This is a genomic window from Streptomyces sp. NPDC090077 (assembly GCF_044747545.1).
GTDB lineage: Bacteria > Actinomycetota > Actinomycetes > Streptomycetales > Streptomycetaceae > Streptomyces.
Genome location: NZ_JBIVEG010000039.1, coordinates 1 through 55897, shown reverse-complemented (window position 1 = coordinate 55897; position 55897 = coordinate 1). Strand labels below are relative to the sequence as shown.

The 55897-nt window shown below is 72.0% G+C and carries 54 protein-coding genes (1 of these 54 cut by a window edge); 17 read left to right on the top strand and 37 right to left on the bottom strand.

Features of this window, described 5'->3' with window-relative positions; all coding sequences use genetic code 11:
* The 14 genes in view from nuoN to ACIPW5_RS35990 are tightly spaced (at most 15 nt apart) and all read right to left on the bottom strand, a layout consistent with a single transcriptional unit that may run on beyond the window.
* Positions 1–1280, bottom strand: partial view of an NADH-quinone oxidoreductase subunit NuoN gene (nuoN, locus tag ACIPW5_RS36055; RefSeq protein WP_401254503.1) — the 5' portion only. 367 nt of this gene lie to the left of the window's left edge; 1280 of the gene's 1647 nt are visible here — the first part of the coding sequence; it begins with the start codon at positions 1278–1280; its stop codon lies off the left edge, out of view.
* Positions 1277–2863: an NADH-quinone oxidoreductase subunit M gene (locus ACIPW5_RS36050; RefSeq protein WP_401254500.1), complete on the bottom strand. Its 1587-nt coding sequence runs from the start codon at positions 2861–2863 to the stop codon at positions 1277–1279. The genes nuoN and ACIPW5_RS36050 overlap by 4 nt, the downstream gene beginning before the upstream one ends.
* 1 nt (position 2864) lies before the next feature.
* Complete coding sequence (gene nuoL / locus ACIPW5_RS36045; RefSeq protein ID WP_401254497.1) at positions 2865–4760, bottom strand: NADH-quinone oxidoreductase subunit L; 1896 nt, start codon at positions 4758–4760, stop codon at positions 2865–2867.
* 12 nt (positions 4761–4772) lie between these two features.
* Positions 4773–5072, bottom strand: coding sequence for an NADH-quinone oxidoreductase subunit NuoK (gene nuoK / locus ACIPW5_RS36040; protein WP_401254494.1), 300 nt, complete (start codon positions 5070–5072; stop codon positions 4773–4775).
* Positions 5069–5881 (bottom strand): NADH-quinone oxidoreductase subunit J, encoded by an 813-nt coding sequence (locus ACIPW5_RS36035; RefSeq protein WP_401254492.1) that lies wholly within the window; start codon positions 5879–5881, stop codon positions 5069–5071. Before ACIPW5_RS36035 ends, nuoK begins: the two co-directional genes overlap by 4 nt.
* A complete protein-coding gene (gene nuoI, locus ACIPW5_RS36030) occupies positions 5878–6498 on the bottom strand; it encodes an NADH-quinone oxidoreductase subunit NuoI (protein ID WP_401254489.1) in 621 nt (206 codons plus the stop codon). Before nuoI ends, ACIPW5_RS36035 begins: the two co-directional genes overlap by 4 nt.
* Positions 6491–7888 carry an NADH-quinone oxidoreductase subunit NuoH gene (nuoH, locus tag ACIPW5_RS36025; protein ID WP_401254486.1) on the bottom strand — a complete coding sequence of 466 codons (1398 nt, stop codon included), beginning with the start codon at positions 7886–7888 and terminating at the stop codon, positions 6491–6493. The genes nuoI and nuoH overlap by 8 nt, the downstream gene beginning before the upstream one ends.
* Complete coding sequence (locus ACIPW5_RS36020; protein ID WP_401254483.1) at positions 7885–10386, bottom strand: NADH-quinone oxidoreductase subunit G; 2502 nt, start codon at positions 10384–10386, stop codon at positions 7885–7887. The genes nuoH and ACIPW5_RS36020 overlap by 4 nt, the downstream gene beginning before the upstream one ends.
* Positions 10383–11732, bottom strand: a complete 1350-nt coding sequence (gene nuoF, locus ACIPW5_RS36015; protein WP_401254480.1) for an NADH-quinone oxidoreductase subunit NuoF — start codon at positions 11730–11732, stop codon at positions 10383–10385. Before nuoF ends, ACIPW5_RS36020 begins: the two co-directional genes overlap by 4 nt.
* Positions 11729–12469, bottom strand: a complete 741-nt coding sequence (gene nuoE / locus ACIPW5_RS36010; RefSeq protein ID WP_401254478.1) for an NADH-quinone oxidoreductase subunit NuoE — start codon at positions 12467–12469, stop codon at positions 11729–11731. The genes nuoF and nuoE overlap by 4 nt, the downstream gene beginning before the upstream one ends.
* Positions 12466–13791: an NADH-quinone oxidoreductase subunit D gene (locus tag ACIPW5_RS36005; RefSeq protein WP_401254475.1), complete on the bottom strand. Its 1326-nt coding sequence runs from the start codon at positions 13789–13791 to the stop codon at positions 12466–12468. Before ACIPW5_RS36005 ends, nuoE begins: the two co-directional genes overlap by 4 nt.
* On the bottom strand, positions 13791–14513 hold the full coding sequence (locus ACIPW5_RS36000) for an NADH-quinone oxidoreductase subunit C (protein WP_401254472.1): 723 nt from the start codon (positions 14511–14513) through the stop codon (positions 13791–13793). Before ACIPW5_RS36000 ends, ACIPW5_RS36005 begins: the two co-directional genes overlap by 1 nt.
* On the bottom strand, positions 14510–15064 hold the full coding sequence (locus tag ACIPW5_RS35995) for an NADH-quinone oxidoreductase subunit B family protein (RefSeq protein ID WP_007265818.1): 555 nt from the start codon (positions 15062–15064) through the stop codon (positions 14510–14512). Before ACIPW5_RS35995 ends, ACIPW5_RS36000 begins: the two co-directional genes overlap by 4 nt.
* Before the next feature lie 15 nt (positions 15065–15079).
* Positions 15080–15439, bottom strand: a complete 360-nt coding sequence (locus ACIPW5_RS35990; RefSeq protein ID WP_045946775.1) for an NADH-quinone oxidoreductase subunit A — start codon at positions 15437–15439, stop codon at positions 15080–15082.
* Between the two features lie 793 nt (positions 15440–16232).
* Here ACIPW5_RS35990 and ACIPW5_RS35985 point away from each other — a divergent pair.
* A complete protein-coding gene (locus ACIPW5_RS35985; protein WP_401254469.1) occupies positions 16233–17102 on the top strand; it encodes a C40 family peptidase in 870 nt (289 codons plus the stop codon).
* Positions 17103–17237: 135 nt separating this feature from the next.
* Positions 17238–17519: a hypothetical protein gene (locus ACIPW5_RS35980; protein ID WP_401254466.1), complete on the top strand. Its 282-nt coding sequence runs from the start codon at positions 17238–17240 to the stop codon at positions 17517–17519.
* Positions 17520–17580: 61 nt separating this feature from the next.
* Here the strand turns inward: ACIPW5_RS35980 and ACIPW5_RS35975 are convergent, their stop codons facing one another.
* The 3 genes from ACIPW5_RS35975 to ACIPW5_RS35965 all read right to left on the bottom strand — a co-directional run bounded on the left by ACIPW5_RS35975 (position 17581) and on the right by ACIPW5_RS35965 (position 20764).
* Positions 17581–18864 carry a geranylgeranyl reductase family protein gene (locus ACIPW5_RS35975; protein ID WP_401254464.1) on the bottom strand — a complete coding sequence of 428 codons (1284 nt, stop codon included), beginning with the start codon at positions 18862–18864 and terminating at the stop codon, positions 17581–17583.
* Between the two features lie 274 nt (positions 18865–19138).
* Positions 19139–20050, bottom strand: a complete 912-nt coding sequence (locus tag ACIPW5_RS35970) for a glutaminase (protein WP_401254526.1) — start codon at positions 20048–20050, stop codon at positions 19139–19141.
* Positions 20051–20071: 21 nt separating this feature from the next.
* Positions 20072–20764: a demethylmenaquinone methyltransferase gene (locus ACIPW5_RS35965; protein WP_401254461.1), complete on the bottom strand. Its 693-nt coding sequence runs from the start codon at positions 20762–20764 to the stop codon at positions 20072–20074.
* A gap of 259 nt (positions 20765–21023) precedes the next feature.
* Between ACIPW5_RS35965 and ACIPW5_RS35960 the strand changes: the two genes are divergently transcribed.
* The gene (locus ACIPW5_RS35960; RefSeq protein ID WP_401254458.1) at positions 21024–21680 is read left to right on the top strand and encodes a DUF3152 domain-containing protein; all 657 of its coding nucleotides are present in this window, start codon (positions 21024–21026) and stop codon (positions 21678–21680) included.
* Between the two features lie 4 nt (positions 21681–21684).
* Here the strand turns inward: ACIPW5_RS35960 and ACIPW5_RS35955 are convergent, their stop codons facing one another.
* The 4 genes from ACIPW5_RS35955 to ACIPW5_RS35940 all read right to left on the bottom strand — a co-directional run bounded on the left by ACIPW5_RS35955 (position 21685) and on the right by ACIPW5_RS35940 (position 26598).
* Positions 21685–22329, bottom strand: a complete 645-nt coding sequence (locus ACIPW5_RS35955) for an imidazolonepropionase-like domain-containing protein (RefSeq protein WP_401254455.1) — start codon at positions 22327–22329, stop codon at positions 21685–21687.
* Positions 22330–22335: 6 nt separating this feature from the next.
* Positions 22336–23535 carry a cyclic dehypoxanthinyl futalosine synthase gene (mqnC, locus tag ACIPW5_RS35950; protein ID WP_401254452.1) on the bottom strand — a complete coding sequence of 400 codons (1200 nt, stop codon included), beginning with the start codon at positions 23533–23535 and terminating at the stop codon, positions 22336–22338.
* Between the two features lie 85 nt (positions 23536–23620).
* On the bottom strand, positions 23621–25513 hold the full coding sequence (locus ACIPW5_RS35945; RefSeq protein WP_401254449.1) for a serine/threonine-protein kinase: 1893 nt from the start codon (positions 25511–25513) through the stop codon (positions 23621–23623).
* 221 nt (positions 25514–25734) lie between these two features.
* Complete coding sequence (locus ACIPW5_RS35940; RefSeq protein WP_401254446.1) at positions 25735–26598, bottom strand: menaquinone biosynthetic enzyme MqnA/MqnD family protein; 864 nt, start codon at positions 26596–26598, stop codon at positions 25735–25737.
* A 236-nt stretch (positions 26599–26834) separates the two neighbouring features.
* On the opposite strand from ACIPW5_RS35940, the gene ACIPW5_RS35935 reads away from it, so the two are divergent.
* Complete coding sequence (locus ACIPW5_RS35935; RefSeq protein ID WP_007265804.1) at positions 26835–27038, top strand: cold-shock protein; 204 nt, start codon at positions 26835–26837, stop codon at positions 27036–27038.
* A gap of 236 nt (positions 27039–27274) precedes the next feature.
* On the top strand, positions 27275–27760 hold the full coding sequence (locus ACIPW5_RS35930; RefSeq protein ID WP_401254443.1) for a hypothetical protein: 486 nt from the start codon (positions 27275–27277) through the stop codon (positions 27758–27760).
* A gap of 66 nt (positions 27761–27826) precedes the next feature.
* Here ACIPW5_RS35930 and ACIPW5_RS35925 read toward each other — a convergent pair whose 3' ends face one another.
* A complete protein-coding gene (locus ACIPW5_RS35925; protein WP_401254441.1) occupies positions 27827–29530 on the bottom strand; it encodes a hypothetical protein in 1704 nt (567 codons plus the stop codon).
* Positions 29531–29798: 268 nt separating this feature from the next.
* Between ACIPW5_RS35925 and ACIPW5_RS35920 the strand changes: the two genes are divergently transcribed.
* The 4 genes from ACIPW5_RS35920 to ACIPW5_RS35905 all read left to right on the top strand — a co-directional run bounded on the left by ACIPW5_RS35920 (position 29799) and on the right by ACIPW5_RS35905 (position 35029).
* A complete protein-coding gene (locus ACIPW5_RS35920; protein WP_401254438.1) occupies positions 29799–30602 on the top strand; it encodes a thioredoxin domain-containing protein in 804 nt (267 codons plus the stop codon).
* A gap of 224 nt (positions 30603–30826) precedes the next feature.
* On the top strand, positions 30827–31513 hold the full coding sequence (locus ACIPW5_RS35915) for a hypothetical protein (protein ID WP_401254435.1): 687 nt from the start codon (positions 30827–30829) through the stop codon (positions 31511–31513).
* 113 nt (positions 31514–31626) lie between these two features.
* Positions 31627–32409 (top strand): SDR family oxidoreductase, encoded by a 783-nt coding sequence (locus ACIPW5_RS35910; protein ID WP_401254433.1) that lies wholly within the window; start codon positions 31627–31629, stop codon positions 32407–32409.
* Positions 32410–32449: 40 nt separating this feature from the next.
* A complete protein-coding gene (locus ACIPW5_RS35905) occupies positions 32450–35029 on the top strand; it encodes a bifunctional FO biosynthesis protein CofGH (protein ID WP_401254431.1) in 2580 nt (859 codons plus the stop codon).
* Positions 35030–35105: 76 nt separating this feature from the next.
* Here ACIPW5_RS35905 and ACIPW5_RS35900 read toward each other — a convergent pair whose 3' ends face one another.
* Positions 35106–36218, bottom strand: coding sequence for a tyrosine-protein phosphatase (locus ACIPW5_RS35900; protein WP_401254428.1), 1113 nt, complete (start codon positions 36216–36218; stop codon positions 35106–35108).
* Positions 36219–36740: 522 nt separating this feature from the next.
* Between ACIPW5_RS35900 and ACIPW5_RS35895 the strand changes: the two genes are divergently transcribed.
* Positions 36741–37742 (top strand): ADP-ribosylglycohydrolase family protein, encoded by a 1002-nt coding sequence (locus ACIPW5_RS35895; RefSeq protein WP_401254523.1) that lies wholly within the window; start codon positions 36741–36743, stop codon positions 37740–37742.
* Here ACIPW5_RS35895 and ACIPW5_RS35890 read toward each other — a convergent pair.
* The gene (locus ACIPW5_RS35890; RefSeq protein WP_401254425.1) at positions 37727–38473 is read right to left on the bottom strand and encodes a hypothetical protein; all 747 of its coding nucleotides are present in this window, start codon (positions 38471–38473) and stop codon (positions 37727–37729) included. The genes ACIPW5_RS35895 and ACIPW5_RS35890 overlap by 16 nt on opposite strands.
* 106 nt (positions 38474–38579) lie before the next feature.
* On the opposite strand from ACIPW5_RS35890, the gene ACIPW5_RS35885 reads away from it, so the two are divergent.
* Together ACIPW5_RS35885 and ACIPW5_RS35880 are read left to right on the top strand one after the other, a co-directional pair.
* A complete protein-coding gene (locus ACIPW5_RS35885) occupies positions 38580–39440 on the top strand; it encodes a TIGR03619 family F420-dependent LLM class oxidoreductase (protein ID WP_401254422.1) in 861 nt (286 codons plus the stop codon).
* A gap of 99 nt (positions 39441–39539) precedes the next feature.
* Positions 39540–40022, top strand: coding sequence for a hypothetical protein (locus ACIPW5_RS35880; protein ID WP_401254420.1), 483 nt, complete (start codon positions 39540–39542; stop codon positions 40020–40022).
* 36 nt (positions 40023–40058) lie between these two features.
* Here the strand turns inward: ACIPW5_RS35880 and ACIPW5_RS35875 are convergent, their stop codons facing one another.
* The 3 genes from ACIPW5_RS35875 to ACIPW5_RS35865 all read right to left on the bottom strand — a co-directional run bounded on the left by ACIPW5_RS35875 (position 40059) and on the right by ACIPW5_RS35865 (position 43024).
* Positions 40059–41255, bottom strand: a complete 1197-nt coding sequence (locus ACIPW5_RS35875; RefSeq protein ID WP_401254417.1) for a DUF4241 domain-containing protein — start codon at positions 41253–41255, stop codon at positions 40059–40061.
* Complete coding sequence (locus ACIPW5_RS35870) at positions 41248–42522, bottom strand: DUF4241 domain-containing protein (protein ID WP_401254414.1); 1275 nt, start codon at positions 42520–42522, stop codon at positions 41248–41250. The genes ACIPW5_RS35875 and ACIPW5_RS35870 overlap by 8 nt, the downstream gene beginning before the upstream one ends.
* Positions 42523–42589: 67 nt before the next feature.
* Positions 42590–43024: an ATP-binding protein gene (locus ACIPW5_RS35865; protein WP_401254412.1), complete on the bottom strand. Its 435-nt coding sequence runs from the start codon at positions 43022–43024 to the stop codon at positions 42590–42592.
* A gap of 128 nt (positions 43025–43152) precedes the next feature.
* Here ACIPW5_RS35865 and ACIPW5_RS35860 point away from each other — a divergent pair, with 128 nt between their 5' ends.
* Together ACIPW5_RS35860 and ACIPW5_RS35855 are read left to right on the top strand one after the other, a co-directional pair.
* Positions 43153–43992, top strand: coding sequence for a Scr1 family TA system antitoxin-like transcriptional regulator (locus ACIPW5_RS35860; protein ID WP_401254409.1), 840 nt, complete (start codon positions 43153–43155; stop codon positions 43990–43992).
* The gene (locus tag ACIPW5_RS35855) at positions 43989–44231 is read left to right on the top strand and encodes a DUF397 domain-containing protein (RefSeq protein WP_401254406.1); all 243 of its coding nucleotides are present in this window, start codon (positions 43989–43991) and stop codon (positions 44229–44231) included. Before ACIPW5_RS35860 ends, ACIPW5_RS35855 begins: the two co-directional genes overlap by 4 nt.
* On the opposite strand, the gene ACIPW5_RS35850 is transcribed toward ACIPW5_RS35855, so the two are convergent.
* Genes ACIPW5_RS35850 through ACIPW5_RS35840 form a run of 3 tightly spaced genes read right to left on the bottom strand, consistent with a single transcriptional unit; the run spans position 44228 to position 46421 of the window.
* Complete coding sequence (locus tag ACIPW5_RS35850; RefSeq protein WP_401254403.1) at positions 44228–44566, bottom strand: hypothetical protein; 339 nt, start codon at positions 44564–44566, stop codon at positions 44228–44230. The two genes, ACIPW5_RS35855 and ACIPW5_RS35850, sit on opposite strands and share 4 nt — an antisense overlap.
* Positions 44567–44619: 53 nt before the next feature.
* Positions 44620–45705 carry a serine hydrolase domain-containing protein gene (locus ACIPW5_RS35845; RefSeq protein ID WP_401254400.1) on the bottom strand — a complete coding sequence of 362 codons (1086 nt, stop codon included), beginning with the start codon at positions 45703–45705 and terminating at the stop codon, positions 44620–44622.
* 50 nt (positions 45706–45755) lie between these two features.
* Entirely contained in the window at positions 45756–46421 is a 666-nt protein-coding gene (locus tag ACIPW5_RS35840) for a DUF4097 family beta strand repeat-containing protein (protein ID WP_401254397.1), read from the bottom strand.
* A gap of 236 nt (positions 46422–46657) precedes the next feature.
* Here ACIPW5_RS35840 and ACIPW5_RS35835 point away from each other — a divergent pair, with 236 nt between their 5' ends.
* The 3 genes from ACIPW5_RS35835 (at position 46658) to ACIPW5_RS35825 (ending at position 48572) form a co-directional block, all read left to right on the top strand.
* A complete protein-coding gene (locus tag ACIPW5_RS35835; protein WP_401254395.1) occupies positions 46658–47380 on the top strand; it encodes a helix-turn-helix domain-containing protein in 723 nt (240 codons plus the stop codon).
* Positions 47381–47473: 93 nt separating this feature from the next.
* Positions 47474–48139, top strand: coding sequence for a dihydrofolate reductase family protein (locus ACIPW5_RS35830; RefSeq protein WP_401254392.1), 666 nt, complete (start codon positions 47474–47476; stop codon positions 48137–48139).
* Between the two features lie 55 nt (positions 48140–48194).
* On the top strand, positions 48195–48572 hold the full coding sequence (locus ACIPW5_RS35825) for a VOC family protein (RefSeq protein ID WP_401254390.1): 378 nt from the start codon (positions 48195–48197) through the stop codon (positions 48570–48572).
* A 212-nt stretch (positions 48573–48784) separates the two neighbouring features.
* On the opposite strand, the gene ACIPW5_RS35820 is transcribed toward ACIPW5_RS35825, so the two are convergent.
* The 7 genes from ACIPW5_RS35820 to ACIPW5_RS35790 form a co-directional block, all read right to left on the bottom strand.
* Positions 48785–49327 (bottom strand): RICIN domain-containing protein, encoded by a 543-nt coding sequence (locus tag ACIPW5_RS35820; protein WP_401254387.1) that lies wholly within the window; start codon positions 49325–49327, stop codon positions 48785–48787.
* Between the two features lie 89 nt (positions 49328–49416).
* The gene (locus ACIPW5_RS35815) at positions 49417–49914 is read right to left on the bottom strand and encodes a Pycsar system effector family protein (protein WP_401254384.1); all 498 of its coding nucleotides are present in this window, start codon (positions 49912–49914) and stop codon (positions 49417–49419) included.
* Positions 49907–51103 carry an adenylate/guanylate cyclase domain-containing protein gene (locus ACIPW5_RS35810; RefSeq protein WP_401254381.1) on the bottom strand — a complete coding sequence of 399 codons (1197 nt, stop codon included), beginning with the start codon at positions 51101–51103 and terminating at the stop codon, positions 49907–49909. Before ACIPW5_RS35810 ends, ACIPW5_RS35815 begins: the two co-directional genes overlap by 8 nt.
* A 119-nt stretch (positions 51104–51222) precedes the next feature.
* Positions 51223–52497, bottom strand: coding sequence for a sensor histidine kinase (locus tag ACIPW5_RS35805; protein ID WP_401254378.1), 1275 nt, complete (start codon positions 52495–52497; stop codon positions 51223–51225).
* Positions 52498–52513: 16 nt separating this feature from the next.
* Positions 52514–53272 (bottom strand): two-component system response regulator CseB, encoded by a 759-nt coding sequence (gene cseB / locus ACIPW5_RS35800; protein ID WP_401254375.1) that lies wholly within the window; start codon positions 53270–53272, stop codon positions 52514–52516.
* A 43-nt stretch (positions 53273–53315) separates the two neighbouring features.
* Complete coding sequence (locus ACIPW5_RS35795; protein ID WP_401254520.1) at positions 53316–54305, bottom strand: endonuclease/exonuclease/phosphatase family protein; 990 nt, start codon at positions 54303–54305, stop codon at positions 53316–53318.
* A 179-nt stretch (positions 54306–54484) separates the two neighbouring features.
* Complete coding sequence (locus ACIPW5_RS35790) at positions 54485–54958, bottom strand: GNAT family N-acetyltransferase (RefSeq protein ID WP_401254517.1); 474 nt, start codon at positions 54956–54958, stop codon at positions 54485–54487.
* Between the last annotated feature and the right edge of the window lie 939 nt (positions 54959–55897).

Sequence of the window (55897 nt, the reverse complement as noted above, 5' to 3'; positions counted from 1 at the left end):
GCCCACTTCGACAGGTGCGTCGCCTCGCCGCCCGCGTCGCGCACGAGCGTGACCACCGCGAAGGCGCCGATCGTCACGAAGGAGTAGGCGCCCAGGTAGAACAGGACGGACTTGACCCCCTCCTCAGAGGTGGCGATCACACCGGCCAGGATGAACCCGGCGTGGGCGATCGAGGAGTACGCCAGCAGCCGCTTCACGTCGGTCTGGGTCACCGCGATCACCGCGCCCGCGAGCATCGTGACGATCGCGACGCCCCACATCACCGGCCGCCAGTCCCAGCGCAGGCCGGGCAGGACCACGTACAGCAGCCGCAGCAGCGCGCCGAACGCGGCCACCTTGGTCGCCGCCGCCATGAAGCCGGTGACGGGGGTCGGGGCGCCCTGGTAGACGTCCGGGGTCCACATGTGGAAGGGGACCGCGCCGACCTTGAACAGCAGACCCATCAGGATCAGCGCGCCGCCGATGAGCAGCAGCGCGTCGTTGCCCATGGTGGAGGCGAGGGCCGGGTCGATCCGGGCGACGGTGCCGTCGACCACGTCGGCGATCACCGCGTAGGAGACCGAGCCCGCGTAGCCATAGAGCAGCGCGATGCCGAAGAGGAGGAAGGCGGAGGAGAAGGCGCCGAGCAGGAAGTACTTCACCGCGGCCTCCTGCGACATCAGCCGCTGGCGGCGGGCGAGGGCGCACAGCAGGTACAGCGGGAGGGAGAAGACCTCCAGCGCGATGAACAGCGTCAGCAGGTCGTCGGCGGCCGGGAAGATCAGCATGCCGGAGACCGCGAACAGGGCCAGCGGGAACACCTCGGTGGTGGTGAAGCCGGCCTTGACGGCGGCCTTCTCGCTGTCGCTGCCCGGTACGGACGCGGCCTGGGCGGCGAAGGAGTCCACCCGCTTGCCGTGCGCCTTCGGGTCGAGGCGGCGCTCGGCGAAGGTGAACACCGCCACGATGGAGGCCAGCAGGATCGTGCCCTGGAGGAACAGCGCCGGGCCGTCGACGGCGATGGCGCCCATGGCCGCGACGTGCGCCTTCGTGCTGCCGTAGCCGCCGGCGGCGAGGCCGACGACGGCCGCGAAGGCGGCGGCCAGCGCGGCGACGGCGAGGAACACCTGGACGGGGTAGCGGTACTTGCGGGGGACGAAGGCCTCGACGAGGACTCCGACGATGGCCGCGCCCACCACGATCAGCGTGGGCGCGAGCTGTGCGTACTCGATGTGCGGGGCCGGGATCCGGTCGGCCGGTACGTCGGCCGCCAGGGTCAGCAGGCTCTGGGCAGCGATCACTTGGCCGCCTCCACGTTCTGGACGGGAACCTCGGGCTTCGGGTCCGTCTGCTTCACGTCAGACAGGGTGTGCTCCACCGCCGGGTTGACGATGTCCGTCAGCACCTTCGGGTAGACGCCCAGTCCGATCAGCAGCGCGATCAGCGGGGCGACCACCAGCAGTTCCCGCGCGCGCAGGTCCGGCATGGTGCGGACCTCCTCCTTCACGGGGCCGGTCATGGTGCGCTGGTAGAGCACCAGCGTGTACAGCGCGGCGAGGACGATCCCGACGGTGGCGATGATCCCGACGACCGGGTAGCGGGCGAAGGTGCCGACGAGGACGAGGAACTCGCTGACGAAGGGCGCGAGGCCGGGCAGGGACAGGGTGGCGAGGCCGCCGATCAGGAAGGTGCCGGCGAGGACCGGGGCCACCTTCTGGACGCCGCCGTAGTCGGCGATGAGCCGGGAGCCGCGCCGGGAGATCAGGAATCCGGCGACGAGCATCAGGGCCGCCGTGGAGATCCCGTGGTTGACCATGTAGAGGGTCGCCCCGGACTGGCCCTGGGAGGTCATCGCGAAGATGCCCAGGATGATGAAGCCGAAGTGCGAGATCGAGGCGTAGGCGATCAGCCGCTTGATGTCGCGCTGGCCGACCGCGAGCAGCGCGCCGTAGACGATGCTGATCAGGGCCAGTACGAGGATCACCGGGGTGGCCCACTTGCTGGCGTCGGGGAAGAGCCCGAGGCAGAAGCGGAGCATCGCGAAGGTGCCGACCTTGTCGACGATCGCGGTGATGAGCACGGCGACCGGGGCGGTGGACTCCCCCATCGCGTTGGGCAGCCAGGTGTGCAGCGGCCACAGCGGGGCCTTCACCGCGAAGGCGAAGAAGAAGCCGAGGAAGAGCAGCCGCTCGGTGTTGGTCGCCATGTCGAGGGTGCCCGCGGCGCGGGCCGCGGCGATCTCCTGGAGGGAGAAGTTCCCGGCGACGACGTACAGCCCGATGACGGCGGCCAGCATGATCAGGCCGCCGACCAGGTTGTAGAGGAGGAACTTGACCGCCGCGTAGGAGCGCTGCGCGGCGGCGTTCTCGTCGGACCCGGAGTGGGCCCGGTCGCCGAAGCCGCCGATGAGGAAGTACATCGGGATGAGCATGGCTTCGAAGAAGACGTAGAAGAGGAAGACGTCGGTGGCCTCGAAGGAGATCACCACCATCGCCTCGACCAGCAGGATCAGGGCGAAGAAGCCCTGGGTCGGCCGCCAGCGGGAGGAGTTGGTCTCCAGCGGGTCGGCGTCGTGCCAGCCGGCGATGATCACGAAGGGGATCAGCAGCGCGGTGAGCCCGATGAGGGCGACTCCGATGCCGTCGACGCCCAGTTCGTAGCGGACGCCGAAGTCGGCGATCCAGGCGTGGGACTCGGTGAGCTGGTAGCGCTCGCCACCGGGGTCGAAGCGGACCGCGACCAGGACGGCCAGGACCAGGGTCGCGAGCGAGAACAGCAGCGCGAGCCACTTGGCGACGGTCCGGCGGGCGGCCGGGACGGCCGCCGTGAGGATCGCGCCGACCGCGGGCACGGCCGCCGTGACGGTCAGAAGCGGGACATTCATCTCACACCGCCCTCATCAGCAGGGTCGCGGCGATCAGGATCGCCGTGCCCCCGAACATCGACACCGCGTAGCTGCGGGCGTAGCCGTTCTGCAGCTTGCGCAGCCGGCCGGAGAGCCCGCCGACCGAGGCGGCCGTGCCGTTGACCGCTCCGTCGACGACGCTGTGGTCGAGGTAGACGAGGGAGCGGGTCAGGTGCTCGCCGCCGCGGACGAGGACCACGTGGTTGAAGTCGTCCTGGAACAGGTCCCGGCGGGCCGCCCGGGTGAGGAACGAGCCGCGCGGGGCGACGACGGGGACGGGCCGGCGGCCGTACATCGACCAGGCGATGCCGACGCCGATGACGAGGACGACCATGGTGGAGGCGGTGACGGCCATGGCGCTGACCGGCGGGTTGCCGTGCTCGTAGCCGGTGACGGGCTCCAGCCAGTTCAGGAAGCGCTCGCCGATCTCGAAGAAGCCGCCCGCGAAGACCGAGCCGAACGCCAGGACGATCATCGGGATGGTCATGGACTTCGGGGACTCGTGCGGGTGCGGCGGGTGTCCCTCGGCGTCCGGCTGCCAGCGCTTCTCGCCGAAGAAGGTGAGGAGCATGACCCGGGTCATGTAGAAGGCGGTGATGCCGGCACCCAGCAGGGCGACCCCGCCGAGGATCCAGCCCTGGGTGCCGCCCTTGGCGAAGGCCGCCTCGATGATCATGTCCTTCGAGAAGAAGCCGGACAGGCCGGGGAAGCCGATGATCGCGAGGTAGCCGAGGCCGAAGGTGACGAAGGTGACCGGCATGTACGTGCGCAGGGCGCCGTACTTGCGCATGTCGACCTCGTCGTTCATGCCGTGCATGACCGAGCCGGCGCCGAGGAAGAGGCCGGCCTTGAAGAAGCCGTGCGTGACCAGGTGCATGATGGCGAACACGTAGCCGATCGGGCCGAGGCCGGCGGCCAGGATCATGTAGCCGATCTGCGACATCGTCGACCCGGCGAGGGCCTTCTTGATGTCGTCCTTGGCGCAACCGACGATCGCACCGAAGAGGAGCGTCACCGCGCCCACGACGGTGGTGACCAGCTGGGCGTCCGGCGCCCCGTTGAAGATCGCCCCGGAGCGGACGATCAGGTAGACGCCGGCGGTGACCATGGTGGCCGCGTGGATCAGGGCCGAGACCGGGGTCGGGCCCTCCATCGCGTCCCCGAGCCAGGACTGCAGCGGCACCTGGGCCGACTTGCCGCAGGCGGCGAGCAGCAGCATCAGGCCGATCGCCGTCAGCGTGCCCTCGCTCGTCTCCCCGACGGAGGAGAGCACCGGGCCGAAGGCGAAGGTCCCGAAGGTGGTGAACATCAGCATGATGGCGATGGACAGGCCGATGTCGCCGACGCGGTTGACCAGGAACGCCTTCTTCGCGGCGGTGGCCGCGCTGGGCTTGTGCTGCCAGAAGCCGATCAGGAGGTACGAGGCGAGGCCGACGCCCTCCCAGCCGAAGTACAGCAGCAGGTAGTTGTCGGCGAGGACGAGCAGCAGCATCGCCGCGACGAACAGGTTGAGGTAGCCGAAGAAGCGGCGGCGGCGCTCGTCGTGCTCCATGTACCCGATCGAGTACACGTGGATGAGCGTGCCCACCCCGGAGATCAGCAGGACGAAGGTCATCGACAGCTGGTCCAGCTGGAAGGCCATGTCGGCCTGGAAGCCCTCGACGGGGATCCAGGTGAACAGCCGCTGGTGCAGCGCCCGGTCGTCGGCCCCGCGCCCCAGCATGTCGGCGAAGAGGACGACGCCGATGCCGAAGGAGACGGCCGCGAGCAGGGTGCCGATCCAGTGGCCGGCCTTGTCGAGGCGACGGCCGCCGCACAGCAGCACCACCGCTCCGAGCAGGGGCGCTGCCACCAGCAGCGCAATCAGATTCTCCACTGTGAACGCCCCTTACAGCTTCATCAGGCTGGCGTCGTCGACCGAGGCCGAGTGGCGGGTACGGAACAGCGACACGATGATCGCGAGGCCCACCACGACCTCCGCGGCGGCGACGACCATCGTGAAGAACGCGATGATCTGGCCGTCGAGGTTGCCGTGCATCCGGGAGAAGGTCACGAAGGCGAGGTTGCAGGCGTTGAGCATCAGCTCGACGCACATGAACAGCACGATCGTGTTCTTCCGGATGAGCACGCCGACCGCGCCGATGGTGAACAGCAGGGCCGCCAGGTACAGGTAGTTGACCGGATTCACTTCGAGGCCTCCTCTCGGCCCAGGCGCTCCGCGGAGGCCTGCTCCAGCGCCTTGAGGTCGTCCAGGGCCTGGCCCGACACGTCGCGGATCTGGCCGCGGGCGCGCAGCGTCTTGTTGACGGTCAGCTCGGACGGGGTGCCGTCCGGCAGCAGACCGGCGACGTCCACGGCGTTGTGCCGGGCGTAGACGCCGGGGGCCGGCAGCGGCGGGAGCTGCACGCCGTCGCGTACGCGCTGCTCGGCGAGCTCGCGCTGCGTGGCGGCCCGCTCGGTGCGCTCGCGGTGGGTGAGGACCATCGCGCCGACGGCCGCCGTGATCAGCAGGGCGCCGGTGAGCTCGAAGGCGAAGATGTAGCGGGTGAAGATCAGTTCGGCGAGTCCCTCGACGTGCCCGGCGGAGTTGACCTTGCCGAGTCCGTTGAAGTGGGTGAGGCCCGCGTTGCCGATGCCGGCGATCAGCAGGATGCCGAAGCCGAGCCCGCACAGGGCGGCCAGCCAGCGCTGGCCCTTGATGGTCTCCTTCAGGGAGTCCGCCGCCGTGACGCCGACGAGCATGACCACGAAGAGGAACAGCATCATGATGGCGCCGGTGTAGACGACGACCTGGACCACGCCCAGGAAGTACGCCCCGTTGGCGAGGTAGAAGACCGCCAGGATGATCATCGTCCCGGCCAGGCACAGGGCGCTGTGCACGGCCTTCTTCATCAGGATCGTGCACAGCGCGCCGATGACGGCGATCGTGCCGAGCACCCAGAACTGCACGGCCTCGCCGGTGGAGGTCGCGCCGGCGGCCGCGGCGATGGCGCTCATGCCCCGACCTCCTCGGCCCGGCCGGCCGCGGCCGTCTCGCCCTCGGCCGTCTCGCCCTTCGACACCGCCACCTGCCGGACCGTGCCCGGGGCCGCGCCCGTCACCAGCCCGCGGTAGTAGTCCTGCTCGTCGGTGCCCGGGAAGACCGAGTGCGGGGCCTCGACCATGCCCTCGGTCAGCCCGGCGAGGAGCTGCTCCTTGGTGTAGATCAGGGACTCGCGGCTGGCGTCGGCCAGTTCGAACTCGTTCGTCATCGTCAGCGCACGCGTCGGGCACGCCTCGATGCACAGTCCGCACAGGATGCAGCGGGCGTAGTTGATCTGGTAGACCCGCCCGTACCGCTCGCCCGGGGAGTAGCGCTCCTCCTCGGTGTTGTCCGCGCCCTCCACGTAGATCGCGTCGGCGGGACAGGCCCAGGCGCACAGTTCGCACCCGATGCACTTCTCCAGGCCGTCGGGGTGGCGGTTGAGCTGGTGCCGCCCGTGGAAGCGCGGAGCGGTGGTCTTCTGCTGCTCCGGGTACTGCTCGGTGAGCCGCTTCTTGAACATGGCCTTGAAGGTCACGCCGAAGCCGGCCACCGGGTTCTGCCACTTCTCGCTCTGCTCCGCGTCAGACATGGTCAGCACCCTCCTCTCGGTCACTGTCAGTATTCGTCCCGCCACTGACAATCAGCTCCCGCTCTCCGCGGGGACGTCGGCGCGGTACGGGTGCCAGGTGCTGGCCGGGCTTGGGCGGCACGGGGAACCCGCCCGCCATCGGGTCGAAGGGCTCGGCCGCGGCGGCCTTCCCGGCCGCGGCAGCCGCCGTCTTCTCGCGCCGGTCCCGGAAGTGGTCCGCGACGGAGGAGACCAGCAGGATCGCGATGACCGCGCCCCCGACGTACAGGACGATCTCGCTGAAGTCGTAGCGCTCGTTGCGCAGCGCCCGGACGGTGGCGACCAGCATCAGCCAGACCACGGAGACCGGGATCAGGACCTTCCAGCCGAGCTTCATCAGCTGGTCGTAGCGCACGCGCGGGAGCGTGCCGCGCAGCCAGATGAAGAAGAACAGCAGCAGCTGCACCTTGAGGACGAACCAGAGCATCGGCCACCAGCCGTGGTTCGCGCCCTCCCAGTACGTGGAGATCGGCGCCGGCGCCCGCCAGCCGCCCAGGAACAGGGTGACCGACACCGCCGAGACGGTGACCATGTTGACGTACTCGGCCAGCATGAACAGGGCGAACTTGATGGAGGAGTACTCGGTGTTGAAGCCGCCGACGAGGTCGCCCTCGGACTCCGGCATGTCGAAGGGGGCGCGGTTCGTCTCGCCGACCATCGTGACGACGTAGATGATGAAGGACACCGGCAGCAGCAGGATGTACCAGCGGTCCGCCTGCGCCTCCACGATCGCCGAGGTCGACATCGACCCGGAGTAGAGGAACACCGAGGCGAACGCGGCGCCCATCGCGATCTCGTACGAGATCATCTGCGCGCAGGAGCGCAGGCCGCCGAGGAGCGGGTACGTGGAGCCCGAGGACCAGCCGGCGAGGACGATGCCGTAGATCCCGACCGAGGCGACCGCGAGGACGTACAGCATCGCGATCGGCAGGTCGGTCAGCTGCATCGTGGTGCGCTGGCCGAAGATGGACACCTCGTTGCCCGAGGGGCCGAAGGGGATCACCGCGATGGCCATGAACGCCGGGATCGCCGCGATGATCGGCGCCAGCACGTAGACGACCTTGTCGGCGCGCTTGACGACGACGTCTTCCTTCAGCATCAGCTTCACGCCGTCGGCGAGCGACTGGAGCATGCCCCAGGGGCCGTGCCGGTTGGGGCCGATGCGCAGCTGCATCCAGGCGACGACCTTGCGCTCCCACACGATGGAGAAGAGCACCGTCACCATCAGGAAGGCGAAGCAGAACACCGCCTTGAGGAGGACGAGCCACCAGACGTCCCTGCCGAACAGGGACAGGTCCTCGGCTGCCAGGACGTGCTGCGGCTGGGCCGCGAGCTGGGCGAGGTGGGTCACGGTCGTACCTCCGCTCCGGCCGCGGGGCCGGTCCCGGCCGGGCCGATCCGTACGAGGGTTCCGGGGCGGGCGCCGGTGTCGGCGAGGACCCCGGAGCCGGTGGAGTTCAGCGGGAGCCACACGACCCGGTCGGGCATCCCGGTGATCCGCAGCGGGAGTTCCACCGAGCCGGCCGGGCCGGTGACGGCGAGCAGGTCGCCGTCCTTGACGCCGGTCTCGGCGGCGGTGTCGGCCGAGAGCCGGGCGCAGGCCTCGTGCCGGGTCCCGGCGAGGGCGTCGTCGCCCTCCTGGAGCCGGCCGAGGTCCAGCAGCAGCCGGTGCCCGGCGAGGACCGCCTCACCGGTGCCGGGGCGGGGCAGCGGCTCGGGGCCGGTGGACCGCTCGGGCGCCAGCTCCCCCTCCCAGGGGCCGAGCCGCTCCAGCTCCCGCCGTACGGCGTGCACGTCGGGCAGTGCGAGGGGCCGGTCCGCGGCGTCGGCGAGCATGTGCAGCACGCGGGCGTCGGCGGGGGCGAGGCGGCGGGTCATCTGGTCGGGCTTCAGGGCCGCCTCGAACGGGCGGACCCGGCCCTCCCAGTTGATGAACGTGCCGGCCTTCTCCACGACGGCGGCGACCGGCAGCACCACGTCCGCGTGGTCGGTGACCTCGCCGGGGCGCAGCTCCAGGGAGACCACGAAGGCCTCCTTCAGCGCGGCGCGGGCCCGCTCCGGGTCGGGCAGGTCGGCGACCTCGACGCCCGCGACGAGCAGGGCCGACAGCTCCCGGGTCGCGGCGGCTTCGACGATCTGCCCGGTGTCCCGGCCGTAGCGGTGCGGGAGTTCCTCCAGCCCCCAGGCGGCGGCGACCTCCTGGCGGGCCCGCGGGTCGCCGGCCGGGCGGCCGCCCGGCAGCAGGGACGGCAGCGCGCCCGCCTCGACGGCGGCCCGCTCCCCGGCGCGGCGCGGGATCCACACCAGCCGGGCGCCGGTGGCGGTGGCGGTGCGCACGGCCGCGCTCAGCGCGCCGGGCACGCCGGCGAGGCGCTCCCCGACGACGATGACCGCGCCGGGCAGGCGGACCGCGTCGGCCGCCTCGGAACCGCCGGCCTCCAGGCCGGTGCGGGTGGCGAGGGCGTCCAACCACTCGGGCTCGGTGCCGGGGGCGGCGGCCAGCAGGGTGCCGCCGGCCTTGGTGAGGCCGCGGGTGGCGAACGGGGCGAGGGCGAAGGTCCGCTGCTTGTGCTTGCGGTGGGCCTTGCGCAGCCGCAGGAAGACCCCGGGGGCCTCCTCCTCGGCCTCGATGCCGACGAGGAGCACGGCCGGGGCCGCCTCCAGGGAGGTGTACGTGACGCCCGTGCCGTCGAGGTCCTTGCCGGTGCCGGCGACGGCGGCGGCCAGGAACTCGGTCTCCTCCGCGCTGTGCACCCGGGCCCGGAAGTCGATGTCGTTGGTGTCGAGCACCACCCGGGCGAACTTGGCGTACGCGTACGCGTCCTCGACGGTCAGCCGGCCGCCGGTCAGCACGCCGGCCCGGCCGCGCGCGGCGGTCAGCCCGGCGGCCGCGGCCTCCAGCGCCTCGGGCCAGCTCGCCGGGGCGAGCACCCCGTCCGTGCCGCGCACCAGCGGAGTGGTCAGCCGGTCGGGGCGCTGCGCGTACCGGAACGCGAAGCGGCCCTTGTCGCAGATCCACTCCTCGTTGACCTCGGGGTCCTCGGCGGCGAGGCGGCGCAGCACCTTGCCGCGCCGGTGGTCGGTCCGGGTCGCGCAGCCGCCCGCGCAGTGCTCGCACACGCTCGGGGAGGAGACGAGGTCGAAGGGGCGGGAGCGGAACCGGTAGGCGGCCGAGGTGAGGGCGCCGACGGGGCAGATCTGGATGGTGTTGCCGGAGAAGTACGACTGGAACGGGTCGCCCTCGCCGGTGCCCACCTGCTGGAGGGCGCCGCGCTCGACGAGCTCGATCATCGGGTCGCCGGCGACCTGGTTGGAGAAGCGGGTGCAGCGCGCGCACAGCACGCACCGCTCGCGGTCCAGCAGCACCTGCGTGGAGATCGGGACCGGCTTCTCGTAGGTCCGCTTGTGCCCCTCGAACCGGGACTCGGCGTTGCCGTGCGACATCGCCTGGTTCTGGAGCGGGCATTCGCCGCCCTTGTCGCAGACGGGGCAGTCCAGCGGGTGGTTGATGAGCAGCAGCTCCATCACCCCGCGCTGGGCCTTGTCGGCGACTTCGGAGGTCAGCTGCGTCTTGACGACCATGCCGTCGGTGCAGGTGATGGTGCAGGAGGCCATCGGCTTGCGCTGGCCCTCGACCTCGACGATGCACTGGCGGCAGGCGCCGGCCGGGTCGAGGAGGGGGTGGTCGCAGAACCGGGGGATCTCGATGCCGAGCTGCTCGGCGGCGCGGATGACCAGGGTCCCCTTGGGGACGGACAGTTCGACGCCGTCGATGGTCAGCGACACCAGGTCCTGGGGCGGCTTCGCCGCCTCGCCGCCGCCCGCCGGGGCGTTCGTGACGACGGTCATGCGTGTACCTCCGTGTCGGCCCAGAGGGTCGACTTCCTGGGGTCGAAGGGGCAGCCCTTGCCGGTGACGTGCTGCTCGTACTCCTCGCGGAAGTACTTCAGCGAGGAGAAGATCGGGCTGGCCGCGCCGTCGCCGAGCGCGCAGAAGGACTTGCCGTTGATGTTGTCGGCGATGTCGTTCAGCTTGTCGAGGTCGGACAGGGCGCCCTTGCCCGCCTCGATGTCGCGCAGCAGCTGGACGAGCCAGTACGTGCCCTCGCGGCAGGGGGTGCACTTGCCGCAGGACTCGTGGGCGTAGAACTCGGTCCAGCGGGTGACGGCGCGGACCACGCAGGTGGTCTCGTCGAAGCACTGGAGCGCCTTGGTGCCGAGCATGGAGCCGGCGGCGCCGACGCCCTCGTAGTCGAGCGGGACGTCGAGGTGCTCGTCGGTGAACATCGGGGTGGAGGAGCCGCCCGGGGTCCAGAACTTCAGCCGGTGCCCGGGGCGCATCCCGCCGCTCATGTCGAGGAGCTGGCGCAGGGTGATGCCGAGGGGGGCCTCGTACTGGCCGGGGCCGGCGACGTGCCCGGAGAGCGAGTAGAGGGTGAAGCCGGGGGACTTCTCCGTCCCCATCGCCTTGAACCAGTCCTTGCCCTTGTTCAGGATCGCGGGAACCGAGGCGATGGACTCGACGTTGTTGACGACAGTGGGGCACGCGTAGAGCCCCTCGACGGCGGGGAAGGGGGGACGCAGCCGGGGCTGGCCGCGCCGGCCTTCGAGGGAGTCGAGCAGTGCCGTCTCCTCGCCGCAGATGTACGCGCCCGCGCCCGCGTGCACGGTGATGTCGAGGTTGCGGCCGGTGCCGTCGATGTCCTTGCCGAGGTATCCGGCGGCGTAGGCCTCCCGCACGGCCTCGTGCAGGCGCCGCAGCACGGGGACCGTCTCGCCCCGCAGGTAGATGAAGGCGTGCTCCGACCGGATCGCGTAGCAGGCGATGATCATTCCCTCGACGAGGGAGTGCGGATTGGCGAAGAGGAGGGGGATGTCCTTGCAGGTTCCCGGCTCCGACTCGTCCGCGTTCACGACGAGGTAGTGCGGCTTTCCGTCGCCCTGCGGGATGAACTGCCACTTCATCCCGGTGGGGAAGCCCGCGCCACCGCGTCCGCGCAGACCGGAGTCCTTGACGTACGCGATCACCTCGTCCGGGGTCATCGCGAGGGCCTTGCGCAGTCCCTCGTAGCCCTCGTGGCGCCGGTAGGTCTCCAGCGTCCAGGACCGGGGGTCGTCCCAGAAGGCCGACAGGACGGGCGAGAGCAGCTTCTCCGGACTCGTACCGTTCTTGCTCAGTTCCGTGGACACGGTCATGCCTCCCCTCCTTCGGTACGCGCCTCGCCGCGCGGGTGCACGATCGGGGTGTGCGGGGACTCGCCGCGCGCGATGCGGAGGCCGATCAGGGAGGCGGGGCCCGCGCCGCCGGTCGCCTCGACCGCGCCCTCGCGCTCGTCCGGGAAGCCCGCCAGGATCCGGGCGGTCTCCTTGTACGTGCACAGCGGCGCGCCCCGGGTCGGCTCGACCGGACGGCCCGCGAGCAGGTCGTCGACGAGTGCCTTGGCCGACTCGGGGGTCTGGTTGTCGAAGAACTCCCAGTTGACCATCACCACGGGCGCGTAGTCGCAGGCCGCGTTGCACTCGATGTGCTCCAGCGTGACCTTGCCGTCGGCGGTGGTCTCGTTGTTGCCGACGCCCAGGTGCTCCTTGAGCTCGTCGAAGATGGCGTCGCCGCCCATCACCGCGCACAGGGTGTTGGTGCAGACGCCGACCTGGTAGTCGCCGGAGGGCTTGCGCCGGTACATCGTGTAGAAGGTGGCGACGGCGGTGACCTCGGCCGTGGTCAGGCCGAGCGTCTCGGCGCAGAAGCGGATGCCGGTGCGCGAGACGTAGCCCTCCTCGGACTGGGTCAGGTGCAGCAGCGGCAGCAGCGCGGAGCGGCTGTCGGGGTAGCGGGCGATGACGTCCGCGGCGTCGGCCGCCAGCCGCTCGCGCACCTCCGCCGGGTAGTCGGGGGCGGGCAGCTGGGGCATGCCCAGCGAGATCTCGGTCATCGGTCGACGCCTCCCATCACGGGGTCGATGGAGGCGACGGCCACGATGACGTCGGCGACCTGGCCGCCCTCGCACATCGCGGCCATGGCCTGGAGGTTGGTGAAGGACGGGTCGCGGAAGTGGACCCGGTAGGGGCGGGTGCCGCCGTCGGAGACGAGGTGCACGCCCAGCTCGCCCTTGGGGGACTCGACGGCCGCGTACGCCTGTCCGGCCGGGACCCGGAAGCCCTCGGTCACCAGCTTGAAGTGGTGGATGAGGGCCTCCATGGAGGTGCCCATGATGTTCTTGATGTGGTCCAGGGAGTTGCCGAGGCCGTCGGGGCCCAGGGCGAGCTGCGCCGGCCAGGCGATCTTCTTGTCGGCGACCATCACCGGGCCCGGCTCCAGCCGGTCCAGGCACTGCTCGACGATCCGCAGCGACTGGCGCATCTCCTCCAGGCGGACCAGGAACCGCCCGTAGGAGTCGCAGCTCTCGGTGGTGGGGACGTCGAACTCGTAGTCCTCGTAGCCGCAGTACGGGTCGGCCTTGCGCAGGTCGTGCGGCAGGCCGGCCGAGCGCAGGATCGGGCCGGTGGCGCCGAGGGCCATGCAGCCGGTGAGGTCGAGGTAGCCGACGTCCTGCATGCGGGCCTTGAAGATGGGGTTGCCGGTGGCGAGCTTGTCGTACTCCGGCAGGTTCTTCTTCATCGTCTTCACGAACTCGCGCAGCTGGTCGACCGCGCCGGGCGGCAGGTCCTGGGCGAGGCCGCCGGGGCGGACGAAGGCGTGGTTCATGCGCAGGCCGGTGATCAGCTCGAAGACGTCGAGGATCAGCTCGCGGTCCCGGAACCCGTAGATCATGATCGTGGTCGCGCCGAGCTCCATGCCGCCGGTGGCGATGCACACCAGGTGCGAGGAGAGCCGGTTGAGCTCCATCAGCAGGACGCGGATGACGGTCGCGCGGTCCGGGACCTGGTCGGTGATGCCGAGGAGCTTCTCGACGCCGAGGCAGTACGCCGTCTCGTTGAAGAACGGCGTCAGGTAGTCCATGCGCGTCACGAAGGTGGTGCCCTGCGTCCAGTTCCGGAATTCGAGGTTCTTCTCGATGCCGGTGTGCAGGTAGCCGATGCCGCAGCGGGCCTCGGTGACCGTCTCTCCGTCGATCTCCAGGATCAGGCGGAGCACTCCGTGGGTGGAGGGGTGCTGCGGACCCATGTTGACGACGATGCGCTCGTCGTCCGCGCGGGCCGCGCTCTGCACGATCTCGTCCCAGTCGCCGCCGGTGACGGTGTAGACGGTGCCCTCGGTCGTCTCGCGGGAGGACGCGTGGTTTGACGTTGACATCAGCTGTACGACCTCCGCTGGTCGGGAGCCGGGATCTGGGCGCCCTTGTACTCGACGGCGATGCCGCCGAGCGGGTAGTCCTTGCGCTGGGGGAAGCCCTGCCAGTCGTCCGGCATCATGATCCGGGTGAGGGCCGGGTGGCCGTCGAAGACCAGGCCGAAGAAGTCGTAGGCCTCGCGCTCGTGCCAGTCGTTCGTCGGGTAGACCGTGACGAGCGAGGGCAGGTGCGGGTCGGCGTCCGGGACGGACACCTCCAGCCGCAGGATCCGCCCGTGGGTGAGCGAGCGCAGGTGGTAGACGGCGTGCAGCTCGCGGCCCTTGTCGCCGGGGAAGTGCACCCCCGATACGCCGGTACAGAGCTCGAAGCGCAGCGCCGGGTCGTCGCGCAGGGTGGCGGCGACGCGGACGAGGTGCTCGCGGGCGATGTGGAGGGTCAGCTCCCCCCGGTCCACGACGGTCTTCTCGATCGCGTTCTGCGGGAGCAGGTCCTGCTCCTCCAGGGCGCCCTCCAGCTCGTCGACGACCTCGTCGAAGTACGAGCCGTACGGGCGGCTGCTCGCGCCGGGCAGGGCCACGGTCCGCACGAGGCCGCCGTAGCCGCTGGTGTCGCCGCCGCTCCCGGCACCGAACATGCCCTTGCGGACGCCGATCACCTCGGGCCCGGAGCCGCCCCGGGGAGCGGGGACGTTGTTGCCGTTCTCGGCGGCCGGGTCGTCGCTCAACGCAGGAGCCCCTTCATCTCGATGGTGGGGAGGGCCTTGAGGGCCGCCTCCTCCGCCTCGCGCGCCGCCTCTTCCCGGTTGACGCCGAGCTTGGAGCCCTGGATCTTCTGGTGGAGCTTGAGGATCGCGTCCATCAGCATCTCGGGGCGGGGCGGGCAGCCGGGCAGGTAGATGTCCACCGGGACGATGTGGTCGACGCCCTGGACGATCGCGTAGTTGTTGAACATCCCGCCCGAAGAGGCGCACACGCCCATGGAGATGACCCACTTGGGAGCGGGCATCTGGTCGTAGACCTGGCGCAGCACCGGCGCCATCTTCTGGCTGACGCGTCCCGCCACGATCATCAGGTCGGCCTGGCGCGGGGAGCCGCGGAAGACCTCCATGCCGAAGCGGGCCAGGTCGTAGCGGCCGGCGCCGGTGGTCATCATCTCGATGGCGCAGCAGGCGAGGCCGAAGGTGGCCGGGAAGACGGATGACTTGCGCACCCAGCCCGCGGCCTGTTCGACGGTGGTGAGCAGAAAGCCGCTCGGCAGCTTCTCTTCCAGTCCCATGGGAAATTCAGCCCCTCAGTCCCATTCCAGGCCGCCCCGGCGCCACACGTACGCGTAGGCGACGAAGACGGTGAGCACGAAGAGCAGCATCTCGACGAGCCCGAAGATCCCCAGGGAGTCGAAGGTGACCGCCCAGGGGTAGAGGAAGACGATCTCGATGTCGAAGACGATGAAGAGCATCGCCGTCAGGTAGTACTTGATGGGGAAGCGACCGCCGCCGGCGGGCATCGGGGTGGGCTCGATGCCGCACTCGTAGGCTTCGAGCTTCGCCCGGTTGTACCGTTTTGGGCCGATCAGCGTGGCCATGACCACGGAGAAGATCGCAAACCCTGCGCCGATGGCGCCGAGCACGAGGATGGGTGCGTAAGCATTCACGCTCCTCGCTCCTTCCAGTCGTCCTTGACCGTTGGACCGCTGCGCCGGCGCCGAGTGCCCCGCCCCCTCGAAGGGCGCCCCTTCGAACAGGGACCGATCGCATGTGAGGCAGTTCACAAGCCGGACTGGTGCGCATCTTATGCCTGCCGGTCTGTGATCTGCGACACGGGTAACAACACCGAGTTTGTGATCTCCACCACCTGACGAACGATCATGAAGGCCGATGAGTGGTGATCTTCGCACTCAAGGCAGCCACATGATCACCAAAGGTGACATCCGGGCCCGTAGATGCAGGTAAGAGGCCTGTTGCCCTATCAAACGATGGGCAGTGCAGGCAAATTGGCGGCTCGTCCGCCCAAGTGATAAGGGAACGCGGGTCCCCCGCCCGGGGGACCCCGCACGTACGGGAGTGGACACGGTGGCCGGAAGTCGCCGCCGGCCGGATCCGGGGAGAGATCCTGTGCATCCGTTCACGAAGCGCGCGGCGAGTTCACGGTCGGATCACGGACGGGCCACGACCGCCTCACGGCGCCAGGTAACTGTGACCTGCGTCACGTGCGGGAGGGGCGCCGAAAAGGGGGCTTGGCCAACTGTGCGGGTCGGTGGTAGGCCGTGGATCAATTCGGACTTATTACTGAAACCCCATGATCACAGGCTTGTGAAAGGGTGTCCGTTACGTCCGTTACGGCGTCAATAAGAGGCGCGACGCGCCCGGTTAAACGTCTTCGGGCGCAACTGTGGCGCAGACCACGTTTCTTGAAGGGAACCCGGCTCCACTGATAGCGGTTGTCCCATGTCCCACACCGCTCACATACCCAGCCACCGGAAGCCCCGCCGCAGCGCCTCGAAGCTCGCGGTCCGCGCCGGAGTTGCCGGTGGCGTCCTCAGCACCCTGGCCATGGCCGGAACCGCGAGCGCGTCCCCGTCCGAGCCCGTGGCCGAGACGACGCTCGAGATGCCGGTCCTCGACCTGGACCTCGGCACCCAGGTCTCCAACGCCGTCAACACGGCTGCGGAGAACACCCGCGTCGCCGCAGTCGAAGCCGCCGTCACCGGCGAGCTGAACGCCCAGGAGGAGAGCGCCCGCACGGGTGCCGCCGCCGAGGCGAAGCAGGCGAAGGAAGACGCCACCAAGGTCGCCGAGCTCAAGGCGAAGCAGGAGGCCGACCGCAAGGCCGAGGCCGAGCGCGCGGGCCGCGACAGCGGCCGCACCGACCTCACCAACGCCTCCGCCTCCGACAACGGCGGCTCCTCCACCGTCAAGGGCTCCGGCAGCGGCAGCGGCTCCACCGCCTCGAAGCCGGCCACCGGCTCGGCGGCGGCCATCATCGCCTTCGCCCGCGCCCAGATCGGCAAGCCGTACGTCCTCGGCTCCACCGGCCCCACCGCGTACGACTGCTCCGGCCTGGTCCAGGCCGCGTACCGCCAGGCCAACATCTCCCTGGACCGCGTCTCCCAGGACCAGTCCATGGCCGGCCGCTCGGTCTCGCTGAACGCCCTGCAGCCCGGTGACATCGTCTACTGGGGCGCCAAGGGCAGCGCGTACCACGTCGCCATCTACTCGGGCAACGGCAAGTTCATCGGTGCGCAGAACCCCAGCACCGGCATCGTCGAGCGCAGCCTGAGCTACGACATGCCGACGGGTGCCGTCCGCGTCCTCTGACGCACGGTCGCACGATCGCCCGCAAGGTCCGGTACTCCCCCGCTCGGGGGTGGAGTACCGGACCTTCGGCATGCTGAGAAGATGGCCGGTGCGCGCCGCCCGGCCGTTCGAGCAGACCCTGGAGGTGGTGGTCCCGTGAGCAGACCGTCCTACGAGGACCACGGCGCCGGCGACCCCACGGCCGTCCCGGCCGCCCTCGGGCTGGGCCTCCTGTCGGTCGGAGGCTGGCTGCTGACCACCACCCGCCCGTGGCACAAACCGGGCAACCCCCTGACGCTGGGCCTCGGCTGGACCGTCTCCGGCGCCCTGCTGCTGTCCGGGCTCGTCCTGCTGGCCCGCTGCGTCCGCACCGTCCACGGCGCCCCCGGAGCGGCCGAGGGGGCCGAGGACGCCCTGCCGGGCCCCGGAAACGGCTGAGCCGCCCCCGGACACCGGGAGCGGCTCACAGGACCCTCTCAGGGCCCTCTCGGGCCTTCCCTCAGGCCTTCGGGGCCACCTTCGAGAGGCCGTTGATGATGCGGTCCGTCGCGTCGCCGCCCGTGGGGTCCGTCAGGTTCGCCAGCATCTTCAGCGTGAAGCGCATCAGCACCGGGTGCGTCAGGCCGCGCTGCGCGGCGATCTTCATCACCGCCGGGTTGCCGATCAGCTTCACGAAGGCGCGGCCCAGCGTGTAGTAGCCGCCGTAGGTCTCCTTGAGCACCTTCGGGTAGCTGTGCAGGGCCAGTTCGCGCTGCGCCGGCGTCGCGCGGGCGTGCGCCTGCACGATGACCTCGGCCGCGATCTGCCCGGACTCCATCGCGTAGGCGATGCCCTCGCCGTTGAACGGGTTGACGAGCCCGCCCGCGTCACCGACCAGCAGCAGGCCCTTGGTGTAGTGCGGCTGCCGGTTGAAGGCCATCGGCAGCGCCGCGCCGCGGATCGGCTGCGTCATGTTCTCCGGGGTGTAGCCCCAGTCCTCCGGCATGGACGCGCACCAGGCCTTCAGCACCTCGCGCCAGTCCAGCTCCTTGAAGGCGGAGGAGGAGTTGAGGATGCCGAGTCCCACGTTGGACGTGCCGTCGCCCATGCCGAAGATCCAGCCGTAGCCGGGCAGCAGCCGGTCCTGCGGACCGCGCCGGTCCCACAGTTCCAGCCAGGACTCCAGGTAGTCGTCGTCGTGCCGGGGCGAGGTGAAGTAGGTGCGGACGGCCACGCCCATCGGACGGTCCTCGCGCCGGTGCAGGCCCATCGCCAGGGACAGCCGCGAGGAGTTGCCGTCGGCGGCGACCACCAGCGGGGCGTGGAAGGTGACCGGGGTCTTCTCCTCGCCCAGCTTGGCCTGCACGCCGGTGATGTGCCCGGTGCGCGGGTCGCGGACGGGCTCGCCCACGTTGCAGCGCTCGTACAGCCGGGCACCGGCCTTCTGCGCCTGGCGGGCCAGGGTCTCGTCGAAGTCGTCGCGCTTGCGGACGAGTCCGTAGTCCGGGTAGGAGGCGAGTTCCGGCCAGTCCAGCTGGAGCCGCTGCCCGCCGCCGATGATGCGCAGGCCCTTGTTGCGCAGCCAGCCGGCCTCTTCGGAGATGTCGATGCCCATGGCGACCAGCTGCTTGGTGGCACGCGGGGTCAGACCGTCGCCGCAGACCTTCTCCCGCGGGAACGCCGTCTTCTCCAGGAGCAGGACGTCCAGCCCGGCCTTGGCGAGGTAGTAGGCGGTCGTGGAACCGGCGGGCCCGGCCCCGACGACGATCACGTCCGCGGAGTGTTCGGTGAGGGGCTCGGTCACTGCGGGGTCTCCTGGAGGCTCGGTGGAAGTGCCCGGCGGCACAGGACATGACGCAGTCTATGCAGCCGGTGCGCTCCCGCTGGGGTGCGGGTGGAGGCCCTTCCCCTGGCCGGGGTCCGCGCCCCCACCACTGCGCGGGCCACTCCCTGGGGGCTCCGCCCCCAGACCCCCGCGCCTCAAACGCCGGCGGGGCTGGAATTGCCCTGCGGGCAATCCAGCCCGCGCGGCGTTTGAGCGCAACGGGGTCAGGGGCCGAGCCGCGCGAGCGGCGCAATCAGAAGATGCTCAGCCCCGTCAGAGTGGTGAAGCGGTCCAGGGCCGCGACGCCCGCGACCGAGTTGCCCCGCGCGTCCAGCCCCGGGCTCCAGACCGCGAGCGTGCACCGGCCCGGGACGACCGCGACGATCCCGCCGCCCACGCCGCTCTTGCCCGGCAGGCCCACCCGGTAGGCGAACTCCCCCGCCGCGTCGTACGTCCCGCAGGTCAGCATCACCGCGTTGACCTGCTTCGCCTCGCTGCGCGTCAGCAGCCGGGAGCCGTCCGCGCGCAGGCCGTGCCGGGCGAGGAAACCGCCGGCCAGGGCGAGGTCCGCGCAGCTCATCTCGATGGAGCACTGCCAGAAGTAGTGCTCCAGCAGCGCCGGTACGGGGTTGTCGATGTTGCCGTACGAGGCCATGAAGTGGGCCACCGCCGCGTTGCGGTCGCCGTGTTCCTGCTCGGACGCCGCGACCTCCGGGTCGAAGCCGAGGTCCGGGTTGCCGCTCTCCTGCCGCAGGAAGTCGAGGAGTTCGCTGCTCGCGTCACCCGTCAGGGTCTGCAGCCGGTCGGTGACGACCAGCGCGCCCGCGTTGATGAAAGGATTCCTCGGAATTCCGTTCTCGTACTCCAGCTGCACCAGCGAGTTGAACGGGTTGCCCGACGGCTCCCGCCCCACCCGCTCCCACAGGCTGTCCCCGCCCTCCGCGAGGGCCAGCGCCAGGGCGAAGACCTTGGTGACGGACTGGGCCGAGAACGGGACGCGCCAGTCGCCGACCCCGAAGACGTTCCCGTCGAGGTCGGCGACCGCCATGCCGAACCGGCGCGGGTCGACCTTCGCCAGCGCCGGGATGTACTCCGCGGGGGTGCCGCTGCCCACCAGCGGCGCGACGTCGGCCGCGATCCGCTCCAGCAGCCCCTGGTAGTCCATGGACAGGGAGGACATGGAGGGCTACGCCTTGACCCCGCGGTGCAGCGCCACGATGCCGCCGCTCAGGTTCCGCCAGGCCACCTTCGACCAGCCGGCCTTCTGCAGCAGGGCCGCCAGCGCCGGCTGGTCGGGCCACTCGCGGATGGACTCGGCGAGGTACACGTACGCGTCCGGGTTGGAGGAGACCGCGCGGGCCACCGGCGGCAGGGCGCGCATCAGGTACTCGGTGTAGACGGTCCGGAAGGGGCCCCAGGTCGGCTGCGAGAACTCGCTGATCACCACCTGGCCGCCCGGCTTGGTCACCCGGTACATCTCGCGCAGCGCGCCGTCCGTGTCCTGGACGTTGCGCAGCCCGAAGGAGATCGTCACGGTGTCGAACGTGTCGTCCTTGAAGGGGAGCTTCGTCGCGTCGCCCGCCGTCAGCGGCAGCCACTCGTGGCGCTTCTTGCCCTCGCGGAGCATGCCGAGGGAGAAGTCGCAGGGGACGACGTACGCACCGGTCGCCGCGTACGGGAGGGACGAGGTCGCGGTGCCCGCGGCCAGGTCGAGCACCTTGTGCCCCGGGCGGGCGGCGACCGCCTTCGCGGCCTCCTTGCGCCACAGGCGCGCCTGGCCGAGGGACAGGACGTCGTTGGTGAGGTCGTAGTTCGCGGCCACCCCGTCGAACATGGAGGCGACTTCGTGCGGCTGCTTGTCCAGGGAAGCCCTTGTCACTGGCGTTGGCCCCTCGGTGCTCGGTGTGTCTGCGTCGGACGGGTGGTGCACGGGTAGTACGCCGTCATCCTCTCAGGCCGACGGCCGACCGCCCTCCCCGGCCCGGCCCCGCCGGGGTCCCGCCGCGAATCCGGCGGAACCGGACCGGATCCGGACCGGAAACGGGCAGACTGGCCGGACATTCCGAACAAAGGGCTGACGGATGCCGGCAGGGCGATCAGCAAGCGCACGGCGGCCGCTGCGCACGGTCGTGTGGGCGGTGGGACTGGCCGCCCTCTCGGTGGCCGCCTTGCGCGGGGGCCACGAGGGCGGGCCCGCCCCGGCCCAGCCGCCCCCGCAGGCCGCCCGGACGGCCCCGGTGCCGGTGGGGTTCACGGCGTCCTCCACCCCCGGCCGGGCCCAGGGCCGGGGTCACCCGCTGCGCTGGCGGGTGGAGGCGGAGAACGGCAGCGGGATCGACCCGGACGCCGCCGCCCGGACCGTCGAGGCGATACTCGGCGACCGGCGCGGCTGGATACGCGACCCCGCGTACGGCTTCCGGCTGGCCGGGCTCGGGGAGCCGGTGGACTTCACCGTGAAGATCGCCACGCCCGCCACCACCGACCGGCTGTGCGAGGTGGTCACCCCGGAGCTGATCGGGGAGACCAACTGCCGGGCCGGCCACACGGTGGTGGTGAACCTCAAGCGCTGGCAGGAGGGCTCGCCCCAGTTCCGGGGCCCCCTCGCCGAGTACCGGGCGCTGATCGTCAACCACGAGGTGGGCCACGAGCTCGGCCGCGAACACGAGGGCTGCCCGCACCCCGGCGCCCCCGCCCCGGCGATGATGCAGCAGATCAAGGGCCTCCAGGGCTGCACGTCCAACGCCTGGCCGTACGCCGCCGACGGCACCTACCTGGGCGGCCCGCCGACGCCGTAGGGGCTCAGCGCCGCCGGTGCAGCAGCCGGCCCGCGATGACCGTGGCCACGCAGGTCGTCGCGCCGCGTTCCAGGAGTTCGGCCTCGTCCGCCACCGCGAAGACCGCGAAGCGGGCCGCCGCGCCCTCCTCCATGACGCCGTGGAAGGCCTCCCCGGCAGAGTCCCGGCCGGCGAGCGGGTCCAGGGCGGGCGGGCCCGCGTACGGGGCGGGCGGTACCACGGCCAGGCCCGAGCGGGTCACCGCCGTGCGGACGGCGGCGATCGTGAAGCGCCCCGCCACCGCCACCACCCCGCGCGCGAGCAGCTTCTGCGTGCCCCGCCGGGCGCTGTTGCCCCAGCGGGACTCGGTCATCTTCAGCGCGTCCAGGGCCGCGGCCCCGGTGATGGGGTCGGCGCCGAGCTCGGTGACCTCGTACGGGTCGTCCGGGTAGTACGTGCGCTCCAGCAGCTCGTCCGCCCCGCGCGCCAGCAGCCCCGGGGTCAGCACCCCGGGCCAGCGGCGGACCCGGGCGTGCGGAGCGGCCGCGGCGAGCTCCCCGTACGGGCCCGTGCCCACGATCCGGTCGCCCTCGACCAGGACCGCGCCGCCCTCCAGCGGTGCGGCGCCCGGTCCGGTGACGAGCAGGTCGGCGGTGTGCAGCGTCAGCATCGGGCGTCAGTTCGTGGAGATGAGCTTCAGCTCGGGGTGCGCGGTGCCGCCCTCGATGGCGGTCGAGGAGATGTGCGAGACGACGCGGTCGTCGACGGGGTCGTTCGCCGGGTCCTCGTGCACCAGGAGGTGCTCGTAGGTGGTCGCGCGCTGCGCGGGCACGCGGCCGGCCTTGCGGATCAGGTCGATGATCTCCTGGCGGTTCGAGCGGTGCTTGGCACCGGCCGAGGAGACCACGTTCTCCTCCAGCATGATCGAACCGAGGTCGTCGGCGCCGTAGTGCAGCGAGAGCTGGCCCGCCTCCTTGCCGACGGTGAGCCAGGAGCCCTGGACGTGGGCGATGTTGTCGAGGAAGAGCCGCGCGATCGCGATCATGCGCAGGTACTCGAAGACGGTCGCCTGGGTGCGGCCCTTGAGGTGGTTGTTCTCGGGCTGGTACGTGTACGGGATGAACGCGCGGAAGCCGCCGGTGCGGTCCTGCGTGTCCCGGATCATCGCGATGTGCTCGATGCGCTCGGCGTTGGTCTCGCCGGTGCCCATCAGCATGGTGGAGGTGGACTCCACGCCCAGCTTGTGGGCGATCTCCATGATCTCCAGCCAGCGCTCGCCGGACTCCTTCAGCGGGGCGATCGCCTTGCGCGGGCGCTCCGGGAGCAGCTCGGCGCCGGCGCCCGCGAAGGAGTCGAGGCCGGCCGCGTGGATGCGCTGGATGGCCTCCTCGGCGGAGACGCCGGAGATGCGGGCCATGTGCTCGACCTCGGACGCGCCGAGGGAGTGGATGACCAGCTGCGGGAAGTCCTTCTTGATCGCCGAGAAGTGGTGCTCGTAGTACTCGACGCCGTAGTCCGGGTGGTGCCCGCCCTGGAACATGATCTGGGTGCCGCCCAGCTCGACGGTCTCCGCGCAGCGGCGCAGGATGTCGTCGAGGTCGCGCGACCAGCCCTTCTTCGTGTCCTTGGGGGCCGCGTAGAAGGCGCAGAACTTGCACGCCGTGACGCACACGTTGGTGTAGTTGATGTTGCGCTCGATGATGTACGTCGCGATGTGCTCCGTACCGGCGTAGCGCCGGCGGCGCGCCGCGTCGGCGGCCTGGCCGAGCGCGTGCAGCGGGGCGTGCCGGTAGAGGTCGAGGGCCTCTTCCTTGGTGATCCGGCCCCCTGCGGCGGCGCGGTCGAGGACGGACTGGAGTGCGGCCAGGTCGGTCACCGGTGGATCACCTTTCGGCGGTGTGTCAAGGGTCCGGACCGATCCAGCCTACGCCAGGGGTTCCGCGCCCCCGTCAGGGCGGGGGTCACGGGCTGCGCGTGAGGTCCCCCTCCGGGTTCCCGGCGGGTACGTCGCCGGACTTGTAGTGCAGGGTTCCGTTCGCGTTGAGGGTGAACCGCTCGTCGGCGGAGCCGTTCGCGCAGATGCCGGGGGCGGGGTTGGGGCCGCCCGCCGTGTCCAGGACGAGGGAGCGGTCGGTGGCGGAGGCGAGCTTCCAGTCGCCGCTGCAGTCGGTGCCGAGCAGGTCGAGCACCGACTTGTCCCGGCCGACGACCTCGCCGACCTTCCCCGCCTTGATGGTGATCTCGAAGGTGCTGGCGACGCCCAGGCGGGCGGTGGTGACGGTGCCCTTCCAGGTGCCGACGAGCTCCTTGGGGACGTCGTTGCGGGTCCCCTTCGGCGGGGCCGGGGACGAGGCGGACGGCGAGGACGGCGTCGGCCCGCCGGAGGCCTGCGCGGAGCCCGCCGGGGCCGGGGTGACCTGCTGGTCGTGGTCGCCCGAGGCCGAGTCCCGGGTCGTGCCCTGGCCCGGCAGCAGGTCCAGCGCGTACAGCCCGCCGGACAGCACGGCCAGCACCGCGGCGGCCGCGCCGAGCACCAGGGTGCAGCTGAAGCGGCGTCCCGCCGCGGTCACGGTGATCCCGCGGCCGCCGCCCTCGGGGGCGGTGCGCGGCTGCGGCACCCCGCCGCCCGTGGCCCGGCCGGCCGTCTCGGTGGGGGCCCCGTACACCCCGCCCGCGGCGTACCCGCCCGGCGTCCCGTACGAGGGGTCCGGCGTCCCGAAGCCGACCCCGGCGGGCCCGCCGAAGGACCCGCCCGTGAACGGCACCGGCCCGGAGCCGGCGTCCGCGGAGGCGTACCCCCCGGACACCCCCGGGCCGGAGCCGGGGAAGGGGCCGGCACCGTGGCCGCCCCCGGCGGAGTGGCCGCCCCCGGTGCCGGACGCGGCGTCGGCCGCCGTCGCCGGGCCGGCGGAGTGGGCCCCGGAACCGGTGGCCGGGCCCGGGTACCCGTCACCGCCCTCGGAGGCATCGGCGTCCAGGTCCAGCAGGGCCACCGCCGCCCGGCTCGCCTCCTCGACCAGCGGCGCCGGCAGCCAGCCCGGCGCGCCCAGGGCGCCGCCCAGGGCCGCCGCGAGGGCGTCGGGCGCCGGGCGGTCGGCGGCCGCCTTGGCCAGGCAGGAGCCGATCAGCTCGCGCAGCTCCCCGGCGGGGATGCCGTCGAGCTCCGGCGGCTCGTGGACCACCTTGTAGAGGAGGGTCGCGGAGTTGTCCCCGCTGAAGGGCGGCCGCCCGGTCGCCGCGAAGGCCAGCACCGCGCCCAGGGAGAACACGTCCGAGGCGCCCGTGACGCCCTTGCCGAGGATCTGTTCGGGGGACATGTAGCCGGGCGAGCCGATGGAGACGCCGGTGGAGGTCAGGGAGGCGGTGCCGTCCGTGGCCCGGGCGATCCCGAAGTCGATCAGCCGCGGCCGGTCGAGGGGCAGCATCACGTTGGAGGGCTTCACGTCCCGGTGGACGAGGCCCAGACCGTGCACCGCCACCAGCGCGCGGGCCAGCCCCGCGCCGATCGCCCGCACCGAGGCCTCCGGGAGCGGCCCGTGCCCGGCCACCGCCCGGTCCAGGGAGGGGCCCGCCACGTACCCGGTCGCCACCCACGGCACGGCCGCCTCCGGGTCGGCGTCCAGCACCGGCGCGGTCCACTCCCCGCCCACCCGCCGGGCGGCCTCCACCTCGCGGCGGAAGCGGGCCCGGAACTCCGCGTCGGAGGCGAAGTGCGGGTGCACGATCTTGACGGCGACGGTCCGGCCGCCGGCGCTGCGCCCCAGATAGACCCGGCCCATGCCGCCCGCGCCCAGCCGGCCGAGCAGCCGGTAGGCGCCGACGGTGCGCGGTTCGCCGGCTTCGAGCGGCTGCATCGCGTCCCCCGTCCCCCGAGATCGTGTACGCGTTCGTGTGAACAGACAGCACCTTAGGGGGTGACGGGGGCACGTTCCCGCCGAATAGCTTCCGCTTCCCCCGCTCCCGTTCGCATTCACCTTCGAGTGACGTGAATACGAAAGGGGAACGAATTCCCGGCAAACGGAACATTCCCGGGGGAGAACGGGAGAGAAGCGGAAGATCTACGGCGATATCGCGATCAGTGATCCAGGGCTGCGGCCTTCAGCAGCTCCACGGCGACGTCCCCGTCGTAGCCGGTGTCCGCTCCGGTCCGGCGCGCGAATTCACGTACGCCGGCCAGTTGCTCGGGGCCGAAGCGGAAGTCGAGGGTGGTGAAGTAGCGCTGGAGCAGTTCGGCGTCGAAGGCCTCCCAGCGGGCGGCCTGCTCCGCGACCTTGACGACCTCCTCCAGGGAGACGTCCCGGGAGGCGAGGAAGGCCTCGTGGATCTCCCGGACGAGCACCGGCTCGCGCTCCAGGTAGTCCTTCCGGGCGGCCCAGACGGCGAAGACGAACGGCAGCCCCGTCCACTCCTTCCACATCTCGCCCAGGTCGTGCACGGCCAGCCCGAGCCGGGGCGCGTCGTGCAGCGAGGCGCGCAGGGCGGCGTCGCCGATCAGCACCGCCGCGTCGGCCTCCTGCATCATCAGCCCCAGGTCAGGGGGGCAGGTGAAGTAGTCGGGGCGGACTCCGTACTGCTCGGCGAGCAGCAGCTGGGCGAGCCGGACGGAGGTGCGGGAGGTCGAGCCGAGGGCGACGCGGGCGCCGTCCAGCTGCTCCAGCGGGACCTGCGAGACGATCACGCAGGACATGACGGGGCCGTCGCAGCCGACCGCCAGGTCGGGGAAGGCGACGAGCCGGTCGGCGTTGCGGAGGAACTCCACGAGGGTGATGGGGGCGATGTCCAGGTCTCCCTGGACGAGCCGCTCGCTCAGCTTCTCGGGGGTGTCCTTGGTCAGCTCCATGTCCAGCAGCGTGCCGGTTCGGGCCAGACCCCAGTAGAGGGGCAGGCAGTTCAGGAACTGGATGTGGCCGACGCGGGGCCGGCTGCGATAGACGTCCACATCGCGAGACTAGCCGCGGTTCTCCGTCAGCGTTCGAGCGGGTCTCAAACGTCCGGGTGACGTGATCTTTCCCTCTGGTCTCGGCCCGAGGGTGCGTGCTAGGCTCGACGCAAGTTGCAGTTTGGTTTCCCTTGCAGTACGAGGCCTGCGGAGCATGTAACCCGCAGGCTTTTGTAGTTTTCAGACTTCTTAGCAGGTTCTGGAGCAGGGCGACCCTTTGGCCCATAGGAGGGCTCATGGCTACCGGAACCGTGAAGTGGTTCAACGCTGAAAAGGGCTTCGGCTTCATCGCCCAGGACGGCGGCGGCCCGGATGTCTTCGTCCACTACTCCGCGATCAACGCCTCTGGCTTCCGCTCCCTCGAGGAGAACCAGCAGGTCAACTTCGACGTCACGCAGGGCCCGAAGGGTCCGCAGGCGGAGAACGTCACCCCGGCCTAGTCGCCAGGCCGACCGGATCGCGGTCGGATAAGCAGTACCCAAGGAGCCCTGCCTCCTCCGTGCGAGCGGAGGGGGCGGGGCTCCTGCCCTTTCCGGGGGCCGCCGGGCGGCAGCGCCGTTCGGGGCGCACCGCTGGTTCCCCTGAGTGAGCATCCGTCACTCCGCGTGTGCACGTCCCGGGGCCCGGGGATGGTCGGTCCTGGTACGAGGCCGCCACGGGAAAGGACGCACAGCACATGAGGAAGCTCGCTTGGGCCACACGAGGCATCTCCGCCGCCACGGGGGCACTGCTCCTCGGGGCCCTGATGGTCCCCTCCGCGGCGGCCAGCGGCGGTCCGGTGCCGGACCCGCACGCCAAGAAGAAGTGCGGGCCGGTGGCGCGCCACGTCAGCTCCGCCACCTCGGACTACCGGACCCTGTACGGGACGGTGTTCCGCGTCACGACCGACCGGGACGGGCGCGCCTTCCTCAACGACGACCGCAACCCCGGTGTCTGGATCGACCTCAAGGTCGTCCCGAACGCGCCGAAGTGCGTCGTCGACACGGCCGTCTCCTTCACGGGCATCCAGACGGTCGGCCCCCAGATCGTCATCACCCTGCTCAGCAAGAGCGGCGTCCTCTACGAGGCCCGCTGCGCCGCCGGTGAGACGGCCTTCAGCCCGACCAACCTGCCGGGCACCTGCGGCGTCGGCTTCCAGGCCCTCCAGGCCACCCCGGTCTGACGTTCCGGACGCACGACACGGCCGGCCGCGCAGGGCGGCCGGCCGTGTGGTGCGCGCGGCTGCGGGTCAGGCCTTCGGAGCGGCGGTGATCTCGATGGCGAGGATCAGCTCCGCGCCGTCCGCCGTGCGCAGCCTCAGGTGGTACGTGCCCGCGGGGACGTCCGCGGTGAGCAGCGCGGGCAGGGCGGCCTTGCCGTCGGCGCCGGTCGTGAGCGCCTTCGTGAACAGCTTGTCCCCGGCCGTGGCGCCCTGGAACCACGGGCCCTTGGCCGTGCCGGCGTCCACCGGGGTCCAGGCGTCGCCCTTCTTCTCGACCAGCGCGGCGGTGAGCTCCGCGCCCTCCACGGGCTTGTCGCCGCGGGAGACCAGGTACTGCAGGCCGGTGACCGCGTTCCCGGCGGCGACCTGCACGGTCTTGGTGCCGGTGACCACGACGGGCTTCTCGGCCGGCTTCTCGGTGGTCTTGCCGGGCAGGGCGACGGTGAGCTGGTTCGTGGCGTCGTAGGCGGTGGCCCGCAGGGTGAAGGTGCCCGCCTTCGGGCCGGCCTTGAGCCGCGGGGTGGTGGCGATGCCCTGGGCGTCGGTACGGACGACCACGCTGGACTCGCTGCCGAAGACGAAGCCCGTGCCGCCGGTGGTGTCCTGCTCGACGGCGACGACGACGGCCTGGCCGACGGCCGGCTTGCCGTTGCTGAGGACCGCCTTGAAGCGGGTGCCGTCCGCGAAGAGGCTGCCGGCCTCGGCCTCCAGCTTCGCGTCGCCGACCCGCTCCAGCTTGGCCAGGGTGGCGGGCGCCGGGGTCGGCTTGGAGGGCTCCGGCGTGGGCGTCGGCTTCGACGGCTCCGGGGTGGGCTTCGGGTTCGGGGTCTGGTTGCCCGGGTTCGACGGGTTCGTCGGGTTGGTCGGCTTGGTGGCCGGCGGCTGCGGGCTGGGGACGTGCGGGGTGGGGATGGTCGGCGTGGGCGGCGTCGGGTAGTTGCCGACGGGCGGGTTCGGGATCCCCGCCGTGCCGTCCTGCTGGTACTGGCGCATGTAGCCGAGCACGGAGTTCACGTACTCGCGCGACTGGTTGTAGCCGAGGATCGCCTTGTCGAGGTCGGCCGGGAGCGAGAGGTCCTTGCCGCCGGAGCAGAGGTAGAGGCCCGCGCCGAGCGCCGCGTCGTAGATGTTGTTCGCGTCGCGCTTGCCGTCCCCGTTGCCGTCGGCCTTCCAGGTGGCCCAGGTGGAGGGGATGAACTGGAGCGGGCCGAAGGCGCGGTCGAACTCGGTGTCGCCGTCGAACTCGCCCTTGTCGGTGTCGAGGATCCGCGCGTAGCCGTTGCCGTCCAGGCGGGGGCCGCGGATCGGCTTCTCCGTGGTGCCGTCGGTCTTGAGCCCGTAGCCGGAGGCGTGCACGGACTCGACCCGGCCTATCGCGGCGACCAGCGTCCAGGGCAGCTTGCACGTGGGCAGGGCGGCGGCCACGGCCACCTCGGAGCGCTTGTAGGCGTCCAGGGCCGTCGCGGGGATGCCGGAGGCGCCCTCGGTCGCGGTTCCGGCGCCCGTGCCGGCGGCGGGCGGGGCGACCGGGTCCGCGAGCTGGCCCGGCAGGTCGAGGCGGGCGTCGCCGCGGTCGGTGGCCTGCGGGCTGTCGGGCGTGGGCTCGGCTTCTCCGGCGCCGGCGACCGGGGTGTTGGTCACGACGGCGGCCGTGGTCAGGCTGGCCGCGAGGGCGGCCGTGCACAGGACCTTGCGCGAGGTGTTGACTACGTGGCGGTGAAGCGGCTTCACGGTGCGGCGATCCCCCCAAGGCGGCCGGCAAGGGCGTACGGCCGGTCGGGGCCGCGATTGTTCTGTCTATCAGGTATTCCGACACGACTCACCGCCGCCCCCGCAGATATGACGCACCATTCGTCTCGGCTTCACCGAGCTGTGACCCAGGACGTCCAGCCCGGCTCCGGCGGACCTCCGGCCCGGCCCCGCGGAGGACCTTCGCCCCTGTCCGGAACACCCCAAAGGCCCATGCTCGCACGGCTCGTTGCTCTTTACCCTGAATGTCATGGCGAGCAGCAGCAAGAAGGACCACCGCCGCGAGGCCCGCGAACGGCTCCGCACGGAGCGGGAGGCCGAGGCCCGGCGGGCGCGGCTGCGCGGACGGCTGCTCGTCGGCGGGGCACTGGCGGCCGTGCTGGCGCTCGCCGTCGGGGTGGGCGTGTACGCGGCGGGGCGGGCCGGTCCGGGGAAGAGCGAGGCGGGCGGCAAGCCCTTCCTGCGGCCGGCGCACACCAGCGGCGAGGACGGCGTGGTGGTCCCGTACGGCAGGGCCGACGCGAAGGACGTGGTGTCGGTGTGGCTGGATCCGCGCTGTCCCTTCTGCGCCAACGTGGAGACGGGCCTGGGCCCCGCCCTCAAGGAGCAGGCGGACGCCGGGACCTACCGCGTCGAGTACCACTTCGCGACCTTCCTGGACGGGGGCCTGGGCGGCAAGGGATCCAAGCGCGCGCTGAACGCGCTGGGCGCGGCGGTGAACGAGAGCCCCCAGAAGTTCATGGACTACCTCCGGGTGCTCTACGAGAACCACCCGCAGAAGGAGACGGACGACCGGTTCGGCTCCACGGACACCCTGCTGGACCTGGCCGGCCGGGTCCCGGGGCTGCGGACGCCGGAGTTCGACCGGGCCGTCGAGGGGCTCGTGTACATGCCGTGGGTCGACAAGGTCTCGGGGGCCTTCGGCGGGAGCGGCAAGCAGGGCACCCCGGTGGTGGAGGTCAACGGCAAGGAGGTGGGGGTGCTGTCGGGCCGGGGGGAGGTGATCGCGCCGGAGGCCTTCGCCCAACTGGTCGCGGCGAACCGGAAGTCCTGAACCGGACGTCCCGAAGCGGAAGGCCGGGAACGTAACAGGGGCTGTCACACGGGCCTGGTACGTTTCAGGCCAATCGAGCGCACTGGTGTTCGGCACCCCTCTTCCGTCGGCCCTTCCGTGAGAACGCCCGGGAGCGGAAACGGAATCTGAAACGGAATCGGAACCGGTCCGGGGGCGCCCGCCGGTCGCCGCTGCCTGCCGCCGCCGATCCCGAAGGCCCTCCCATGAGCACTCCGCCGCCGAACCCCTACTCCGGAGCCCCCGTCCCGCCCGGCCCGCACCCCGGCGCCCCGGCCGGGCCGAACCCGTACGGACAGCCCCCGGCGGGAGCGAACCCGTACGCGCAGCAGCCGGGCCCGGGGCAGTACCCGTACGCGCAGCAGCCGGGCCCCGGCGGCCACCCGGCCCCGGGCCACCCCGCACCCGGCTACCCCGCACCCGGCCACCCGCAGCAGCCCCAGCACCCGCAGTACGCGGCCCCGTACCCGTACCCGTACCCGCACGCCCAGGCGCCGGGCTGCCGCCAGTGCGGGGCCCCGGAGACGGCGAACTTCGCGGTGCGCGCGCACGTCGGCGTGCTGATCCTGATGCGCTTCCACACCCTGAACGGCCCCTTCTGCCGCCGCTGCGCCCGGTCGCTGATCCGCACCATGACCACCAAGACCCTGTGCCAGGGCTGGTGGAGCCCGTTCTCGCTGGTGATCTTCACGCCGTTCACCCTGCTGTGGAACCTGTTCGCGGCCATGAAGTACGCCAAGCTCCCGCAGCCCACCCCCGCGCCGGGCCGGCAGCCACTGGAGGAGGGCCCGCCGGTGCACGCGCGCCCGCCGGCCTACGTCGCGATCGTCCCGCTGCTCTGGGCCACCTGGGTCGCCGTGAACATCTTCCTGGACGTGAGCGGCCGCCGCTGAGCCGCGCCGGGCCCGGACCCCGGCCCCGCACCCCTTCACACCGGCGCCCCCCACCCCTACCCTGACGGCCCGTCAGATCCTTTGATCCGAGCCGAGCCGCCAGGGGGCGCGTGATGCTGCTGCGAGGGAAGACCGTCGTCGTCTCCGGTGTGGGGGCCGGGCTCGGCCACCAGGTGGCCGCCGCCGTGGTGCGCGACGGCGGCAACGCCGTCCTCGGCGCGCGCACCGCGGCCAACCTGGCCAAGTCCGCCGCCGAGATCGACCCCGACGGCACCCACACCGCCCACCTGCCCACCGACATCTCCGACGAGCGGCAGTGCGAGGCCCTCGCCGCGCTCGCCCTGGAGCGCTTCGGCCGGATCGACGCCGTCGTGCACGTCGCCGCCTGGGACTCCTACTTCGGCGGCCTGGAGGACGCCGACTTCGGCACCTGGCAGCAGATCATCGACGTCAACCTCCTCGGCAGCCTGCGCATGACCCGGGCCTGCCTGCCCGCCCTCAAGGCGGGCGGCGGCTCCGTGGTCTTCATCGGCACCCAGTCCGCCGTCGCCGCGCCGAACGAGGTGCGCCAGGCCGCCTACGCCGCCTCCAAGGGCGCCCTGACCTCCGCCATGTACTCCCTGGCCCGGGAACTCGGCCCGCACCGGATCCGCGTCAACACCGTGCTGCCCGGCTGGATGTGGGGCCCGCCCGTGCAGGCCTTCGTCACCTTCACCGCCCACACCGAGGGCGTGCCCGAGGCCGAGGTCCACCAGCGCCTGACCGACCGGATGGCCCTGCCCGACCTCGCCACCGACGGGGACGTCGCCGACGCCGCCGTCTTCCTCGCCTCCGACCGGGCGCGGGCGATAACCGGCCAATCCCTGCTGGTCAACGCCGGTGAGCTGATGCGATGACGCCCTCCACCGGAATCCGGACGGATCGTATGCTCGCCACATGACCACTCCGAGTGACGCCCCGACCGACAACGCGATGCGCCGTGCGCTGCGGCGAGCCCGCGACGGCGTCGCGCTCGACGCGGCCGAGGCGGCCGTGCTCCTGCAGGCCCGCGGTGCGGCCCTGGAGGACCTGACCGCCTCCGCCGCCCGGGTCCGCGACGCGGGCCTGGAAGCCGCCGGACGGCCGGGCGTGATCACGTACTCGAAGAGCGTGTTCATCCCCCTCACCCGGCTGTGCCGCGACAAGTGCCACTACTGCACCTTCGCCACCGTCCCGGGCAAGCTGCGCCGGGCCGGCCACGGGATGTACATGTCCCCCGACGAGGTCCTCGACATCGCCCGCCGGGGTGCGGCGCTCGGCTGCAAGGAAGCCCTCATCACCCTCGGGGACAAACCGGAGGACCGCTGGCCCGAGGCTCGGGAATGGCTGGAGGCGCACGGCTACGACGACACGATCTCCTACGTGCGGGCCATCTCCATCCGCATCCTGGAGGAGACCGGGCTGCTGCCCCACCTCAACCCCGGGGTGATGTCCTGGTCGGACTTCCAGCGCCTCAAGCCCGTCGCCCCCTCCATGGGGATGATGCTGGAGACCACCGCCACCCGCCTGTGGTCGGAGCCGGGCGGCCCGCACCACGGCTCCCCCGACAAGGAGCCGGCCGTCCGGCTGCGCGTGCTGGAGGACGCGGGGCGCTCCTCGGTCCCCTTCACCTCCGGGCTGCTGATCGGCATCGGGGAGACGTACGAGGAGCGCGCCGAGTCGCTGTTCGCGCTGCGCCGGATCTCCCGGGCCTACCACGGCATCCAGGAGCTGATCATCCAGAACTTCCGCGCCAAGCCGGACACGGCGATGCGCGGCATGCCGGACGCCGAACTGGACGACCTCGTCGCCACGATCGCCGTCGCCCGCCACATCATGGGCCCCTCGGCCTGCCTCCAGGCCCCGCCCAACCTGGTCGACGGGGAGTACGCGCGGCTGATCGGCGCCGGCATCGACGACTGGGGCGGCGTCTCCCCGCTCACCCCGGACCACGTCAACCCCGAGCGGCCCTGGCCCCAGATCGACCTGCTGGCCGAGCAGTCGGCCGGGGCCGGTTTCGAGCTCCGCGAACGGCTCTGCGTGTACCCGGAGTTCGTGCAGCGCGGCGAGCCGTGGCTGGACCCCCGGCTGCTGCCCCACGTCCGGGCCCTCGCGGACCCGGAGACCGGGCTCGCGGATCCGGCCGCCGCCGTGGAGGGGCACCCGTGGCAGGAGCCGGACGACTCCTTCGCCTCCTACGGGCGCACCGACCTGCACACCGCGATCGACTCCGAGGGCCGCACCGGCGACCGCCGCGAGGACTTCGACGAGGTGTACGGCGACTGGGAGGCGCTGCGCGAGGCCGCGGCGCCTGGCATGGTGCCCGAGCGCATCGACACCGACGTACGGGCGGCCCTCGCGCAGGCCGCCGACGACCCGGAGAAGCTCACCGACGACCAGGCGCTGGCCCTGCTGCACGCGGACGGGCCGGCGCTGGACGCGCTGTGCCGGATCGCGGACGACCTGCGCCGCTCGGTGGTGGGCGAGGACGTCACGTACGTCGTCACGCGGAACATCAACTTCACCAACGTCTGCTACACCGGCTGCCGTTTCTGCGCCTTCGCGCAGCGCCGTACGGACGCCGACGCGTACACCCTGTCCCTGGAGCAGGTCGCCGACCGCGCGGCCCAGGCCTGGGACGTCGGCGCGGTCGAGGTGTGCATGCAGGGCGGCATCCACCCGGACCTGCCGGGGACCGCGTACTTCGACATCGCGCGGGCGGTGAAGGAGCGGGTCCCGGGGATGCACGTGCACGCCTTCTCCCCGATGGAGGTGGTCAACGGCGCCACCCGCACCGGGATGTCCGTACGGGACTGGCTGACGGCCGCCAAGGAGGCCGGGCTGGACTCGATCCCGGGCACGGCCGCGGAGATCCTGGACGACGAGGTCCGCTGGGTGCTGACCAAGGGCAAGCTGCCCACGGCCGACTGGATCGAGGTCGTCACGACGGCGCACGAGCTGGGCATCCGCTCCTCCTCCACCATGATGTACGGGCACGTGGACCAGCCCCGGCACTGGCTCGGCCACTTCCGGACCCTGTCCCGCATCCAGCAGCAGACCGGCGGCTTCACGGAGTTCGTGACGCTGCCGTTCATCCACACCAACGCCCCCGTCTACCTGGCGGGCATCGCCCGGCCCGGTCCGACGGTCCGCGACAACCGGGCGGTCACGGCGATGGCGCGGCTGCTGCTGCACCCGCACATCCCGAACATCCAGACGAGCTGGGTGAAGCTGGGCGCGGAGGGCGCGGCGGAGATGCTCCGCTCCGGGGCCAACGACCTGGGCGGCACGCTGATGGAGGAGACCATCTCCCGGATGGCGGGGTCGAGCTACGGCTCGTACAAGTCCGTCCAGGACCTGGTGGCGGTCGCGGAGGCGGCGGGCCGGCCCGCGAAGCCCCGTACGACCCTGTACGGCGAGGTCCCGCAGGAGCGGCAGGACGCGGCGCGCGCCTCGGACGGCCACCTGCCGGAGCTGCTGCCGGTCCTGGAGCCGTAAGCCCTGGGCCGTGTGATGCGCGGGAGCGGGGCCCGTCCGTGCGGGCCCCGCTCCCGTCGTGCTCCCCTCCCGGCGGTCAGCCGACCAGGAGGTCCTTCTTCAGCTCGCGCAGCTCGCGGGCGTCGACGCCGAGGCCGTCCTTGAGGTAGCGGTCGAAGGAGCCGTACTTCGCCTTGACCTCGTCGTAGCCCGCGTTGAGGTACTCGGGGCGGACGTCGAGCAGCGGCTTGTAGACCGCCGCCTGCTGGGCGGGGAGGTGGGACAGGACCGCGTCGTTGGCGGCCTTGCGGTAGTCGTTGCTGGCCAGGTAGTCGGCCATCACCGTCTCCTGGGGAACGCCGAGGGCGGTCAGCAGGGTGGCGTTCGCCCAGCCCGTGCGGTCCTTGCCCGCGGTGCAGTGGAAGAGCACGGCACGGCCGCGGTCGCTGCGTATGCCGTCGAGGACCTGCGTGTACGCCTTCTTGCCGCCCTCGCCGCCGACCATGGCCTTCTCCGCGTCGACCATGGCCTTGACGGCCTCGTCGGGGGACTTGGGCAGGGTCTGGAAGGCGCCCGAGCCCGCGAAGACGTCGGCGACGACGTAGTGCGCGCCGGCCGGGACCTTGTCGGCGTCCTTGGTCCGCTCGTCCTGCATGCGCAGGTCGAAGACGGTGCGCACGCGCAGCCGCTCCAGCTTGGCCAGGTCGTTCGCGGTGAGCTTGTTGAGGGCGTCGGAGCGGTAGACCTCGCCCATCTTCACCCACTGCCCGGTGGTGGTGCGGTAGCCGCCGGCGTCGCGGAAGTTGGCCGTGCCCTCCAGCTTGATCAGCCGGTCGGCGAGGCGCAGGCCCTGGCCGTGGTCGGGCTGGAAGTCGAACCACTGGCGGTCGGCGGCGGGCAGGCCCTTGACCACGGCCTGCCCCTGGGCGCCGCCCTTGGCGACGGCCTTGCCGTTGGCCTTGACCGTGACGCGCTTGGTGCCCTTGGTGTTCCACTTCAGGGTGTAAGAGCCGTCGGCGCCGGCGGTGACGGTGGCCTCGGTGAACGGGACGGAGGAGCGGTCCTGGTGGCTGGCGAACCACTCCCAGTCGGAAGCGGAGGCGGTGGGGACGGCGACCAGGGTGGCGGCGAGTGCGGAGGCGACGGCGGTCGCGGCGAGGAGGGCCTTCTTCATGTCTCCGAGGCTGTGGGCGCCCGGAGAACGGCGCATGAACGAAGCGTGGCCGAAAACGACCGGGTCGAAGGCGAGTGGCAAAACGTGCCACCCCGTGTCCCGGTGGCTGGAATGGTTCGCATTCCGGCCGTTCTCCGGTCAGTTACGGGCGACCCGCCAGAGCGGTTCCGAACACGACCGGAGCCGTCCACTACAGTGCGCGTCCTGAGCCTGGGGGGGACGGCAATGGACACGACGACGAGCACGAGCACGGACGGCTCCGCCGAGGAGACGACGAGGCTGAGGATCGTCCCGACCGGGACGCGTCAGGCCACCGCGGCGGCCGGAACCACGGCACTACCCGATGCGGCCGCCGCACCCGTGCCGGCCGGCACCGGAACCACCGCCCGGGCCGCCCGCGCGGCCTCCGCCGGAGCGGCCCGCGCCGCCGCCGGCATCGCGGCCGCCGCCGGGGGCGCCGGGGGCACCGGCTCCGGCCAGGCCGCCGCGGACGCCGGGGCGACCGGGGCCGTCAGGGGCCCGACCACCGCCGGGGGTGCCCGCGGGGTCGGTGCCGTGCTGTGGGGGCGCGCGGAGCAGCAGGACTTCCGCAGCCGCGTGCGCGGGACCCTCCTCGGGGCCGCCCTCGGCGACGCGCACGGCCGCGACGGCACCGGCACCGCCGCCACGCAGCTGACCCTGTTCACCGTCGACGGGCTGATACGGGCCCACGTCCGCCGGGACACCGGCGGCTGGCACCCGCCGACCGACGTCCACCGCGCCTACCGCCGCTGGCACGCCACCCAGTACGACTGGGGCCCCGACGAGCGCCGCGAGGACAACGGCCGGCTCGGCAACGAGGAGTGGTGCTACGTGCGCCGCGACCCGGCGCGGGCCTGCCTGACCGGCTTCGGCGACGACACCCTCGCCACCCTCGACCGGCCGAAGAACCCCACCGCCCGGGACGCCGCCGCCGCCGAACGCTCGGCCCCCTTCGGACTGCTGGTCGGCTGGGAACCCGCACTCGTCCTCCAGCTGGCCGCCGAATGCGCCGTCCAGAGCCACGGCCACCCCACCGCCTACCTCTCCGCGGGCGCCCTCGCGGCGATCGTGCACGGCCTGGCCCGGGGCGCCTCCCTCGACACCGCCGTCCGCCGCACCCTCGCCCTGCTCGCCGCCCGCCCCGGCCACGAACCCGTCACCGAGGCCCTGCTCCGCGCCCTCGCAGCCGTCACCGGCGGCGAGCCCGGCCCCGCCGCCGTCGAGGCCCTCTCGGCCGGCGACGGCCGCACCGCCGAGGACGCCCTCGCCGTCGCCGTCTACTGCGCCCTGGTCGCCGAGGACGTCCCGCACGGGCTGCGCCTGGCCGCCACCGGCCACGGCGGCGCCCTGTGCGGGGCCCTCCTCGGCGCCCTGCACGGCGAGACGGCCCTCCCCGCCGCCGCACTGGCCGAACTCGACGGCCGGGCCCTCGTGATGGAGCTGGCCGACGACTTCGCCCTGGAGCTGACCCAGGGCTCCGCCCTGCACGGCCCCGCCGTCACCGCCTCGGCCTGGCTGACCCGCTACCCCCGCGGCTGAGGCCGGGGCCACACCCACAGCGCCTCGGCGACCGCGTGGACCTCCCCCTCCCGGGAGGCCAGCGCCGTCCCCACCCGGCACTTGCGCCCCTCCACGCCGAGCAGCCACGCGTACGACACCAGCCCCGACGCCGCCGGCACGGCCCCCCGCACCCGCGCCGTCAGCGCGGCGGTGACGGCCCCCTCCGGGCCGCCCGCCAGCAGCCGGCCCGCCGCGTTGCCGGGGCAGTCCAGCGCGCCCCAGACCAGCTCGGGCGGCAACAGCCCGTCGGCGTCGAGGAGTCCGGCGTCCGGGGTCCAGGCGGCGGCGACGAGGTCCCGCCCCGGCACCCGCCCGCAGTGCAGCCGCAGCCCCGTCGCCGGGGTCCGGCCCAGCCCGCACCCGAAGCAGTCCACCTGCCCGTCCGGCGGATCCGCCCGGTAGGCGTCGGCGGCCTTCGAGGCCTCCGCCCAGGCGGGCGCCCCCGGCAGCTCCCCGCCCGGCGCGGCCACCGCCGACGCCGACGCCAGCAGCACCCCGTCCGCGTCCAGCAGCGCCGCCCCGCCCCCGGCCACGCCGGGCACCGGCCGTACCGCCGTCCCGGTCGGCACCGGCCGCCGGAAGTCCACCCGTACCGCCCCCGGACCGGCCGGCAGCCGCCCCGCGAGCAGCCCCGCCACGTATCCGCCGAAGGCCACCCCGGGGTAGCCGTGCAAAGCCTCCGGAACGGTGATCGTCTCCATAGAGTCCATGCCGCCCACCCCATCACACGCGCCGCGCGGGTCCCCGTACGCTCTGCCGTCCGCACGCGGGAGCCCGTACCTTGGCCCTCCCGACGTCTCGGAGGTGTCCTCGCCCATGCGGATCGCCACGACCATCTTCCTCACCGACCGCACCGTCTCCCCCACCCGCCTCGCCCGCTCCCTGGAGGAGCGCGGCTTCTCCGGCCTCTACCTCCCCGAGCACACCCACATCCCCGTCAGCCGGGACACCGCCGCCCCCATGGGCGGTGAACTGCCCGCCCAGTACGGGCGCACCCTCGACCCCTTCGTCGCGCTCGGCCAGGCCGCCGCCGTCACCGAACGCCTCCACCTCGGCACCGGCATCACCCTGGTCGCCCAGCACGACCCCATCGGCCTCGCCAAGCAGGTCGCGACCGTCGACCACCTCAGCGGCGGCCGCCTCACCCTCGGCATCGGCTACGGCTGGAACGTCGAGGAGGCCGCCGACCACGGCGTCGACTGGCGCACCCGGCGCGAACGCGTCCGGGACCACATGGCCCTGATGCGCGCCCTGTGGGCCCCCGAACCGACCGCGTACGAGGGCCCCTACGGCTCCGTCCGCGCCAGCTCCGCCCACCCCAAGCCGGTCCAGGCCCCGCGCGAACTCGCCCCCGGCACACCCCTGTACGGCCCGCGCACCATGATCGGCGGGGCGGCCGGCCCGAAGCTGTTCGCCGCGATCGCCGACCACGCCGACGGCTGGCTCCCCATCGGCGGACGCGGCCTCACCGAATCCGTCCCGGTCCTGCGCCGGGTCTGGGAGGACGCCGGGCGCGACCCCAAGGACCTCCAGGTGGTCCCGTACGCCGTCCAGCCGACACCGGGCAAGCTCGGCCACTACGCCGAACTGGGCATCGAGGAGGTCGTCCTCCAGCTCCCCTCGGCGCGCGAGGCGGAAGTGCTGCGCACCCTGGACGAGTTCGCCCAGTACCTCTGAACCCGGCCCGCACGGAACCGGAACACCCCGCCCGGACGTGTCTGCGGGTGGCCGCAGCCCGGCCCGTCTTCTGATCCACACTCCCCAGGGGGACCACCCGTGCACAGCAACCTGCGTATCTCCGTCGCCGCCGCAGCCGGAGTCGCGGCCCTCCTCACCCTGACCGCCTGCGGCAGCGACGCCAAGCCCTCCGAGGACAAGAAGCCCGGCACCGCCGCCTCCGCCCCGGCCGCCGCCACCCCGGCCGCCACCCCCACCGCGGGCGGCGGCGCGGCCGCGCCTTCGGGCAGCCTGGACGGCGGCTGGATCTCGATGCAGACCCCGGGCAAGGGCGTGGTGCTCACCGTCAAGGGCCAGAAGGCGTTCGTGGTGGAGGCCGCCACCGGCCTGACCTGCGAGGGCACCGCCAGCGGCTCGGCCCTGGACCTGAAGTGCCCGGCGGGCGCCACCCGTTCCAAGGGCAAGGTCGACTCCGTCGACGCCACCACCCTGAAGGTCACGTGGGAGGGTGCCGGCCAGGACACCTTCCAAAAGAGCGAGCCGGGCAAGCTCCCCTCCCTCCCGGCGCTCCCGAAGTCGTAGCGCGCGCGGGCCGCCGCCACGGGGGCGGCGGCCCGTTCACGCGCCGAGGTCCAGCCAGGCCGTCTGCACGGCCACCTGCACGACCTCCCCGGCCGCCGACCGCCCCACCCACACCGGGTAGACCCCGTCGCCGCCGGTGCAGAACACCGCCAGGTCCGCGCCGAGGCTCCCGCCGTCCAGGTTCATGCCGGCGAGGGTGTCCGAGAGCCGGTCGTGCTCCGGCGACCCCTGCCGCCGCGCCCGCTCCAGCAGGTCCCGCAGCTCCTCCCACGCCTCGGCGTCCCCGAACGCGCCCGCCGCCGCGTCCGTGCCGAAGCCGAAGGCCTCACCCGGACCGAGCCGCAGCGTGTCGTCACCCGGCCCGAGCGCCATCTCCCAGAGCACCGCGGGCTCTTCGCCGACCAGCAGCCGGACGGCCGCCGCCTCCTGGTACGCCCCCCAGTGCTCCTCCCCCACCTCCACCCAGGCCGTCTCCACCGGGTACGTGCCCGGCGGCACCTCCACCGTGATCCCGGACAGCCCCTCCCCGGTCTCCGGGCAGGCCACGGCCAGCAGCCCGCTCGGCACCCGCACGCTGCCGCACGCCACCGGGTCCAGGACCTTCAACCCGGGGATCTCCGTCCCGGCCCGGAACACCCGGTCGAAGTCGGCGGGCCCGCGCAGCCGCGAGGTCTCCCGCCGCCAGCCGGCCGCCTCCCCGTCCGGCAGCACGCCGACCCACTCCGGGAGCGCGTCCGCGACGGGCAGCGCCGCCCAGTCGTCGAAGCCGGGCCGGACCGTCCACAGGTCCCGGGCGGCCACCTCCACCTCGGCCTCCAGGGAGTCGCCCCGCATGCCCCCGGGCTGGTGCGAGATCCGGGCCGTACCGGACCCGGACAGCTCCACCGCCGTACGGGGGCAGCCCGGGTCGAACTCCCCCGTCCCCGCATCCGGGAACCGCCGCACGAGCAGCCGCCGCACCAGCAGCAGCCCGTCGTCGTCCCGCAGCCGCAGCTCCGCCTCGGCGGTCCGGCGGCCCTGCTCGTCGTACGCCCAGGAGTCCACGCTCCCGGCCCGCCACGCCACCATCCGCACCCCGAGCGGCACCTCCCGCCCCGGGGCCCGGTAGACCACCGCGTACGGCAGCCCCTCCGCGTCCCGGGCGCGCGCCTGGTCGGCGGACAACTCCCGCCCACCGGTCCGGTGCCCCGCGTGCCAGGACTCCTCGTACGTCACGTACGCCGTATCAGGCATCGGCGGTGGCCCCGTCCCGCTCGGAGAGGACCGTGGGCATCCCCTCGACCAGCACCACGACGCTGACCAGCTCGCCGGCCTCGGAACGCCCCAGCCACACGGGGTAGGTGCCGTCCCCGGTCGTCGCGAAGGCCATCAGCTCGCCGCCGGTGGCCGCGTCCCGGGTGCGGTGCATGAACATCGACCCGTCGGCGAGGTCCTCGTACCCGTCGAGGTCCGGCTCCCCGTCGATCAGCCCCCGCTCGAAGAGCGAGAGCAGGGTCCCGAAGGACCCGGCATCGGCGAAGCAGCCGGCGGCGCCGTCGGTGTCGAACCCGGCTATCTGCCGCTCGATGAAGATCCGCAGGTCGTCGTCCGCCCCGAGGGCCATCTCCCAGGACGCGGCGGGGGTCTCGCTGACGAGCAGCCGGACGGCCGTGGGGTCCGTGGTCTCGACCCGGGCGTCCCGCCACTCGCAGTGGTAACCGAACTCGACCCGCGCCTCGTCGAGGACGTACTCCCCGGGCGGGACGGGGAACGTGAAGCGCGGCCCGTTCTCGTGGCTGGTGAACAGTCCGGAGACCGCCAGCAGCCCGCTGGGCACGCGCAGGGTGCCGACGCGGCACGGCTCCACGACCGTCTGCTCGGGGTGGTACCCGTCGGTGACCCGCACCCCGGGCCGGAACAGCTCACCGATCCGGCCGGGCTGCGCGGGACGCGGCGCACGCCAGCAGCCGGCGGGCGCCTCCCCGCCGTCACCCTCGGGGACCTCGGCAGCCTCGAAGACCGGCGGCTCCGTGAGCCCGTGCACCTTCGCCGAGAGCAACGGCCACTCCCCGAAAGCAGGCCGGTCCATCCAGCGCTGCTCCTCGGTGAGGCCCGCCACGGTGGAGTACCCCCGGGGCTCCTCCTTCCGCCGGCCCCTCCCGTCCGGGAAGAGGTCCAGGATGATGCGCGGGCACTGCGGGTCGAACTCCGCGGTCTCCGGGCCCGGGTACCTCCAGGCGACGGCGTACCGGTGGAACAGCCGCGCCGGGTCGTCCAGCAGCCGCATGTCAAGGTCGTTGGTGCGGCGCCCCTGGTCGTCGTAGACCCACAGCCCGACGTGGTGGTCCCTCCAGGAGACGAGCCGGACCTCCAGCGGCGCCTCCCGCCCCGCCGTCCGGTACACCACCACGTAGGGGAGCCCGGCCGCGTCCCGCTCCCGGGCCTCCCCGACGGACAGCGGCCGCCAGGCCGCCCTGGCCTCCGGGTCCCACGCCTGCGCGTACCCCACCTCGACGACCATGACCGCTCCCTGCTCCTGCGCCCTTGCATGTGCCTGAGCAAGGTAGCCGCCCGCTGTGACAGGGCCCCTACGGGGCCGGGCGGCGGGCCAGCTCCGCCCAGACGGTCTTGCCGATGATCCGGTCCATGACCCCCCAGTCGGTCGCGAGGGCGTCCACGATGCGCAGCCCGTACCCGGACTCCGCCTGGTACGCGGGGGGCCGCACGGCGGGCCGCCGGTCCCTGCGCGGATCGGACACCTCCAGCCGGATCACGCCCGCCAGCAGCGTCATCCGCAGCTCGAAGTCCCGCCCGACAACGCGGCCGTGGGTGACGGCGTTGGAGGCGAGCTCCGCGACGAGGAGCCCGGCGTCGGCCGAGAGCGGGGTCCCTTCGGGGACGCCCCAGTCGTGCAGCGAGACGAGGGCCAGCTGCCGGGCGAGGCGGGCGCCGCGGGGGGTGCAGCTGAAACGCTGAGTGAACATGCGTACGAGGGCCTTGGGGTGGCCCGAGGTTGCCGTCATGGTGAGAACGTCCCGTGTGGGCAGGGGAGTTCCCAGCAACGGGACTACTACTGTTGAAGAGTAGTAGTCCAGTGGCTGGACAGGCTCAGTCACCGACCGTGAGCATGATGACTCGGGAGGTGACCGTGATGACGGCTGGCGAGGGCAGCAACGGTGACAACCAGACGGAGTCGGATCCGGATCTGAAGAACTTCGGTGACGTACTCAAGGCAACCCGCAAACGGGCCGGTCTGACCCAGGAACAGTTCGGGCCCCGGGTCGGCTACTCGGTGCAGTACGTGGCGTCCGTGGAACAGGGCCGCCGACACCCGTCCGTGAAGTTCGTGAACAAGGCGGAAGAGGTACTGGATGCCTTCGGGGTCATCCAGATCGCCGCGAAGCAGCTGACGCGCAGGCGCGGGCTCGCCTCGTGGTTCAGGCGGTGGGCGGAACTGGAGGAGATCGCGGTCGCGCTCAACACGTACGAATGCCGGGTGGTCCCGGGGCTGCTCCAGACGGAGGCCTACGCCCGGGCCCAGATCCAGAACGTCCCGCCCATGCCCACGACCCAGGAAGCGGACGACCGGATAGCCCGACGGTTGGAGCGACAGAGGCTGCTCACCCGCACCCCCTACGCGTCCTTCAGCTTCATCATCGAGCAGACCGTGATCGAGCGACAGACGGGAGGCCCGGAGGTATCCCGGGAGCTGATCGACCGGATGTTGGAATGCGCCCGGCTACCCAACGTGGACGTACAGCTGATGCCGACGGTCAGCCCGGAACACTCCGGCACCGACGGCCCCTTCCGGCTCCTCGAAACCCAGGAGAACGAGTGGTGGGGCTACAGCGAAGGACAGCAGTCGGGCCAGGTCCTGTCCGACCCGAAAGACATCAGCATGCTCCACCAGCGGTATGCCAAACTTCGCATCCAGGCCCTCAATCCCGCGGACAGTGCGGGCCTGTTGATGCGATTGCGAGGATCCCTGTGAACAGCTCCCAGCTCCGGTGGTTCAAGAGCAGCTACAGCGGCAGCCAGGGCGACAGCTGCGTCGAGGTCGCCCTCTCCTGGCACAAGTCGTCGTACAGCGGCAGCCAGGGCGACGACTGCGTCGAGGTCGCCACCTGCGCCGACACCGTCCACGTCCGGGACTCGAAGCTCACGGCCAGCCCCCAGCTGGCGGTCAGCCCCGCCACCTGGACCGCGTTCCTCGGCGGCATCGCCGCCTAGGGCGGCGGGATCGGTCCCGGCGCCGCAACGCCCGGGGCCGGACGCCAGAAGCGCCCGTCAGGCAGGGCCTGACGGGCGCCGAGGAAGTAGTCGGCATCGCGCTGGAACCGGACGCCCGGGACGGCGCTGCGTACGTGCGCCCAGATGCTCGGCGCGACGCGGTACTCGCCGCTCACCATCCAGGGGTCGTCGCCCAGCACGAAGAGGTGCCGGATCCTGAGGAACTGGTCCCGGGTGAGGGACACGGACTCGACCATCTCTTCGTCCGCGTCACCGAAGCCGGTCAGGTCCCAGGCGAGGTTGTACCCGTCGGCGAATGGATAGTCGCTGCTCATCTCGCTCAAGCTAGGCGGCCCCTCAGGGCCGCCGCACCTGCTTTTCCCGGTGCTCAGGCGCCGAACACCGCGTCGATGAGCGCGCCCTGCGCCTTGGTGAAGGACTCGGCCGTCTTCGCCATGTCGAGCCGGGCGTCGCCGGAGGTGAGCGAGGCCGTCAGTGTGGTCCCGCCGTCGGGCGAGCTGTACATCAGGGCGCCCCAGCCCCAGAAGCCGCCGTTGTGGGTGTAGAGCGTGCCGTGCTCGGTCTCCTGGACGATCAGGCCGAGTCCGTAGGCGAACTTGGTGTGCGGGTCGCGCATCTGGTCGAGGAGCTCGGCGGGCAGGAGCTCGCCGCGCATCAGGGCCGAGAAGAAGGTGTGCAGGTCCTTGGTGGTGGAGATCATGTCGCCCGCGGCAGAGATCCAGGAGGGGTTGGCGCGGGTGACGTCGACGGTCTTCCACTCCTCGCCGTCCTGGTAGGTGTAGTAGCCGTGGGCGTGCGGCTCGGGGATCTCGGGCGAGGCCTCCGGGAGGAAGGTGCCGGTCAGGCCCAGCGGGGTCAGGATCCGGGCCCGCATCTCCTCGGCGAAGGGGCGGCCGGCGACCTTCTCGACGAGGAGCCGCAGGAGCACGTAGTTGGTGTTGGCGTAGCTCCAGTCGGTGCCGGGCTCGAAGCGGGCGGGCTTGGCGAGGGCGAAGCGGACGAGTTCCTCCGGGCGGTAGGTGTGGAGGAGCTTGTCCACCCACTCCCGGCCCTGCCAGTCGATGCCCGGGGCGATGGTGCCGTCCTCGTAGTACTCGCCGGTGAAGTTGAAGAGGCCGCTGGTGTGCTGGAGCAGCATCCGGACGGTGATCCGGCGGTCGAGCCCGAACTCCGGGAGGTGGTCGTCGACGGGGCCGTCCAGGGCGATCCGGTCCTCGGCGACCAGCTGGAGGACGAGGGTGGCGGTGAAGGTCTTGGTGTTGCTGCCGATTCGGAAGTGGCCGTCGGCGTGCGGGGCGGCGTCCTGGCCGAGCTCGCGTATCCCGGCGGCGCCGGTCCACTCGCCCCGCTCGTCGTTCACCCGCACCAGGACCCCGGCCCAGGCCTCGTCCGCGGCGATCTCCTCGATGGCCTTCTGCAGTTCCGGGCGGTCGTTGTTCGGCGTGACGGACATGGTGGTGCGCTCCTCGGGGTGTCGGTGTGCGGGGCGGTCGGTCGGGGGGCTCAGACGGTGCGGGCGGTGATGTCGCCGGCGGCGGTGGTGGCGTGGATGGTGAGGGTGGTGTCGCCGCCCGCGTTCTGGAGGGCGTTGCTGATGCGGCCGTAGGTGGTGCCGGCGTCGAGGGAGGCGGAGGTGCCGCGGGCGGCGCCGACGGTGATGTTCCCGTGCTCGGTGCGCAGGGTGACCGTGCCGCCGGTGGCCTCGGTGACGGTCAGGTCGCCCTGCTGGGTGCGGATGTCGGCGGAGCCGGTCAGGCGGCCGACGGTGACGTCGCCGGCGGCGAGGGCGAGGCGGACGCCGGCGGCCTCGTCGAGGGTGACGGTGCCGTGCGCGCTCTCCAGGGTCACGTCGCCGAGGCGGCCGGTGGTGGTGAACTCGGCCGAGGCCGTCTTCGCCTCGACGCCGGAGCCGGCGGGGAGCTGGACGGTGACCCGGACGGAGCCGGAGGCGCCGAACGCCTCCTTCTTCTGGGGGGCGTTGATGCGGAGGACGCCGCCCTGGAGCTCGACGGTGGTCTCCTCGGCGGCCTTGACGTCGCGGCTCTTGGAGGCGTCGGCCGGGAGGACCTCGACGGTGGTGTCGGCGCGGTCGGTGGCGATGAAGCGGATGGCGCCGGCGGGGACGTCGAGGATGGCGGTGATCGCGGTGGTGGTGGCGAAGTTCTGCATGGTTTCTCTTCCTTCGGGCTGGTGTCGCTCGCTGTTTCCGATGACCTGAACGCTACGTCGCGTTCAAAGGCCGGGCAACAAGTTCGTTGCGATGAATCACCATCAGCGCAGGTCAGAGCCGCAATATCGTTGCACCGCTCCTAAATCTAACGCAACGACAGCTCCACAACCGTTGCAACGGCTCGGATCTGAACGCTACGCTGGGGCCGCAGACGGCAACACGAAGGAGACCGCACATGCCGGGAGGCAGGCTCACCCCGCAGGAACGCCAGCAGATCGCACTGGGCGTGGCCGACGGCCTCGCCTACGCGGAGATCGCCAGGCGCCTCGACCGCCCCACCTCGACGGTCACCCGCGAGGTGATGCGCAACGGCGGCCCCGCCGGCTACCGCGCCGACCTCGCCCAGCGCGCCACCGAACACCGCACCCACCGCCGCAAGCAGGCCGCGCCCCGGGGCCCCCAGGCGCCGGCCCCGGCCCACGGCCGGGACCCGGAGGCGGTGGCCGCGTACGAGGAGGTGTTCGCGACCGTCCTGATCCAGTCGGGCCTGCCCAAGATGACGGCCAAGGTCCTGGTCGCCCTCTACATAGCGGACTCCGGCACCCTCACCGCGTCCGAGCTCGTCCAGCGCCTCCAGGTCAGCCCCGGCTCCATCTCCAAGGCCGTCGCACTGCTCGAAGGCCAGGGCCTCATCCGGCGGGAACGCGACGAACGCCGCCGCGAGCGCTACATCGTCGACGACGACGTCTGGTACGAGTCCATGCTGGCCAGCGCCCGCTCGACCGCCCTGCTCGCCGAGACCGCGCGCAAGGGCGTCAACGTCCTCGGCCGCAACACCCCCGCCGCCACCCGCCTGGAGAACATCGGCCGGTTCGTCGACTTCGTCTCCGAGAGCATCGTCCGCGCCGCCGACCAGGCCCGCGAGATCCTCCACACCAAGCCCGAGGAGACCCCGTAGGAAGTCGGGAGATCAGCGTGTCGGCGGGCGATGAGTTCCGCCGGCCCGTGCAGTCTCGATCCTCGTCCACACCACGGAAGGGGAAACAGACCCATGGCGACGCGGCAGCGGCAGCAACTGCTCCGAGTGCAGAACTTCAACGTCTCGAACGACGGGTACGGCGCCGGCGAGGGCCAGAGCCTGGAGCGGCCCTTCGGGCACGCCGACCCCGGCAGCATGTTCGCGTGGGCCGGCGCCACCGCCGGCTGGCCCAACCGCACCGACCCCGGCGGCAGCCGCGGCCTCGACGACTACTTCACCCGCGACTTCGGCAACAACATCGGCGCCGAGATCATGGGCCGCAACAAGTTCGGCCCCCAGCGGGGCCCCTGGCAGGACCACGAGTGGCAGGGCTGGTGGGGCGACGAGCCCCCCTTCCACACCCCGGTGTTCGTGCTGACCCACCACCCCCGGCCCTCGTTCACCCTCTCCGACACCACCTTCCACTTCACCGACGCCGACCCGGCCACCGTCCTCGCGCGGGCCAAGGAAGCCGCGGACGGCAAGGACGTACGCCTCGGCGGCGGGGCCACCACCGTCCGGGAGTTCCTCGACGCCGACCTCGTCGACACCCTCCACGTGGCGGTCTCCCCCGGAGTGGAGATCGGATCCGGGTCGCGGCTGTGGACGTCACCGGACGAACTGCTCGACCGCTTCCACCTGGACGTCGTCCCCAGCCCGACCGGCAGCGTGGTCCACCACCTGTTCTGGCGGAAGTGACGACCGCCTGCAAACCCGGTGGACCGGGGGCCGGGGCCTGATCGATAGTGCCGCCATGGCATCTCGCGTACGACACACGACCATCGACTGCGCCGACCCCTACGCCCTCGCCCAGTTCTGGATCGCCGCCCTCGACGGCACGCTCGGCGAGGGCGACGAGCCCGGCGACCCCGAGGTCCTGGTGGAGACCTCCGGGGCCGACCTGCTGTTCATCCGGGTACCCGAGGGCAAGGCGGCCAAGAACCGCGTCCACCTGGACCTCCAGCCGCAGGACCGCACCCGCGACGAGGAAGTGGACCGCCTCACCGCCCTCGGCGCCACCCTCACCGGCGACCACCGCAACCCCGACGGGACGGGCTGGGCCACCATGACGGACCCGGAGGGCAACGAGTTCTGCGTGGAACGCAGCGCCGCCGAACGGGCCGCCACCTGACCCACCCTCACGGACCGGCCGCCCCCGAAAGGCCCGCCTCCTGCGCGTCGATCAGCTCGTCCCAGTGCTCCCGCGTCCACGCGCAGGCCGCGTCCAGCGGACCCAGCAGGCCCCAGCCGAGCGGGGTCAGGGCGTACTCGACCCGGCGCTCCGGGCCCTCGTACTCCCCCCGCCCTGGTCACCCCGACCGTGCGAGCCGGCCGCCCGGCAGGCTAGTACCAGCGCTGGTTCTCGCCCCAGTGGCAGTCCCACTGGGTGGCCGGGGCGCCGTTGGACTTGGACCAGCCGCCGATCTCCAGGCACTTGCCGCTGTTCACGTTGTACAGGGCCACCGTGTAGTCGCTCGTGGCGCGCAGCTGCCACAGCTGGTTGGCGCCGCCGTGGCAGTCCCACTGGTCGATGGCCGCGCCGTTGGCGGTGGACCAGCCCTTGACCTCCAGGCACTTGCCGCTCTGGGCGTTCTGGATGAGCCGCGCGTTCCCCCGGGGAAGCGCCATCCACTGCTGGTTGGCACCGCCGTGGCAGTCCCACTGGTCGACCCCGGCACCGTTGGCCGTGGACCAGCCGCTCACCTCCAGGCAGAGCCTGCTGTTGAGGTTGAGGACCAGGTCCCACTTGGACAGGTCCACGGCGGCGGCCGGGGACGCGGGCAGCGCCACCGAGACGAGCAGGGCGCCGGCGGCTGCGCCGAGGGCCCGCCGCACGGACTTGATGATGTTCAGACGCACGATGAAGACCCCCGTATGGCCGGCCACGGCCCGTTCCCGACGAAATCGAGGCCGACCATACTTGATCTTGAACCCGCCGCCCAAGACGTCTCACGCCCCGGGCACCGCCGACCGCGCTAGTGGAGCGCCGAGACCAGAGCCGCCCCCGCGACCAGCACCAGGGACGCTCCCAGCAGGTCCACCGCGCCCGCGATCATCCGGTACTTCCGCTGGACGAGCAGGGACAGCGCCACGAGCTGGAGCGGCCGCTCCGTCCCCCCGCTGCCCACGGACGCCAGATGGGTGGCCAGCTGGTCGGGGCGGCCGGCGTACAGCGCGTAGAACGTGAAGTAGGCGTGCCCGGTCGGCTGCCGGGCGCCCTGCGGCCGGACGCAGAGCAGCAGCAGCGCCACGCTCGCCGCCAGACACCCCGCACCCGTCCACGCGGCCCACTCGATGCCGTTCCACAGCGAGAAGATCCCGCCACGGCGCACCAGGAACACCGTCACCACCCCGGCCGCGATGGCCGAGAAGAGGGCGAGCAGGGTCGCCGCCTTCTGGTCGGCCCGCAGCAATTCCACCCGCACTTCGGCCAGTGCCGAATCGACCGCCCCGTCACCGGTGGGGCTACCCATCCACCCCACTCCCGGGGGCTTCCTCGTCGACCACGACCGCGGAAATGCCGTGGCTGTTCCGGACGATTTCGAGCAGCACGGTCTGTCCGATCGAATACTTGGCCGCGTCCGTGCGGAGATAAACGAACAGGCTCTGCATCGTTCCGCGCTGATCATGGACATCGGCGAAACCGAACCGCTTTTCGACGATCACGTTGTTGAACGTTCCGTGGATCCGATGGCCCTCCTGGACCGTGCAGCCGGCCACCGGTTTCGCGCCCGGGTCCGTGCTGACCGCCGGCGTCGGGATGAACCGGACCGCCGCGCCCTCCTTCAGCCCCTCGCCGCCGGCGATGAACCGGAGGTCCACGTAGTGGTCGGGACGGTCCGGGGAGGAGATGAACCCCTTGAACCCGCGGACCGAGTCGCCGAACCACGTCACCACGACCCCGTCCACCGACTCCCCGGTCTGCGCGGCGGACATCTGGTGCGGCACGGGCGCGGCCGGACGCGCCTTGACCGTCTCCGTCATCACCGCGTTCTTCACGCCGCGCGGGACGACCGTCCGGTCCCAGATCACCTCGTAGTAGGGCACGTCGTCCGGGAACCCCTTGGCCGGTGCCGTCTCCTCCGGCTGGAAGTAGTCGGTCCGGTGGTCGGCGCGGCCGGCGATCGAACTGATCTTGTTGTGGTTCGCGGCCCCGTGCGTCCCCTTGTCGATCCAGATGGCACCCGGCGCGGCGTTGCCGCTGAACCGCGCCGCGAGGTCGACGGCGGACCCCACGTAGTCCATCGTCCCGCCGCCCGGCGCGGGGTACTCGATCACCTTGCCCGTCGCGATGCCGACGGTGGCCTGACTGTCCCGGAGGGCCCCCTGCTCGATCTCCCGCTGCAGGCCCTCCTGGACGTGGATGGCGGCACAGACGGCGTCGTGCGCCCGGTCGGCGTCGAACACGGCGAGAGCACCGTCACCGAGGTACTTGACGACGGTTCCGCCATTGGCCGCGACGGCTTCGGTCGCGATGTCCAGGAAGCTGCCGAGAATGGGCAGCCAGGCTTTATAGCCCATGTGGTGCTTGAGTGCCGTCGAACCCGTGAGATCCACGAATAGGATCGTACGTTCGACCTGACTGCTGCTGTTGCTGAATGTGCCGTGATGATCAATCGTCAAGGTCGCATGCCCCCAAAGGAATTCATGAGATTGACACATCGGCGAGATTATTGGCTCAATACCGAGCCCTGCAATACCGAGCGGACAATGGCTCGAACTCGCCCCCGGCTGGCCTGTTCTCCGAGCCGGCCGGTCCGGGGCCGTGTCGCGGTTGCCGTTCAGCCGGCGGACGGACCGCGTCCGCCGTCCAGGTCGAGGGTGGCGACCGCGCCTCCCTCCGGAGCGTTCGCGAAGGCCAGCCCGGCGCCGAGGACGCCCGCCTGCCCGAGCGCGATCGTCAGCCCGAGCCCGTGCCCGCGCCCCCGCTCGGGGCTGCCCGTACGGAAACGCTGCGGGCCTTCCGTGAGCAGCTCGGCGGGATAGCCGGGCCCGTGGTCCCGTACGAGGATCCGTGCGCCCGTAGCCGTGGCCTCCACGGCGACCTCGACGGGGCCGGCTCCGTGCCGGTGGGCGTTGGTGACGAGGTTGACCACGATCCGTTCCACCCGGCGCGGGTCGGTCTCCAGGGTCCTGGCGGTACGGACCGCCACTGCGGTGGGCGTCCCCGTGCGGCGGACGATGTCGGTGACCAGTTCACCCAGCGGCACCGCGTCGGTCCGCGCCCGTTCGGCTCCGGCGTCGAGCCGGGAGATCTCCAGGAGGTCCTCCACCAGCCCGTTCAGGGCCCGGGCACGGTCGCGGACGAGCTCGGCCACCTCGTCGCCCTCCGGAAGGAGCCCGGCGGCGGTGGACAACCCCATCAGCGGGGTGCGCAGTTCGTGCGCGACGTCCGCGGTGAAGCGGCGCTCGCCCTCCAGCTTCTGCTGGAGGGCCGCGGCCATCGCGTCCACGGCCGCCGACATCTCGGTGATCTCGTCACGGGCCCGGCCGCCCGGTCCGATCCGCGCGTCGAGGTCGCCGTCGGCGATGGCCCGGGCGGTGCGGGATCCGCGGCGCAGCCGGCGGTTCATCGGTTCGGTGGCCAGGGCGGCGAGCGGTACGACGACCAGGAGAGCGGCGAACACGGCCTTGACGATGCTGCGGTCCAGGAGCTGGAGGCCGCGCACTTCGGAGCTCATGTCCGTCCGGGCGACGAGCACCTGGCCGCCCTCGACGGGCATGACCGCCCACATCCAGTACCAGTTGGGGGGTTTGCGGTCGTTCCAGGTCGCATACAGGGCGGCCGGGTCCTTGGCGGCCAGCGCCTGCGCGAGCGGCGCGTCGAGCCGCTCCGGAGCGAGGACTTCGACTTCGAGCGGCGCCCTGCCCGTGCGGGTGTACTCGCGCTCCGCCGCTGCCAGACGAGCAGAGAGGCGTTCGTTCCCGGTGCGGTCGCTCCGTTCGGCCATCGCCTGGTGGACGAGGACGCCGATCACGGCGGCCACCGCACAGCAGGCGGCGGCGGTCAGCGCGGCGATCTTCCAGCGCAGGGCGCGCGGGTTGAGGAGTGCCATGGGTGCGGACGGCCCCTCAGCGGCGGACGAGTTTGTAGCCGAAGCCCCGGACGGTCTCGATCCGCTCGGCTCCGATCTTCTTGCGCAGCCGCAGGACGCACAGGTCCACGACCCGGGTGTCGCCTTCCCAGCCGTAGTCCCACACGTCGCGCAGGAGACGGCGGCGGTCGAGCACGGCACCGGGAGCCGCCGCGAACTCCAGCAGCAGCCGCAGCTCGGTGGGCGTCAGCGGAACGGGCCGTCCGCCCCGGTGCACCTCCAGACCGAGGGTGTTCACGGACAGGTCCCCGAAGACCAGCTCGCCGGGGACCGTCCCGGCATCCGCGGAGACGACTGCCGGATCCTCCGGTCCGGCGGGCCGGAAGGCGGCGCGGCGCAGCAGCGTCCGGATGCGGGCGACGAGGACGGGGGTGTCGACGGGTTTGACGACGTAGTCGTCGGCGCCCGCCTCCAGTCCGGACACCACGTCGAGGGCGTCCCCGCGCGCGGACATCATCAGGATCGGTACCAGGCTCTCCTCGCGGATCCGGCGGCACAGCCCGATGCCGTCGAGCTCGGGCAGCATCACGTCGAGGATCAGGAGGTCGTGCCGGCCGGCCCGGTACGCCTCCAGGCCGTCGAGTCCGTCCGCGGCCACCGCGACCTGATAGCCGTACCGCTCCAGGGACAGCTGCACGGCGCGGCGGATGGTGGCGTCGTCCTCGACGACGAGGACGCTGACGGGGTCCGGGACCCGGGGTGCCGACACGCCACCTACCTGCTCACAAACGGACATTTATGGGACCCATCCTAGTCAGCGGGGGCAGCGGGGCCGGTGGTCACAGCCGGAAGGAGGCCGCGACGGGCAGGTGGTCGCTGTCGGTGGCGGGAAGGGTCCACGCCGAGGTCGTGCTCATGCCCTTCACCAGGATCTGGTCGATGCGGACGACGGGGAACGCGGCGGGCCAGGTGAAGCCGAAGCCGGCGCCCGCCTCGCGCTGCGCGGAGGTCAGCTGGGAGGTCACCGGCCGCAGGGCCGAGTCCTCCGCCGTCCCGTTGAAGTCACCCATGACGACGACCCGGGCCAGCGGCTCCGCCCGCACGGCCTCGGCCAGCTTCCGGGCCGCATCGTTGCGGCGGACGGTGGTGAATCCGGCGTCCGGGGTCACGCGTACCGAAGCGAGGTGGGCGGCGAAGACCGCGACGGGGCCGCCCGGAGTCTCGACGGTGGCCCGTACGGCACGCGTCCACGGCATGATCGGCACCGCTTCCACACCGGTCAGCGGGTGCTTGCTCCACAGTCTGACGCCGAGGGTGTCGGAGCGGTACGGATAGCCGGCGTCCAGCTCGCGCTCGTAGACCGACGTGGCCTTCGGGGACATCTCCTGCAGGGCCAGCACGTCCGCACCCGATGCGGCGAGCGCCCGCACGGTCCGCACCGGATCGCGATTGTCCTCGTCCACGTTGTGACTGACCACGGTGAAGTCCCCGGCGCCGGATCGATCGGATCCCTTGTCGGTGAGGGTCCCGCCGAAGAGGAAGCCCCAGACGACCGCGGGGGCGAGGACGGCGACGGCCGCGCGCCGGGAGCGGCGTACCGCCGCGGCCAGGAGGAGGACGGGGACGCTCAGCCCGGCCCAGGGCAGGAACGTCTGGAACAGGCTGCCGAGGTTGAAGGCCCCGTTCGGGATCCAGTCGTGCAGGGCCATCATCAGGGCCGCGCACACCGCACCGGCGGCGATCAACAGGTCACGGCGGGCGGCACGGGGCGGAAGCGGGCCGGTCGGCTCCGCCTCCCCGGGGGCTTCAGAACGGTACGGGGTGCTCAGCACGGCAACTGCCCTCCGATGGCGCGTACGCCGGTGATCCGGTACATCCGGCCCATCCGGTACCGGCACAGCCTCGGAGAGGCGCGCTTCCAGGGCGTCAGGGGATCCCCTCGCGGGTGCGGCAGTTCCGTTTCAGCTGGGTATCGGCGGGCCCGAAGAGATCCTGAAGGGACCACCCCCTAGGCCAACTCCCACCGGACCTCGCCGTCCTGCCGCCGGTCGGTGGGGGCGAGGCCGGCTGCGGCGGCGACGGCCGCGGACGCACCGTGGTCGGGGTGGACGTGCGCGACGACCGTGCCCGCCCCCCGCTCCCGGAGCCATCCGACGAGCCCCTTGGCGGCCTCGGCCGCGATCCCCCGGCCCTGCCAGGGGGTCCCCACCACCCAGGACACCTCGGCGGTACCGCCGCCGACCGTCGCCTGAACGGTGCCGACGAGGCAGCCCTCCGCACGCAGCCGCACCACCCAGTTGCACCAGGAGACGGCCGGATCCGGCGACCCGGCGGCCCACCGCACGTAACGGGCGCGCAGCTCCTCGACGCTCTCCGGCGCACCGCCGATGAACACGTGCAGGGCGGGATCCCCCAGCACGACGGCCATCTCCTCGGCGTCCTCCACGCGCAACGGCACGAGGTCCAGCCGGTCGGTACGCATGCTCTCGGGCTTGATCACCCGCCGATTATGCGCGGGCCACCGGGTCCAGCACCCCCTGGGGCGGCCTCAGGAAGGGTTGGGGGCTTCCCGTCAGTCCATCGTCCTTCCGGTTCGCACCGGTCCCTCAAGGGCGCTCCTTCGTCGCGTCGCTACGCGATGGCCTTCGGCCACCCTTGACCGACCGGCACGAACCGGAAAGCCGAAAGACTGCCGGGAAACCCCCAAAGAAACGGTCACCGGGCAGAGGCTGGAGGGGCGGCCGCGTCAGCGATGCAGGAGGGGGCGAGGGCCGGCCCACCGGGCATCCGGGCCCCATATCCCCGTTCCGGGACCAGGGGCGCGACTACCTGCACGAAAAGTCGATCAGAGCAGGCCAGGAAGCCGACAGGCGCGACAGATCGCTACGCGCTCCTCCCGGCTTGGCGTCCAGCGACCGCCTGGGGCTGATACCTGCACCAAAAGTCGACCAGAGCAGCGCGGAGGCGCACGGGCGCGTCAGATCGCTACGCGCTCCTCCCGTTTCGGCGTCCCGCGGCCGTCTGGGGCTGGGACGGGCGAGAAAAGACGGCGTGCAGGCCTGCTGTGTGCCGTGACCAGCCCAGGACGGCCGCCGGTCGCCGAGACGAGAGGAGCGCGTAGCGAGCTGATGCGCCTGTCGGATCCCTGGCCTGCTCTGATCGACTTTTGGTGCAGGTACCAGCCCAGGGCGGTCGTCGGACGCTGAGACGGGAGGAGCGCGTAGCGATCTGCTGCGTCCTGGCCGGGCCCCCGGTCCGGGACAGCGACTGCTGAGGGCTCGGATGCCCGGCAGGCCGACCCCCGGCGCCTCGTCTCGTCCCTGACGGGCCCGTCCCTCCGGTCTCTGCCCCGTGACCGTTCTTTTGGGGGCTTCCCGGCAGTCTTTCGGCTTTCCGGGGCGGGTCGGTCTGTCAAGGGTGG

Coding starts and splice junctions, on each gene's coding strand:
- ACIPW5_RS36050 (WP_401254500.1), bottom strand. CDS start 2,863: ATGAATGTCCCGCTTCTGACCGTCACGGCGGCCGTGCCCGCGGTCGGC.
- ACIPW5_RS36035 (WP_401254492.1), bottom strand. CDS start 5,881: ATGAGCGCCATCGCCGCGGCCGCCGGCGCGACCTCCACCGGCGAGGCC.
- nuoI (WP_401254489.1), bottom strand. CDS start 6,498: ATGTCTGACGCGGAGCAGAGCGAGAAGTGGCAGAACCCGGTGGCCGGC.
- ACIPW5_RS36020 (WP_401254483.1), bottom strand. CDS start 10,386: ATGACCGTCGTCACGAACGCCCCGGCGGGCGGCGGCGAGGCGGCGAAG.
- nuoF (WP_401254480.1), bottom strand. CDS start 11,732: ATGACCGTGTCCACGGAACTGAGCAAGAACGGTACGAGTCCGGAGAAG.
- nuoE (WP_401254478.1), bottom strand. CDS start 12,469: ATGACCGAGATCTCGCTGGGCATGCCCCAGCTGCCCGCCCCCGACTAC.
- ACIPW5_RS36005 (WP_401254475.1), bottom strand. CDS start 13,791: ATGTCAACGTCAAACCACGCGTCCTCCCGCGAGACGACCGAGGGCACC.
- ACIPW5_RS35995 (WP_007265818.1), bottom strand. CDS start 15,064: ATGGGACTGGAAGAGAAGCTGCCGAGCGGCTTTCTGCTCACCACCGTC.
- ACIPW5_RS35985 (WP_401254469.1), top strand. CDS start 16,233: ATGTCCCACACCGCTCACATACCCAGCCACCGGAAGCCCCGCCGCAGC.
- ACIPW5_RS35970 (WP_401254526.1), bottom strand. CDS start 20,050: ATGGACTACCAGGGGCTGCTGGAGCGGATCGCGGCCGACGTCGCGCCG.
- ACIPW5_RS35955 (WP_401254455.1), bottom strand. CDS start 22,329: ATGCTGACGCTGCACACCGCCGACCTGCTCGTCACCGGACCGGGCGCC.
- ACIPW5_RS35945 (WP_401254449.1), bottom strand. CDS start 25,513: ATGCAGCCGCTCGAAGCCGGCGAACCGCGCACCGTCGGCGCCTACCGG.
- ACIPW5_RS35935 (WP_007265804.1), top strand. CDS start 26,835: ATGGCTACCGGAACCGTGAAGTGGTTCAACGCTGAAAAGGGCTTCGGC.
- ACIPW5_RS35930 (WP_401254443.1), top strand. CDS start 27,275: ATGAGGAAGCTCGCTTGGGCCACACGAGGCATCTCCGCCGCCACGGGG.
- ACIPW5_RS35920 (WP_401254438.1), top strand. CDS start 29,799: ATGGCGAGCAGCAGCAAGAAGGACCACCGCCGCGAGGCCCGCGAACGG.
- ACIPW5_RS35915 (WP_401254435.1), top strand. CDS start 30,827: ATGAGCACTCCGCCGCCGAACCCCTACTCCGGAGCCCCCGTCCCGCCC.
- ACIPW5_RS35910 (WP_401254433.1), top strand. CDS start 31,627: ATGCTGCTGCGAGGGAAGACCGTCGTCGTCTCCGGTGTGGGGGCCGGG.
- ACIPW5_RS35905 (WP_401254431.1), top strand. CDS start 32,450: ATGACCACTCCGAGTGACGCCCCGACCGACAACGCGATGCGCCGTGCG.
- ACIPW5_RS35900 (WP_401254428.1), bottom strand. CDS start 36,218: ATGCGCCGTTCTCCGGGCGCCCACAGCCTCGGAGACATGAAGAAGGCC.
- ACIPW5_RS35890 (WP_401254425.1), bottom strand. CDS start 38,473: ATGGACTCTATGGAGACGATCACCGTTCCGGAGGCTTTGCACGGCTAC.
- ACIPW5_RS35885 (WP_401254422.1), top strand. CDS start 38,580: ATGCGGATCGCCACGACCATCTTCCTCACCGACCGCACCGTCTCCCCC.
- ACIPW5_RS35875 (WP_401254417.1), bottom strand. CDS start 41,255: ATGCCTGATACGGCGTACGTGACGTACGAGGAGTCCTGGCACGCGGGG.
- ACIPW5_RS35870 (WP_401254414.1), bottom strand. CDS start 42,522: ATGGTCGTCGAGGTGGGGTACGCGCAGGCGTGGGACCCGGAGGCCAGG.
- ACIPW5_RS35865 (WP_401254412.1), bottom strand. CDS start 43,024: ATGACGGCAACCTCGGGCCACCCCAAGGCCCTCGTACGCATGTTCACT.
- ACIPW5_RS35860 (WP_401254409.1), top strand. CDS start 43,153: ATGACGGCTGGCGAGGGCAGCAACGGTGACAACCAGACGGAGTCGGAT.
- ACIPW5_RS35850 (WP_401254403.1), bottom strand. CDS start 44,566: ATGAGCAGCGACTATCCATTCGCCGACGGGTACAACCTCGCCTGGGAC.
- ACIPW5_RS35845 (WP_401254400.1), bottom strand. CDS start 45,705: ATGTCCGTCACGCCGAACAACGACCGCCCGGAACTGCAGAAGGCCATC.
- ACIPW5_RS35840 (WP_401254397.1), bottom strand. CDS start 46,421: ATGCAGAACTTCGCCACCACCACCGCGATCACCGCCATCCTCGACGTC.
- ACIPW5_RS35835 (WP_401254395.1), top strand. CDS start 46,658: ATGCCGGGAGGCAGGCTCACCCCGCAGGAACGCCAGCAGATCGCACTG.
- ACIPW5_RS35830 (WP_401254392.1), top strand. CDS start 47,474: ATGGCGACGCGGCAGCGGCAGCAACTGCTCCGAGTGCAGAACTTCAAC.
- ACIPW5_RS35825 (WP_401254390.1), top strand. CDS start 48,195: ATGGCATCTCGCGTACGACACACGACCATCGACTGCGCCGACCCCTAC.
- ACIPW5_RS35815 (WP_401254384.1), bottom strand. CDS start 49,914: ATGGGTAGCCCCACCGGTGACGGGGCGGTCGATTCGGCACTGGCCGAA.
- ACIPW5_RS35810 (WP_401254381.1), bottom strand. CDS start 51,103: ATGTGTCAATCTCATGAATTCCTTTGGGGGCATGCGACCTTGACGATT.
- ACIPW5_RS35805 (WP_401254378.1), bottom strand. CDS start 52,497: ATGGCACTCCTCAACCCGCGCGCCCTGCGCTGGAAGATCGCCGCGCTG.
- cseB (WP_401254375.1), bottom strand. CDS start 53,272: ATGTCCGTTTGTGAGCAGGTAGGTGGCGTGTCGGCACCCCGGGTCCCG.
- ACIPW5_RS35790 (WP_401254517.1), bottom strand. CDS start 54,958: ATGCGTACCGACCGGCTGGACCTCGTGCCGTTGCGCGTGGAGGACGCC.